The sequence below is a fragment of the Methylobacillus methanolivorans genome (assembly GCF_044751345.1).
In the GTDB taxonomy this organism is placed as follows: Bacteria; Pseudomonadota; Gammaproteobacteria; order Burkholderiales; family Methylophilaceae; genus Methylobacillus; species Methylobacillus methanolivorans.
In genome coordinates this window covers 55,222-112,892 of sequence record NZ_JBIWXY010000002.1, presented here as the reverse complement: position 1 = coordinate 112,892, position 57,671 = coordinate 55,222, and the positions used below count along the sequence as shown (strand labels likewise).

The 57,671-nt window shown below is 51.0% G+C and carries 45 protein-coding genes and 1 tRNA gene (1 of these 46 running past the window's edge); 9 read left to right on the top strand and 37 right to left on the bottom strand.

All coding sequences use genetic code 11. The features are described 5' to 3' along the window. From ACIKP9_RS10135 to ACIKP9_RS10080, 12 genes are all read right to left on the bottom strand, one after another. Positions 1–674, bottom strand: partial view of an efflux transporter outer membrane subunit gene (locus ACIKP9_RS10135; protein ID WP_400882205.1) — the start only. 712 nt of this gene lie to the left of the window's left edge; the window shows 674 of its 1,386 coding nt (coding positions 1–674); it begins with the start codon at positions 672–674; the stop codon falls past the left edge of the window. A 1-nt stretch (position 675) separates the two neighbouring features. Then, a complete protein-coding gene (locus ACIKP9_RS10130) occupies positions 676–2,637 on the bottom strand; it encodes a MacB family efflux pump subunit (protein ID WP_400882202.1) in 1,962 nt (653 codons plus the stop codon). Next, the gene (locus ACIKP9_RS10125; RefSeq protein WP_400882199.1) at positions 2,619–3,779 is read right to left on the bottom strand and encodes an efflux RND transporter periplasmic adaptor subunit; all 1,161 of its coding nucleotides are present in this window, start codon (positions 3,777–3,779) and stop codon (positions 2,619–2,621) included. Before ACIKP9_RS10125 ends, ACIKP9_RS10130 begins: the two co-directional genes overlap by 19 nt. Further along, positions 3,780–4,406: a hypothetical protein gene (locus tag ACIKP9_RS10120; protein ID WP_400882196.1), complete on the bottom strand. Its 627-nt coding sequence runs from the start codon at positions 4,404–4,406 to the stop codon at positions 3,780–3,782. 183 nt (positions 4,407–4,589) lie between these two features. Then, positions 4,590–6,338 (bottom strand): sulfite reductase subunit alpha, encoded by a 1,749-nt coding sequence (locus tag ACIKP9_RS10115; protein WP_400882193.1) that lies wholly within the window; start codon positions 6,336–6,338, stop codon positions 4,590–4,592. A 67-nt stretch (positions 6,339–6,405) separates the two neighbouring features. Next, positions 6,406–11,916, bottom strand: coding sequence for a glutamate synthase-related protein (locus tag ACIKP9_RS10110; protein ID WP_400882190.1), 5,511 nt, complete (start codon positions 11,914–11,916; stop codon positions 6,406–6,408). Between the two features lie 583 nt (positions 11,917–12,499). Continuing rightward, positions 12,500–14,950: a TonB-dependent siderophore receptor gene (locus ACIKP9_RS10105; protein WP_400882187.1), complete on the bottom strand. Its 2,451-nt coding sequence runs from the start codon at positions 14,948–14,950 to the stop codon at positions 12,500–12,502. Between the two features lie 89 nt (positions 14,951–15,039). Continuing rightward, entirely contained in the window at positions 15,040–16,014 is a 975-nt protein-coding gene (locus tag ACIKP9_RS10100; protein WP_400882184.1) for a FecR domain-containing protein, read from the bottom strand. A gap of 5 nt (positions 16,015–16,019) precedes the next feature. Further along, positions 16,020–16,505: a sigma-70 family RNA polymerase sigma factor gene (locus tag ACIKP9_RS10095; protein WP_400882182.1), complete on the bottom strand. Its 486-nt coding sequence runs from the start codon at positions 16,503–16,505 to the stop codon at positions 16,020–16,022. Positions 16,506–16,614: 109 nt separating this feature from the next. Continuing rightward, the gene (locus ACIKP9_RS10090) at positions 16,615–19,476 is read right to left on the bottom strand and encodes a bifunctional diguanylate cyclase/phosphodiesterase (protein ID WP_400882179.1); all 2,862 of its coding nucleotides are present in this window, start codon (positions 19,474–19,476) and stop codon (positions 16,615–16,617) included. A gap of 100 nt (positions 19,477–19,576) precedes the next feature. Next, positions 19,577–20,971, bottom strand: a complete 1,395-nt coding sequence (locus ACIKP9_RS10085) for an ATP-binding protein (RefSeq protein ID WP_400882176.1) — start codon at positions 20,969–20,971, stop codon at positions 19,577–19,579. Beyond that, positions 20,968–21,690: a response regulator gene (locus ACIKP9_RS10080; RefSeq protein WP_400882173.1), complete on the bottom strand. Its 723-nt coding sequence runs from the start codon at positions 21,688–21,690 to the stop codon at positions 20,968–20,970. Before ACIKP9_RS10080 ends, ACIKP9_RS10085 begins: the two co-directional genes overlap by 4 nt. 404 nt (positions 21,691–22,094) lie before the next feature. On the opposite strand from ACIKP9_RS10080, the gene ACIKP9_RS10075 reads away from it, so the two are divergent. Next, positions 22,095–23,714 (top strand): EAL domain-containing protein, encoded by a 1,620-nt coding sequence (locus ACIKP9_RS10075; protein ID WP_400882170.1) that lies wholly within the window; start codon positions 22,095–22,097, stop codon positions 23,712–23,714. Between the two features lie 260 nt (positions 23,715–23,974). Further along, complete coding sequence (locus tag ACIKP9_RS10070) at positions 23,975–24,223, top strand: hypothetical protein (protein ID WP_400882167.1); 249 nt, start codon at positions 23,975–23,977, stop codon at positions 24,221–24,223. 161 nt (positions 24,224–24,384) lie between these two features. On the opposite strand, the gene glmS is transcribed toward ACIKP9_RS10070, so the two are convergent. From glmS to mnmG, 15 genes are all read right to left on the bottom strand, one after another. Further along, the gene (gene glmS / locus ACIKP9_RS10065) at positions 24,385–26,217 is read right to left on the bottom strand and encodes a glutamine--fructose-6-phosphate transaminase (isomerizing) (RefSeq protein ID WP_400882164.1); all 1,833 of its coding nucleotides are present in this window, start codon (positions 26,215–26,217) and stop codon (positions 24,385–24,387) included. A gap of 1 nt (position 26,218) precedes the next feature. Next, positions 26,219–27,619 carry a bifunctional UDP-N-acetylglucosamine diphosphorylase/glucosamine-1-phosphate N-acetyltransferase GlmU gene (glmU, locus tag ACIKP9_RS10060; protein ID WP_400882161.1) on the bottom strand — a complete coding sequence of 467 codons (1,401 nt, stop codon included), beginning with the start codon at positions 27,617–27,619 and terminating at the stop codon, positions 26,219–26,221. Positions 27,620–27,689: 70 nt separating this feature from the next. Continuing rightward, positions 27,690–28,115 carry a F0F1 ATP synthase subunit epsilon gene (locus tag ACIKP9_RS10055; RefSeq protein WP_230348373.1) on the bottom strand — a complete coding sequence of 142 codons (426 nt, stop codon included), beginning with the start codon at positions 28,113–28,115 and terminating at the stop codon, positions 27,690–27,692. A gap of 28 nt (positions 28,116–28,143) precedes the next feature. Beyond that, the gene (gene atpD / locus ACIKP9_RS10050) at positions 28,144–29,541 is read right to left on the bottom strand and encodes a F0F1 ATP synthase subunit beta (RefSeq protein ID WP_400882158.1); all 1,398 of its coding nucleotides are present in this window, start codon (positions 29,539–29,541) and stop codon (positions 28,144–28,146) included. Between the two features lie 62 nt (positions 29,542–29,603). Further along, on the bottom strand, positions 29,604–30,479 hold the full coding sequence (gene atpG, locus ACIKP9_RS10045; protein WP_400882155.1) for a F0F1 ATP synthase subunit gamma: 876 nt from the start codon (positions 30,477–30,479) through the stop codon (positions 29,604–29,606). A 29-nt stretch (positions 30,480–30,508) separates the two neighbouring features. Beyond that, positions 30,509–32,050 carry a F0F1 ATP synthase subunit alpha gene (gene atpA / locus ACIKP9_RS10040; RefSeq protein ID WP_400882152.1) on the bottom strand — a complete coding sequence of 514 codons (1,542 nt, stop codon included), beginning with the start codon at positions 32,048–32,050 and terminating at the stop codon, positions 30,509–30,511. Between the two features lie 9 nt (positions 32,051–32,059). Continuing rightward, a complete protein-coding gene (locus tag ACIKP9_RS10035) occupies positions 32,060–32,596 on the bottom strand; it encodes a F0F1 ATP synthase subunit delta (RefSeq protein WP_400882149.1) in 537 nt (178 codons plus the stop codon). Between the two features lie 19 nt (positions 32,597–32,615). Beyond that, complete coding sequence (locus ACIKP9_RS10030; RefSeq protein ID WP_230348368.1) at positions 32,616–33,086, bottom strand: F0F1 ATP synthase subunit B; 471 nt, start codon at positions 33,084–33,086, stop codon at positions 32,616–32,618. Positions 33,087–33,156: 70 nt separating this feature from the next. Beyond that, positions 33,157–33,429 carry a F0F1 ATP synthase subunit C gene (gene atpE, locus ACIKP9_RS10025; protein WP_011480965.1) on the bottom strand — a complete coding sequence of 91 codons (273 nt, stop codon included), beginning with the start codon at positions 33,427–33,429 and terminating at the stop codon, positions 33,157–33,159. A gap of 63 nt (positions 33,430–33,492) precedes the next feature. After that, entirely contained in the window at positions 33,493–34,296 is an 804-nt protein-coding gene (gene atpB / locus ACIKP9_RS10020) for a F0F1 ATP synthase subunit A (RefSeq protein ID WP_400882145.1), read from the bottom strand. A gap of 12 nt (positions 34,297–34,308) precedes the next feature. Next, positions 34,309–34,695 carry an ATP synthase subunit I gene (locus ACIKP9_RS10015; protein WP_400882142.1) on the bottom strand — a complete coding sequence of 129 codons (387 nt, stop codon included), beginning with the start codon at positions 34,693–34,695 and terminating at the stop codon, positions 34,309–34,311. 109 nt (positions 34,696–34,804) lie between these two features. Beyond that, positions 34,805–35,665, bottom strand: coding sequence for a ParB/RepB/Spo0J family partition protein (locus ACIKP9_RS10010; RefSeq protein ID WP_400882139.1), 861 nt, complete (start codon positions 35,663–35,665; stop codon positions 34,805–34,807). 8 nt (positions 35,666–35,673) lie between these two features. After that, the gene (locus ACIKP9_RS10005) at positions 35,674–36,462 is read right to left on the bottom strand and encodes a ParA family protein (protein WP_400882136.1); all 789 of its coding nucleotides are present in this window, start codon (positions 36,460–36,462) and stop codon (positions 35,674–35,676) included. Between the two features lie 31 nt (positions 36,463–36,493). Further along, positions 36,494–37,117 (bottom strand): 16S rRNA (guanine(527)-N(7))-methyltransferase RsmG, encoded by a 624-nt coding sequence (rsmG, locus tag ACIKP9_RS10000; protein ID WP_400882133.1) that lies wholly within the window; start codon positions 37,115–37,117, stop codon positions 36,494–36,496. Continuing rightward, a complete protein-coding gene (gene mnmG / locus ACIKP9_RS09995) occupies positions 37,114–39,018 on the bottom strand; it encodes a tRNA uridine-5-carboxymethylaminomethyl(34) synthesis enzyme MnmG (RefSeq protein WP_400882130.1) in 1,905 nt (634 codons plus the stop codon). Before mnmG ends, rsmG begins: the two co-directional genes overlap by 4 nt. A gap of 313 nt (positions 39,019–39,331) precedes the next feature. Here mnmG and ACIKP9_RS09990 point away from each other — a divergent pair, with 313 nt between their 5' ends. Then, positions 39,332–40,348, top strand: coding sequence for a choice-of-anchor A family protein (locus ACIKP9_RS09990; protein WP_400882127.1), 1,017 nt, complete (start codon positions 39,332–39,334; stop codon positions 40,346–40,348). 64 nt (positions 40,349–40,412) lie between these two features. Here ACIKP9_RS09990 and mnmE read toward each other — a convergent pair whose 3' ends face one another. The 5 genes from mnmE to rpmH are packed head-to-tail and all read right to left on the bottom strand — an operon-like array spanning position 40,413 to position 44,193. Continuing rightward, positions 40,413–41,753: a tRNA uridine-5-carboxymethylaminomethyl(34) synthesis GTPase MnmE gene (mnmE, locus tag ACIKP9_RS09985; protein ID WP_400882124.1), complete on the bottom strand. Its 1,341-nt coding sequence runs from the start codon at positions 41,751–41,753 to the stop codon at positions 40,413–40,415. Then, positions 41,740–43,398: a membrane protein insertase YidC gene (gene yidC, locus ACIKP9_RS09980; protein ID WP_400882121.1), complete on the bottom strand. Its 1,659-nt coding sequence runs from the start codon at positions 43,396–43,398 to the stop codon at positions 41,740–41,742. Before yidC ends, mnmE begins: the two co-directional genes overlap by 14 nt. Positions 43,399–43,431: 33 nt before the next feature. Further along, positions 43,432–43,644, bottom strand: coding sequence for a membrane protein insertion efficiency factor YidD (gene yidD, locus ACIKP9_RS09975; protein WP_400882118.1), 213 nt, complete (start codon positions 43,642–43,644; stop codon positions 43,432–43,434). Beyond that, positions 43,645–44,022 (bottom strand): ribonuclease P protein component, encoded by a 378-nt coding sequence (gene rnpA, locus ACIKP9_RS09970; RefSeq protein ID WP_400882115.1) that lies wholly within the window; start codon positions 44,020–44,022, stop codon positions 43,645–43,647. A gap of 36 nt (positions 44,023–44,058) precedes the next feature. After that, a complete protein-coding gene (gene rpmH, locus ACIKP9_RS09965; protein WP_230348357.1) occupies positions 44,059–44,193 on the bottom strand; it encodes a 50S ribosomal protein L34 in 135 nt (44 codons plus the stop codon). Positions 44,194–44,470: 277 nt separating this feature from the next. Here rpmH and dnaA point away from each other — a divergent pair, with 277 nt between their 5' ends. The 3 genes from dnaA to gyrB all read left to right on the top strand — a co-directional run bounded on the left by dnaA (position 44,471) and on the right by gyrB (position 49,675). Next, the gene (gene dnaA / locus ACIKP9_RS09960; protein WP_400882112.1) at positions 44,471–45,892 is read left to right on the top strand and encodes a chromosomal replication initiator protein DnaA; all 1,422 of its coding nucleotides are present in this window, start codon (positions 44,471–44,473) and stop codon (positions 45,890–45,892) included. 230 nt (positions 45,893–46,122) lie between these two features. Continuing rightward, positions 46,123–47,226 (top strand): DNA polymerase III subunit beta, encoded by a 1,104-nt coding sequence (gene dnaN / locus ACIKP9_RS09955; RefSeq protein WP_400882109.1) that lies wholly within the window; start codon positions 46,123–46,125, stop codon positions 47,224–47,226. Positions 47,227–47,278: 52 nt separating this feature from the next. Beyond that, complete coding sequence (gene gyrB, locus ACIKP9_RS09950; protein ID WP_400882106.1) at positions 47,279–49,675, top strand: DNA topoisomerase (ATP-hydrolyzing) subunit B; 2,397 nt, start codon at positions 47,279–47,281, stop codon at positions 49,673–49,675. A gap of 63 nt (positions 49,676–49,738) precedes the next feature. Here gyrB and ACIKP9_RS09945 read toward each other — a convergent pair whose 3' ends face one another. Beyond that, complete coding sequence (locus ACIKP9_RS09945) at positions 49,739–50,089, bottom strand: hypothetical protein (RefSeq protein WP_400882103.1); 351 nt, start codon at positions 50,087–50,089, stop codon at positions 49,739–49,741. A gap of 212 nt (positions 50,090–50,301) precedes the next feature. On the opposite strand from ACIKP9_RS09945, the gene ACIKP9_RS09940 reads away from it, so the two are divergent. Beyond that, the gene (locus ACIKP9_RS09940) at positions 50,302–51,837 is read left to right on the top strand and encodes a SulP family inorganic anion transporter (RefSeq protein ID WP_400882100.1); all 1,536 of its coding nucleotides are present in this window, start codon (positions 50,302–50,304) and stop codon (positions 51,835–51,837) included. 33 nt (positions 51,838–51,870) lie between these two features. Here the strand turns inward: ACIKP9_RS09940 and ACIKP9_RS09935 are convergent, their stop codons facing one another. From ACIKP9_RS09935 to ACIKP9_RS09925, 3 genes are all read right to left on the bottom strand, one after another. After that, positions 51,871–54,078 carry a glycoside hydrolase family 2 protein gene (locus tag ACIKP9_RS09935; protein ID WP_400882098.1) on the bottom strand — a complete coding sequence of 736 codons (2,208 nt, stop codon included), beginning with the start codon at positions 54,076–54,078 and terminating at the stop codon, positions 51,871–51,873. A 154-nt stretch (positions 54,079–54,232) separates the two neighbouring features. Beyond that, complete coding sequence (locus ACIKP9_RS09930; RefSeq protein ID WP_400882095.1) at positions 54,233–54,730, bottom strand: SRPBCC family protein; 498 nt, start codon at positions 54,728–54,730, stop codon at positions 54,233–54,235. Positions 54,731–54,890: 160 nt separating this feature from the next. Further along, positions 54,891–55,142, bottom strand: a complete 252-nt coding sequence (locus ACIKP9_RS09925) for a DUF2798 domain-containing protein (protein ID WP_400882092.1) — start codon at positions 55,140–55,142, stop codon at positions 54,891–54,893. Positions 55,143–55,270: 128 nt separating this feature from the next. Here ACIKP9_RS09925 and ACIKP9_RS09920 point away from each other — a divergent pair, with 128 nt between their 5' ends. Next, complete coding sequence (locus ACIKP9_RS09920; RefSeq protein WP_400882089.1) at positions 55,271–56,194, top strand: LysR family transcriptional regulator; 924 nt, start codon at positions 55,271–55,273, stop codon at positions 56,192–56,194. A 24-nt stretch (positions 56,195–56,218) separates the two neighbouring features. On the opposite strand, the gene dinB is transcribed toward ACIKP9_RS09920, so the two are convergent. Continuing rightward, the gene (gene dinB, locus ACIKP9_RS09915) at positions 56,219–57,376 is read right to left on the bottom strand and encodes a DNA polymerase IV (protein WP_400882086.1); all 1,158 of its coding nucleotides are present in this window, start codon (positions 57,374–57,376) and stop codon (positions 56,219–56,221) included. A gap of 140 nt (positions 57,377–57,516) precedes the next feature. On the opposite strand from dinB, the gene ACIKP9_RS09910 reads away from it, so the two are divergent. Next, a tRNA-Glu gene (locus ACIKP9_RS09910) sits at positions 57,517–57,592 on the top strand. Positions 57,593–57,671: the final 79 nt, after the last annotated feature.

Sequence of the window (57,671 nt, the reverse complement as noted above, 5' to 3'; positions counted from 1 at the left end):
TGACTGGCCACCAAACCCTGTTGCTGGGCCTGCTCAATCGCAGTCGCAGCGCCCGCCCGGTAGCGTGAATCCACCAGGGCTAATACCCGCTCGGCGTTCTCCAGGTTACGCCGGGCAATCTCGACACGCTCAGCCAAGCCGATGGCCTCTATCGCGCTGATGGCAACATTGGCACCCAGGCTTACCCGCATGCTGTCCCGATCAAACTCACTGGCGCGGAGATTACTCAATGCGCCTTGATAGGCTGCACGGTTCTTACCCCAGAAATCAATTTCGTAGCTGGCAAGCAATCCAGCGGAATAGGTGCCCAGGCGATTGGCATCACTACTGCCCCCCAAACGCTGCTGGCGGCCGATATTGCCTGCGGCAGAAACCTCAGGTAACAACGGTGCCCCGGCCACCACCGCCAAATGCTGCGCCTGCTCAACACGGGCAATCGCAGCGGCAATATCGTAGCTTTCCAGTTGCGCTTGTTGCACCATGCCTGCCAACGCTTGGCTACCAAATGACTGCCACCAATCCTGATCAGGCACATGAGCGGCCTCGGTTACGCTAGCGTTATTACGCCATTGGTCAGGCAGATTGTGCAGCCCATCCTCCGCCTGCAACTGCGGCGGGTTAACGTGGGTACAGGCAGGCAATAACAATAACAGGAATAAACGCAGGACTTTCATGTCACTCACTGGCAAGTGCGACCACAGGGTCAAGCTTGGCTGCCTGGCGTGCAGGCATGAAACCAAAGACCAGCCCGGTAATCACGGAACAGAAGAAAGCGCCAATGATGGCACTTAAGGAAAAGATAACAGGCATGCCCCAGAACACCAGGATAACGCCAATCGCCAGGCCGGATAACACGCCTGTTACTCCACCCACAGTCGTCACCAGCACCGCCTCGGTAAGGAATTGCTGGAGAATGTCACGCTGGCGTGCACCCGTGGCCATGCGGATGCCAATCTCGCGCGTACGCTCACGTACGGTCATCAACATCACATTCATCACGCCTATGCCCCCCACAAGGAGGGAGATCACGGCAATCAAGGCCAGCATGATACTCATGCTGTCTTGCGTCTTGGCCTGGGCAGCAATCCAACCAGCGGCGTTCTCCATGCCATAATCGCGGATCTGGTGGCGGGAAAACAGCACATCATCCACGGCTTTTGCCACTGCATCAATTTGCTTCATGTCGCCCACTTCCAAGGTGACGTAGGAAGGGTCGCGCTCACCGAACACCCGCATGCTGGCAGTGGAGTAGGGAATAACCACCAGGTCGTCGTCGCTCTGGTCGCCCGTCACGGCGCCTTTTGAAACCAGCACCCCAATCACCTGGAAAGGCACGTTGCCTATCAGGACAGTCTCGCCCACCGGGTTTTCCACATCCGGCATCAGGTTCTGCGCCAAACGCGGGCCGATGACGGCCACCGTCGCCATGCGCTGGTTATCTTCCTCACTAAAGAAAGCGCCTTTTTCCACCGGCCAGTTCAACATACGCGCCATAGCCGCGCCTGAACCCTTGATGCGGGTTTGCACGTCCTGGTTGCCATAACGCACCACCTTGTTACCAGAAAGATTAGGCAATACATAGGTGATCTGTGGGATGTCGCCGATGGCCTCGAGGTCGCCCACACTGATGCCACGACCCGGTACCTTTGAGCTTTCATGCTTGGGCCTGACGTAAATATGGTTGGTGCCAAAAGCACCCAACTCAGCTACCACGCGCTCCTTGGTTCCCATACCGACGGCCATCATGACGATTACCGAGGCCACACCGATGATGATACCCAGCAGTGTCAGGGCCGTGCGGAAGCGGTTGACCCACATCACACGCCAGGCAGCGCGGCATGCCTCCAGCATATCGCCACGCCAGGCTACCTGGCTGGCATCCGCTTCCAGCTTGAATGCGGGGGCCGTGTTTGCCAAGGAGGGCTGCAATACGCCTGTATCACTAATGACATGGCCATCGCGAATCTCGATCACGCGCCGCGCATTGGCGGCCACATCGCGGTCATGCGTAATCAGGATGATGGTATGGCCTGCATCTGCTAGCTCATTGAGCAGGCGCATGACCTCTTCACCGCTGCGCGAATCCAGCGCACCAGTCGGCTCATCCGCCAAGATGATACGACCACCATTCATAAGTGCCCGCGCAATCGATACACGTTGCTGCTGGCCGCCGGATAATTGCTTGGGACGATAGTGCAGGCGCTCACCCAACCCCAACCTCGTGAGCAAGGCCTGGGCACGCTCTGCACGCTCGCGTTCTGGCATGCCGGCATAAAGCGCGGGGATTTCCACGTTTTCCTGCGCCGTCTCGGTGGCGATCAGGTGATAACCCTGAAACACGAAGCCAAACGCCTCACGACGCAACCAAGCCAGTTCGTCGGCCTCCATATCGGCCACATTGCGTCCGGCAAAATCGTAGCGTCCAGAACTGGGTTTATCCAGGCAGCCGAGGATATTCATCAAGGTGGATTTACCCGAGCCAGAAGCCCCGACAATCGCCACAAACTCACCAGCGTGGATGTCTAGTGAAATACCATGCAGGATTTCCACCCGTGGCTTATCTCCGCCGCCATAGTGCTTGCGGATATCCACCAAGGAGATCAAGGGCAGGCGGTCACTCAAAACTGGAACTTCCACGGGCTGGGCTTGGGCGCTTTGTCCGCAGTGATCAACTGATCGCCTTCCGCGAGACCAGATAAAATTTCGCTACGCAAACGGGTACGCACCCCTGTGGTGACCTCATGCCAGACCACCTTGCGATCCTTGTTCAGCACACGCGCCTTGTATTGGCCTGCCTTGGCATCCACCTCTGTCAGCGCCGAGATAGGTACGGTCAGCACCTCTGCCGCCGCTGCCACAACAAAGGAAGTTTGCGCAGTCATTTGCGGCATCAGCTCGCCATCACTGTTATCCACATCAAAGAGCACGGTATATAACACCACTTTATTGCTACTAGGCGTTTGCGTGCCGGAAGTGCTCGCGCCCTCGGGCTTGGGTGGCGCAGGCAACACCTGGCGCACCGTGCTGCTCCAGCGGCGATCATCAGCGCCCAGGGTCTTGAAATAAACCTGCATCTCGGGCTTTACATGGCGCACGTCAGCCTCGGAGACATCTGTCCACACTGTCATGGTAGACAAATCAGCAATGCGTAACAGGGTAGGGGTTTGATAGGTGGCGTTGAGGGTCTGCCCGGTCTTGGCTTCAATGGACACCACCGTACCGGACATCGGCGCATAAATCTTGGTGAAACCAAGCAGGGCCTCATTCCCCTGCAAAGTAGATTGCGTCTGATCGATTTGTGCCTTGAGGTTGTTGATTCTCGCTGCGGCAGTTTTCAGAGTGGCCTGTGCCTGCTGTACTTCCTCGGTGCGTGTAGAGCCCTCGGCTTGCATCTGCTGCTGTCGTTCATGCTGTTGGCTGGCGAGCACGTATTGCGCCTCCTGCTCTTGCAACTGGGCCTGTAAGCCAGCCAGCGCCGCACGCCCTGCATCCACCGTGGCCTGTGGCACACGCGGATCGATCTCGGCGAGTAGATGCCCTTTTTCTACCACATCGCCAGGCTGCACATGCAGGGCCAGAATCTGGCCGGACACCTGCGCACCCACATCAACATAGCTGCGCGGCTGCAAGGTGCCAATGGCCGTGACGTTATGCTCGATGTTGCCACGCTTGACCGTTTCGATCTCGAACAGATCGGCAGGGTCCTGAGTATGGGTCAGCCAAGCGGCACCCACCACTACCAGCACAATCGCTAGCAGCGCAATATGACGCCGGCGCATTTAAGGCTTCACCTCGAAGCTTAATGTCGCGGTATGCCGCACATCGGTGTATTTGGTACCTTGGTGTGTCACGCTGCCATTCACGCGCGCAGTGACTTCAAGGATATACAAACCAGGGAATGGTGTTGTCAGTGTCACCGTGCCATCTTCTGCTGGCTTCAAGGTGCGCACCCAGCCTTCGCTAGTGCTGACATTGACCTGGGAGGCTGCCACGGTATTGCCCTTCCACACCAGTTTGAACGTGGTGCCGTTGGCCTCCGTCGGCACCAATTCAAGATCATTCACGGCCTTGGTCTCACTACGCCCTAACTTGGCCTGATAAAAATGCAGAACTTTGTCCTGACCTATCGCTTGGGCAGTCAACCGAAGATCACCACTTTCAGGTGCCATGATCTGCACACGCTCACCATCCACCTTGGTCGCCACTTCTTTGCCATCTGCCAGCAGGCTGCGAATAGCGCTTAAACTAGCAGTATCCAGTCGCGCAGATTCATACAGCCCGAGGTACGCTGTTGCGCCGCCTTGCATTGGCTCCAGCCAAAGGTAATTTGCACTGGCGCTAAAGCTGGCAAGCAAGGCCATCGCTGCCATTGCCCAGCGGCTGATCAAGGATTGTCGTGTGGTCATGTGTTTTCCATTCTCGTTATTGCGCGAGTAAAAAATGCGCTCTTACTAGTAATGACACGCGAGAATGAAAAAAGGACACCCCGGTAAAGAAAATTTCACAACAATTGCCGCTGTTGCAGCATCGCCGTGTATAAAAAAACGGGGCCCTCAACCCCGTTTTTTCACATCCAACTGCGTTACAGCTTAGTAAACGTCACGCAGGTAGCGCTTCTCACGCTTGAGCTGATTCACATAGGCAGTTGCGCCTTCGGCATCCAGGCCACCGTGCTCGGCCACCACATCATGCAGGGCTTGATCCACATCCTTGGCCATACGGCTAGCATCGCCACAGACGTAGAAATAACCACCGTCCTGCAGCCAGGCGTAGAGCTCCTTGCCGTTTTCACGCATGCGGGTCTGCACATAAATCTTTTCAGCTTGGTCACGCGAGAAGGCGAGGTCGAAGCGATTGAGCACGCCGTCCTTCATCATCACCGTCAACTCATCTTCATAGATGAAATCGCTGGCACGAGTCTGGTCGCCAAAGAACAGCCAGTTCTTGCCTGGTGCCTGTGACGCCTGGCGCTCTTGCAGGAACGCACGGAAAGGCGCAATACCCGTGCCTGGGCCGACCATGATCACAGGTGCATGTTTGTCGGCAGGTACACGGAACGACTTGTTGGTGGTCAAGAAAATACCCGCTTGTTCACCTTCCTGAACGCGATCAGCGAGATAAGTCGAGCACACACCACCACGCTGCCTGCCACCGGAAACATAACGCACGCTGGCAACAGTCAGGTGAATGCGATCAGGGTTCGCCAGCGAACTGGAGGAGATAGAGTAAGCGCGATGCTGCAATGGCTTGAGCAAACCGACAAACTCATCGGCACTCAGGCTCAGCGATGGATTCAACTGCAGCAGATCAAGCGTATCCTTGCCCCAGAGCCAGTTTTCCAAGGCAGCTTTGTCACCGCTCTGCACCAGTCGGCTCAAGTCCGCATTGCCAGCACGTTGTTCCACCGCAGCAATCAGCTCGCGCGATGGTGTGGAAATTTCGAAACCACGTGTTAGCAACTCTGCCAGTGGCTGGTCATGCTTGGCCACAGCGGCATCTGCCTTGGTGCCGAGGCGCTCGATCAGCAGATTCACTAGCTCAGGATTGTTTTCCGGCACTACATTGAGTGCATCGCCTGCTTCGTAATGGATGCCGCTATCGCCCAGGTCGAATTCGTAATGGCGAATTTCCTTGCCGGAACCCTCACCGGAAAGGCGACGATTAACCGCCAATACCGACTTATAGGGATTTTTGCGGTTGTAGGCCGATGCGACCGGCACAGCAGTATCGGCTGTCGCAGGGCTAGCCGCGACTTCGTCCGGGCCACCCTCGACTTCGGCAAACAGAGGCAGCGCTGTTTCAATCCAGGTATTGGCAGCTTCCTCGAAATCAACATCACAATCCACGCGTGCGAGCAGGCGCTTGGCCCCCAATTGCTCCAGGCGCGTATCAAGATTTTTGCCTGCCTCGCAGAATCCATCGTAACCAGTATCACCAATTGCCAGCACGCCAAAGCTCATGTCTTCAAGACGCTCTGCATGTTCCGATGACAAGGCCTCCCAAAACAACTGGGCGTTGTCGGGCATCTCGCCTTCGCCATAAGTGGAGGTGACGATTAACACGCGACGCATAGTGCCGAGCTCTTCCAACTCGACTTCATCCAGCGCCTTGACGACAGGCTCCAGGCCATGCTGCTTGGCCGTGCTGGCAGCCGTAGCCGCCAAGCCTTCTGCATTACCGGTTTGCGAACCGTAGAGTATATAAATCGGCGGCTTGCCGCGCCCGCTACCACTGTCGGTATTGAGCAATCGCGTCTGCAACCCAGCCAGGAAACCAGCCAGCCAGGCTTTCTGGTCTTGATTAAACGGTGAATCTTCAGGAATGTAGGGAATCTTCATTATCTGGTCGTCAACAAATGCATGCCGTGCACCAGGCACGGCATGGGGTCAAACTATTAGTATAGTCTTAATTGGATTTAAGCGTGGCCACAAGCTCTTGCATGGAGGCCTTGGCAAACAAGGCTTCCAGGCTGGGCAGTGCACCAAGCAGGGTACTGTTCTTCAAGCTCTGGTGGATGATCCAGCCATAAGTGCCTGGACTATCCATGGAGAGAATGTTGCGCAGGCTCAAGGCAGACTTGTAGTCTCTCAGGCGCTTGTCGGAAATCAGCACAGCCAGCTCCTGGTCACTATATCCGTCAATCGCCTCACGCGCATAGCGCTGCAGCTTCTGCATCAAGAGGAAGTCTTCCGTCAGCAACAAGTTGCGCACCGCCTTTTGCACGGCAGGGTCAGCCACCGATTGTGCATTCGGCACCTTGGCCATGGCCACTTGCTGCGCCATATTGAGCACGGTGTAGTTGTTCAGCAGCTCATACATTTCCTCGCTGTCTGCCTCGCCATGGCCTGGCACCTTGCCACCCACCACGGGCTTGCCATCACGGTAAGCCAGCTTGAACTTGCGCACCTGGAAAGCAGCCAGCGCGGAAGATAACTCTTCCAGCAACTCTTTGCGTGGCTTGGCCTTGAGGATTTCATCGCTGTCCTGGTAGAGCAACAAGGCACGTGGCATGACGAACACGAAGTTCTGGCGCTCAGCCTCCCAGTTTTCCAGCAACCATGCGGCACGCTTGGAGCCGGTGGCTTCCAGATGCCATTGCAATAATTGCTGGATAGCCTGGCTGTGTACACGCGCCATCTCGCTATCATCAGTGATATTGCCCAGCAATACGGAATCCGCAGCTACCTTGCCAGTGAGCTCGCCATAAGGGTCGTACTGATAGGCAAAACCACCGCTCATGCCGTTACCGAAACCCTTACCGAACGCACCCAGGTTAAGCACAGCGCCGTTGGTCATATATTCGCAGGCAAAATCACCCACGCCCTCAACCACAGCCGTCGTGCCGGAATTACGCACAGCAAAGCGGTCACCAGCCTGGCCTTCAACAAACAATCGGCCACCGGTTGCGCCAAACAACGCAAAGTTACCCACCAGCACATTGCCACCGGCCTGCTCGGAACCACCGCCTGGCGAAGTCACGATGATGGTGCCACCAGCCTGGCCCTTGCCCACGCCGTCGTTGCAGGTGCCGCTATGGCGCAACACCATGCCATCGTTACAGAAAGCACCGTAAGATTGGCCTGCAGAACCACTGGTTGCGATCTTGACGGTATCGGGCTTGAGGAAACGGCGGCCACGCTTATCTGCAATCACCGCAGGTAGTTGCAATGCAGCATCTGCTTTCAACTCATGGTTGAGCAGGCGTTCAATATCAATCGCCAGCTGACCACCCACAGTCTTGTTGCGATTGTTGAGCACCTGGCCTGCGCCAAGGTTAACCTCAAGCTGCTTGTCCTCGACCAGCGCCTTGCGCAACACGTCGATAAACGCATCATCCAGCTCGAAATCTTTTTCCATGTAGACCGGATTTTCGATCTTCACTTCTGGCACCACGGTCAACATGGCACGCAGGTCAAGCTGACCAACAGAAGCAGGGTGATCAAGTAATTGCAGCAAATCGCTGCGACCACGAGCCTCGCGCAGTGAACGCAAGCCAATAGTGGCAAGAATCTCGCGGGTTTCATGCGCAACGTTGATGAGGTATTGCGCCAATGCACGCGGATCACCATCGAACACTTCGGCATTGGTCGTCAGGCCAGCAGGGCACTTGACGTTACAGTTCTTCGCCATCACGCACTTGAGCATCATCAGCGCTGTGGTACCAAACTCAAAGCTATCGCCACCGAGCATGGCAGATTTCACCACGTCGCTAGCGGTTTGGTGAGCACCAGAACAACGCAGGATCACCTTATCGCGCAAACCATTGGCGCACAGTGCCTGGTGAACTTCGGCAATGCCGATTTCAGCAGCACGGCCAGTGTACTTGAGGCTGGTCACGGCAGCCGCGCCGGTACCACCAGTATTGCCTGCCACGTTGATGACATCGGCACCGGCCTTGGCGACACCCACGGCAATCGTGCCTATGCCCTCGGAGGACACCAGCTTGACGATCACACGCACGCGCGCTGCCTTGCAGTCGTGAATGAGCTGCGCCAAGTCCTCAATGGAGTAAGTATCGTGGTGTGGAGGAGGGGAAACCAACTCCACGCCGGGCGTACCACCACGCGCAGCCGCGATCTCGACGGTGACCTTGGGCGCTGGCAACTGGCCGCCCTCACCTGGCTTGGCACCCTGGCCAATCTTGATTTCCAGCTCTTCCAGCATCGGGTCTGCCAAGTAACCAGCCCAGACGCCGAAACGACCGGAAGCCAATTGCTTGATGCGCGAGGCACGGATGGTGCCGTAGCGGGAGATATGCTCGCCACCTTCACCGGAGTTCGACATGCCACCCACCATATTGGTACCGTGGGCCACTGCCTCATGTGCAGGAGCAACCAGTGCCCCATGGCTCATCGCACCTGACGCGAAGCTGCGAGTGATTTCGCTCGCAGCTTGTACTTCTGCCAATGGCACGCTGTCTGGTGCCACACGCAGCAACTTGAAATATTCGGCAGCATTGCCAGTGGCTTCCACTGTCAATGCGCTGCCTTCCAGCCAGTGGCCACTGATCGCCTTGCCAAAATGGGCTACCAGCGCCTGGCCCAACGTGGACAAGCGTGAAATATCCCCTGCCAGCGGGCCGGTCAAATGCAGGCTGAAACGGTCATTACCCAGCGTTTGCACCTCAATGCCACGGATCACGATGCTGTTGTTACCAACAATGGCATAGCGACCAAGCACGGCACGGAACTCATCCGAACTGGTGATCTTGCTCACATCCGCAGGAAACTCCAGCACGTCACGCAACGCAGATGGACGCTTGGCGCGCTCTTCCGCCATCATGTGCGAGAAGCTGCGGTAGCTCGGCGTCACGCCAAAGCTGTTTATTTCTTCCGCACCCAGGCGATCAAAGCTGCCACTGAATGCCTCACCTTTCTTGAGAGAGAATGCATCTTCAAGCTTGGATAAGGTCATAAGGCGCAGGAATTCATCTTCCGCACGCGCACCTTGCTTGTCGAAGTGAATTTTTTCTTCCGTCATCTCGACAAAGCCACGCACGGCAATGGTGCCGAAAGAGTGGCCAGCACCTTCTGAGCGCTCCTTGAACAAGCCCAGCAAAGGCACGCTGTTCTCGTCGGTCACTTTCTGTGCTTCCTGGTGCCAATCCACTACCATTTTGGCTATGGCGGCAAAGTCAGCGCCACCAACTGGTGTTTTCAGATTGGGGAAATACTTACGCAACACGCGGTCATTGGTGTTGAGGAAGTTAGGCTCGAAGAATTCACCACCGATATAGCTTTCAACCGTGCACAGGCCAACCTTGCCCATGGTCTTCATCAAGGACTTTTCAGCCGCCTTGGCGTATTTCTTGAAGGCCTTGTCAGCATCTGCGCCGTACTTTTCCTCAGCACGCAATTGCACGCCCAGCGGATAAACCGCAGAAGCGCCAAAGCCCAAGGCTGCCGCCACGTGGTGCGAAGACACGATCTGGCCGCTTTCAGCCACGATGGAAACATCCAGGCGCAAACCTTCGTCAATCAGGCGCTGGTTGATAGCAGACACTACCAGCAGCAAAGGCATGGCCGCCTGGCTGGAGGACACATGGCGATCGGAAATGACAGCAATGCCACCTTCATCGCGCGCAAAGGCAACCACTGCCTCAGCCAGGGCATCAATGCCCTGCTCCAAAGCCTGTTCATTCGCTGCTGCATTGCCTGCCACAGGGGTATACAAGGACTCGAAGCAGCGATATGGCGTCTCTTTCTGCTCGCGTAGCTTGAGCATATCGAGATGACTGAGGATGGGCGAATCAATGACGATCTGCCTACCCTTGCCCTTGTTCATGTTGGGCTTGGCACCCAGCGCTACGCGCAGGGTCATGCCATCAGCCTCGCGGATAGAATCCAGCGGTGGGTTGGTCACCTGGGCGAAGCGTTGCGAGAAGTAGTGCGCCACGCCGCCTTCATGGTCGGTCAGCGCATTGATGGCGTTGCCGTAACCCATGGCGGAAATCTTTTCCCCACCGGTTGCCAGCATCGGGTCCATCATGAACTTGAAGCTTTCCTGATTGTAGTAATAGGAAACAAAGCGTTGATACAACGCCAGATCACCATGATAACGCTGGGGCGAACCTGCTATTTCGGCAGGCACCGCGGGCAATTGCTTCAATGTGGCACGCGCCTGTTCCAGCAAGGCGGAGTAATCACGCTTGGCAGCCAGCATTTCCAGGGTTTCCAGTGTGCCGCGCGAGCGCTTCTCGTTGTGGTCGTAATACAGCATGCCGCCGGCCTCGATACGGCCACGGCGCAATACACTTTCTGGAGCGAAATTGATCTGGCCAGCCTCGGACATAACACAAAGGTATTCCTCGGTTTCGACACTACGCAAAGGACGTAAGCCCAGGCGGTCAAGGCGTGCACCCACCACGCTGCCATTACCAAAAATCAGCGCCGCAGGGCCGTCATTCTTCTCTTCATAGAGAGAGAAATACTCCAACATGGCCTTGATATTGTCAGGCAGGGTAGGATCATTTTCCCAGGCGGGTGGCATCATGGAGACCACGGCCGTCACCAAGTCCAAGCCGTCATCCATCAAGCGGCTGTTCAGGGTCTGGTCCAGACGCGAGCTGTCAGACTGCCCCTTGGGACGGAAAATCTTGCCATTACGGGCACGCGCCAGCGCTGCCTCCGCAATGCGGTTCTTGCGGTCAGTGTTCAGCTCACCGTTGTGCGCCATCATGCGGAATGGCTGCGCCATGCTCGGATGCGGGTCAGTATTGGTAGAGAACCGTGTATGGAAATACATGGTATGCACGGCGTGATCTTCTTCCATGAGGTCATGGAAATACGGAATCACTTCGTTGGAATTCAAGCGCCCCTTGAGTACCTGGGTATGGGCAGACATCGACAATGGATAGAGGCCGCTTAAGGCAGCATCGGTATATGCCTGCTCTTCGATCACCAACAGGGCTTTGTAGATGCGGCGATCAAACTCAGGCGCATCAATGTCAGCAGGCGCAGCAAATACCCATTGCTGGATAGGCAACTGATAGCGGATGGCAGCAGGGCGGATCGCGTCATTGTCCACCGGCACATCACGCACCAGCAAGACTTCCAACCCCTTATCAGCCAAGGCGGCACGGATAATCTCTTCGGCACGGGCATAAGCGGCAGCATCGCTAGGCAGAAAGAAGTTACCCACCCCGAAACGACCAGCTTCAAGTGCCTGCCCAGTCAGCCTACAGAAGAAAGGCAAGGACAAATCAATGGAAACACCAGCACCGTCGCCCACGCCCTCGGCAGACATACCACCTCGGTGAGGGATCGTACACAAAGCCTCATGCCCCTTGACCAGTACATCGTGGGTTTGAATCCCATCCTTGCGGGTAATAAAACCAACGCCACAGTTATCCTTTTCCAAGGAACTGTCATACAAGCCAAAAGTATTGTCGCTTTGCGAACCATTGAGTGCGCTCATTTACCTCTCCAGCAAATTCATTAATCTGATGCGGCTCAGATATACCGTGCTCCATGGCATGGTATATTGTGGTGTCTAGCTGCCATTCCAAGCACCTCCAACTTCCGCCGGTCTTATTAATAAGCAATTACCATACCAAATCCAGCTAATGCGCGGATATCCACCTTCTGCAATTGAATTCAGGCACATCCACTTTAAAAACAAAGCATTGCATGCCAAACATCACGTTTTGCGAATGATATATAGTTGTTGAGAATGTTATCAAAAGCACCAAAAATGTGCGCATGCACATTTGAGGCACACTTTTCGTGCGGAATACTGATGGAATCAGATCAAACCTAGCAAACCTGCTGGCTTAGAAGATATGAAGTGAGAAACTACAGCTCACTTGCCTAAAATGAACTGAAACATGACGCTAAGGATTGTATTGCACTGATGAGTGAAACAAATTCCCGCTGTTGCAGGAAATTGGAAGGAAAATTCTGGGCGGGCAACAACTCCGACCCCAAGAGAATGAGGCACCAATAATGTGCACAAAATTTCACAGGAGCGACATATTACGTCGCTCCTGTGATGCATTCATTTAGAACTGATATTTCAAGGTCAACATGGCATTACGTGGAGTGCCGTAGAAACCCATATTGCCTGCAGTATTCGTGTAATACACCTTGTCAAATAGGTTATTCACATTCAATGCTACAGAGAAGTTTTCATCAACCTGATACCGCGCCATTAGATTAACCACAGCATAGCTACCCTGCGTGAATCGATATGCATTACCTGGGCCTGTATTATTGGTATAAATTTGACTCTGCCAGTTTGCTCCACCACCGACCGTTAGCTTGCTCCAAGCGCCTGGGAGAGTATAGGTCGTAAAAAGCTTGAACAGGTTTTGCGGTGTTACCGTTTGCACCTTGTCCCCATCCGCATTCTGAGAAATACGGAAGGTATAACCACCACTGACTTGCCAGCCTGGTGCCAACTCACCGTTGGCTTCCACCTCGACACCTTTGCTCACAGTACCTTGTTCGGCAACATAAGCTACACCTCCATTCGGGGCCAATAAACTACCATCTCGCACGGCAAGATTATCTTGCTCGACTCTGAATAAAGCCAAGCTGGTATTAAGGCGACCACCATAAAATGCATGCTTTATACCGACTTCATAGCTGTTGCCTTCCTCGGGATCGAGATAACGACCATTGCGATCCAATCGGCTTTGCGGATTGAAAATCTTGGTATAGCTCGCATACAAAGAGGCTGTATCAGTCACATCATACGTTGTGGCCACATAAGGAGTGAGCACACCGGTTTCAGAGCGGCTTGTCGCACTGGCAGCACCTGAATACGGCTCTGACCCCGTCGCTTGATGCCAATGGATGACTCTGGCTCCAGCAAGGATGGACCATTGATCTGTCGGCCGGAAACGTGCAGTCAGATAACCGCCAAACTGACGAGTGCGTTCAGAATAGCGTCCGATTGGCGACATGTTAGGCTGTGCCACGTTACCATCCCAATTACGATAGTCGGCCACTGAAATGTAATGCCAGAGAGTGTACGACGGATCATTCTCTTGCTCGATATGGGAATAGTTTAGGCCAACAACCAGTTCGTGCTGGCGCCCCCCCAGAGTGAATGGCCCGGTGGCATAAACATCCAGCGCATTTTGTTTGATTGGATCAGCTTTCCAACGGCCACCCCATAATGACACACCACTCCCAGTAGCCTTGTTCAGACTGCCTGAGCCACCAGAGCCAATGATACTGTCATAACTATGACGTATATGGTTAAACTGCACTTTTGCACGCCAGTCGTTATCGAAGGTATGTTCTAGCGAAGTAAAGAAAGCGAGCTTTTCATTTTCGCTGGAAGCCCAACTTGCACCAGGGTTCTTGGAGCGCTTCCAGTTAGTATGGCTACCATCACTATAAAACAACGGCAAACCGGCTTCGGGAGAATCATGGGTTTCATGATTCTGATATTCCACACCGGCAGTAAACAGGGTAGAAGGCGCTAAGTCTGCTTCGACAATACCGTAAAGCATTTCACGCTCAAGTCCATACCGGTCCAGATTTGATCCGCTTTCCTGCTTAACTGCCACAATGCGGCCACGCACACTACCATCAGCATTGAGCGGCGTGGAGATATCGACCATACCTCGATAATTGTCCCACGACCCCACCTGTCCGGTCACGGACGCCTGGAATTCCCTGGTTGGTTTCTTGCGGATGTAATTAATGCTTCCCCCCGGCGCACCGATACCTACCATCAACCCCGAAGAACCACGCAACACCTCCACTCTGTCATAGAAAGCCATGTCATTGGTCATTTGCTGGAAACCATTACCCAGTGGTAATCCATCCACCAAATAATTGTTGATATTGAATCCCCGCGATTGGAATGTGTTCCAGTTCGCGCCAACATAGCCGCTCTGTACAACACTAATACCGACTGTTTGCTCCAACACTTCCTGTAACTGGGTCAGGTTTTGATCATCCATGCGCTGGCGGGTAATCACACTCACCGATTGCGGTGTATGGCGGAGTGACAACGGCAATTTTGTAGAAGCGCCCGTAGCACTTGTGGTGTAAGAACCCGTATTTTCCGTTGTGGGATCCTTGCTGGCATGCACCCGCACCTCTTCCAGGGTGCTTTCCGTACGGCCAGTGGTGGGCTTGGCAGCCTTGCGCAGCACATAGCCTCCGTTTTCCTGTGCAATCGCCTCTAAGCCAGTGCCAGCTAACAATTGCTCCAGGCCTTCGCTCACCGATGCAGCCTTGTTCAAGCCATTGCTATGCAATCCAGCCACCAGCTCACCACTGTAAGAGAGCATGATTTGTGCGTGTTGGCCAAATTGCGCCAGCGCATCTTTAAGCGGTCCTGCAGAAATCTGGTAGTGCTTAACCGCCACCTCTGCCATGGCAGAGCCAATAAAGATGGGCGTGGTAAACACTAATAGTGTGGAAAATGCCTGGGCCAGGATCAACTGACCCAGCCTTAACCGTGGCGGTGATGTGTAGTGCTTGTGCTGCATTGATTTTCCCTTGATATGCGAATGAAAATAGGTTCCCCTATTTCCAATGCCACGCAAGAATCAAAAACAGCTCAATAATGTATTGGAATTTACACCGAAGCTGGCATCAGGCGCACCCAGTAACGGGTCAACATGCGGATTTCCAGCTTTAGGCTTTGTTGCAGCATATCAATGACCTTGTCGGTGTCCTCCAAGGGATACGTCCCGCTCACTTTCAGGTGCTTGATACTATCATCGCAACTCAGGCTACCCTTGCGGTAGCGGCTAAGCTCGGCCAGGAACTCAGCCAAGGGCATGTCATCTGCAACCAGCATGCGTTGCAGCCAGGCTGTATCGTATGGAAGGATAGGCTCAACTGGTGTCAGCATATGCCGCGTAAAAGATAACTGCTCTCCTGCCTGCAGCCTTACTTTGGTGGATATCTCGTTGGGCGCAACCTCGACAGCCCCCTCCAGCACGCCGATCTTGATCGGGCTATCCTTGTCATTGGTCAACTGTCGCACAACAAATTGGGTTCCCAAGGCCCGCATACTGCCTTGATCGCTCGCCACCAAAAATGGCCGCCTATTGGCAGGCTCGTGGGCAGTGACGATATGAATCTCGCCGCGTAGCAACATCACAATACGCTGTTGTGCGGTATACGCGACATTAATCGCGCTGGATGAGTTGAGTTGCACGACGGTGCCATCTTCCAGCACCACCCGCTGCTGTTCACCCACACCGGTGCTGTAATCAGCATTGAGTTGCCACCATGGCATCTTGTCTTGCACGACCCATGCAGTGCCACCAGCAAACAGCAGCATGGAGAGGGTCTTGATGGCACGCCTGCGCTGCAAGGAGCCTTTGGGTGCTAGCGTGGCATGAGCGAGGGATGATGACAAGCCTCCCAATCGCTCTCCCAGCTTTTCAATATGCTGCCAGGCCTGCTCATGTTCAGGATGTGCGTCGCGCCAGGCTTGCCATTGTACCTGGGTCTGCGGGCTGGGCTGGCCAGATTGCAGCTCCACCAACCACTCGGCAGCCTCACGACTCACTTTCGGGGAGATTTCCTTGCTCGTATTCATCCCCATTACCTCACACCTCCAAAACAACATTGTTGTATCGCTTGCACAATGTAGCGCTTGACTGTCGATATCGACACGCCCAACTCCAGGGCAATCTCCGCCTGACTCAAGCCATCCAACTGGGAAAGCAGGAAAGCCTTGCGTACGTTATATGACAACCCCTCTAGCAGACCATCAATTTCAACCAAGGTTTCCAACATCATGGCTTTGACCTCGGGCGAGGGCATGACGGCTTCCGGCAATTGCATCAGGGCATCAAGATAAGCCTGCTCCAGTTTCTTACGGCGATAAAAATTAGATACCAGGCCAGAAGCCACGGTAGTGAGAAACGCACGGGGTTCATGCAGCTTATCGACATCACCACTGAGTAAAACACGCATGAAGGTATCATGCGCCAGGTCCGCCGCATCGAACTGGTTGCCCATTTTCTTGCGCAACCATTGACTAAGCCAGCTATGGTGATTGGTGTAAAGAGCCTTGAAAGCGTTCAAGATGAGGAGGGTGGCAGCTGCACACGATGCAATAAATGAGAATAAATCTCATTATATAGCAGTGGCTTCTGCGTGCAAAGCCCATTCCGGTAACCTCGGCAGCAAAATGCTACTGCATCAGGTTTTGTCCATCTGCCAAGATAAGTTCCAGATGGCGCAGGCGCATAGGCTTGCCGAAGAAGTAACCTTGCGCAATCGTGCACCCCTGAATCTTGAGCAAATTAGCCTGCTGCTTACTCTCCACACCCTCTGCCACCAGCTCCAGCCTCAAGGCATGGGCAATGCGGATAATGGCGGTAATCAGCTCCAGCTTATCTTGCTTGGCAGCGATATCGCGCACGAAAGAGCGATCAATCTTCACCTGGCTGATAGGGAACTGGCCAAGATAACTCATGGCAGAATAGCCAGTGCAGAAGTCATCAATCGAAATAGTGATGCCCATTTCCTTGAATGCGCTGAGGGTATTGATGATCTCCTGGCTGTCTTCCAGTAACAAGCTCTCGGTGATTTCCAGTTTCAGCCACTCAGGCTTGCAACCGGTTTCTGCCAAAATCTGCTTCACCGAGGCCAGCAGATCGTTATAAAGGAACTGGCGTGAAGACAGATTGACCGCCATGCTTAACGGACTCTGTTCCCCGCGATTGTTATTCAGGCTAACCAATGCATTACAGGCCTCACGCAATACCCATTCGCCAATTTCCACAATCAGGCCACTTTCCTCCGCAACCTTGATAAATCGATCTGGCATTACCACGCCCAATTGCGGGTTACGCCAACGCAACAAGGCCTCGGCACCAACAATGCTTCCTGACATGAGGTCAACCTGGGGCTGGTAGAACAATTCAAACTCTGCGTTCTTGAGCGCCTGTCGAATAGAGGCACCCAACATAATGTATTCTGATGCCTTGGAGCCCAACTCACGAGAATAGAACTGGTAGTTATTGCGACCATAGTTCTTGGCATGATACATCGCCACATCGGCACTCTTGAACAGAGTGGCACGATCTTCACCATCGTCGGGATAAATAGCAATTCCTATACTGGTAGATATGAAAAGCTCTTTCTTGTGAATATGAAAGGGCTTAGCAATCTCATCATTGATTTTCCTCGCAATGGTCGCTAGGTCATCAGGATTGCGCAACTCAGGCAACAGGATCGCAAACTCATCACCACTCAAGCGCGCAATCGTATCGTAACTGCGCACCGAGGCATTGAGCCGCTGCGCCACGGCAACCAGCAGCTCATCACCGGCCTGGTGCCCCAAAGTATCATTGACTTCCTTGAAGCGATCCAGGTCAAGCATCATGAGCCCAAAGCGCTGCTCATGCCAGCTTGCATCCGCCAATACCTGGTTAACACGGTCGGAGAATAAAGTACGGTTCGGCAGGCCAGTCAATGCATCATAGTAGGCGAGATAATGAATCCGTTCCCGGTATTCCATCAGCTCAGTAATATCGCGCTCTACCGCCAGCACACCCACAACCTGACCATTGTCCCCAAACTCGGGCACAATTCGCACATGAATAAACCATGCGTTACCATTCTCGGCCTTGCCGTGTAATTCCAGGAAATCTGGCGTTGCACTGCTGATTACCCCCTTGATCTTCTCCTCATATTTTACATATGCCTCACCACCGGGGTATTCTGATGGCGATGTCCCAATCAGCTTCTCGGTGTCGATACCAATCCGTTTCAATTTAGGCGTATTAGCATATAGACGGCGTGCATTCAGGTCATAACGGATAATGGTATCGGGGGTATTATTGATCAGCGATTGCAGTTCGCGCTCGCGTTGCAACAGCTTATCCTCATTCTGCTTGATGTCAGTCACATCCCGGAAGAACCCTACTGTACCAACGACGTTGCCATCAACCTCCATGGGCGACTTGTAAGCCTCTATCCAGGCCTTTTCACCATTCAGCTTGGTAATAGGTACCACAGCCAGATAAGGCTGACCACTTTGCAGAACTTGCTTATCCCCCTCAACATAGGCCTTAGCATCCTCCACAGGGAAAAAGTCAAAATCCGTTTTCCCCTCCAATGCCTCTTTAGACGCCACACCGGCAAACTCCGCATATGCGCTATTTGCGGCAAGTAATTTGCTATCCAGATCCTTGAGCCAGACCACAAATGGGAAATTCTCAATCAATGCACTCTGATATTTCTCCCGCTTTCTCAACTCGCGCTCTACACGCCGCATGTGTGAAATATCGCGCGTAATCGTCAGTACACCTGTGATCTCACCTTTGACATTGCGTTCGGGTACAGCATGCAGGGATTGGCAAACATACTGCTCTCCCTGGGTCCAATCCAATTCAATTTCCTGCGCCGTTCCCGCTCGTATCACCTCGCGTAGCTTAGCCTCGTACTCCGCGGGCGGCATAGTTGGCCTGCCCCAAACCTCGGTAGGCTTTTTCCCCAATGCACTAGCAGCAGAAATACCAAATACCCGCTCATAGTCATCACTGAGAAAAATACGGCGACAATCTTGGTCATAACGAATAAAAATATCGGGAGAATTCTTGACCAGCTGGCGATATTGCAACTCTTGCTCACGCAACTTTTCCAGCATGTCCAGATGTGCGCTAAGATTGCGCATCAACAACACACAATATTGATGCCCTGACTCAACAAAATAATTTGCCTGAATCGCGACAGGGATGTTAGCAGCGACACTTGTGCGGATATGGGTTTCGCGGGTGATGATCTGTTGCTGCTGCAATAGTTGCCAGTAAGCTTCCCACTGAGCAACATCTAGACTGGTCAGTATCTCGCTGACAGACATCTGTAGCAAGTCATCTTCACTGTAGCCCAACTCTTCGCAACTGGCTAAATTTACTAGGCAAATCCTGCCATCAGCATCACAGATGAGCACAGCTTCCTGAATGCGATTAATGACGAAACTCAGCATTTTCAGCTGCATGGTGCCGTCCAAGTTCAAGCCCCGGTCAGAGATTTTCGTACTGCTCATGCTTTTCACCGCAACCTAATTATTGTCGTCCCAACGAGCAAAACATCATGCCACCATGAAGTCATCTGCCCATTCATTCCCTGTTTTGTTCTGCAACGGTTTAGAGTGATTGCCTTGGCAAGTCAATCAGGACTTCAAGCCCCCCTGAGGCCATATTGCACAGATGTATCTGTCCATCATGCGCCTCCACAATAGTTTTGGCAATGCTCAAACCCAGACCAGAGCCCCCAGTAGCGGCATTACGGGAGGTTTCCACCCGATAGAATGGTTCAAACACTTGACCGAGTAAGTCCTCAGGAATACCTGGGCCTCTGTCACGTATGGCGATACGTAAGTGGGTTGGCGCATCCATCACTTCAATATGCGCAGACTTCCCGTAGCGAATGGCGTTTTCCAATACGTTCTGCAAGCAGCGTTTCAGGCTCACGGCATAGCCATCTATCGGGGCCGCCTCACCCGACAATGAGACTTCAGCACCCGTTTCCTGTGCATCCACCTGCAAGCTCTGCAACATGGCATTGATATTAATGAGGTGGCGGTTCTCATGCACCTCAACACCACGCATGAAATCCACCGTGGAGGAAATCAGGGTCTCCATATCCTCAAGATCACGGCGAAATTTCTCACGCAACATTGGTTTATCGATCTGCTCGGTGCGCAAACGCATCCGAGTAATAGGGGAGCGCAGGTCATGAGAAATCGCCGCCAAAAAGCGGGTCTTTTCCGTCACAGTATCAATCAGCCTCTGTTGCATTAAATTGAATGCCTTAGCAGAGCGGCGTACCTCTGTTGGCCCATCGGCATCCAGGGGCGGGCTGTAAATATTACGTCCTAACCGCTCTGCGGCTTCTGCTAGCCGATTTAATGGCCGCATAATCTGCCTCACTGCAAATAAGGCAATCCCGACAATCACGATGATGCGGATGAAATAAATGCGGAACAGGTAATCGAATAAATCCATGAGTGGCGCCATGCTCATGCCCGCCTGTCCCTCATAGGCATCCAGCTTAAGCCATTGCCCACTATCCAATTGCACATAGAGGATAAAATGGGCGGAAGGATAGTGAGATTCAAATAAATCCAGCCACCCGGCTTCCCTGCCATGGTCATCATGCAAGTCAATATCTCCCATCCGGATGGGCAACAACCGGCCAAACTCTTGCTCGAACACATGCTTGAATAACAGCTCCACGGCACGGTCACGGGTATTCAAAGTTTTCAGGCGGGGAGGGGCATCTACCGGGGATAATCGGTACATATTGTTGCTGAGCTTGTTAATGAGCAAGCGCTCATCATCTACTTTGCTGATCTCTATCAGGCTGATGCTATCGGAAAGTTTGGCGGCTAGTACCCGTGTAGGGATTTCCAATGCCTTGCCGTAATTCATGTCATACCAGATAAAGCCTGTCAGCACTTGCGCTGTCATGGTGCCAGCAACCAACACAATGACCAAGCGGCCAAATAGCGAAGCAGGCCACAGCCATTTCCAGATCATTTTTCTTGCTTGACCTGGCTAGCCAGCATGTAACCCGCGTTCCGGACGGTACGAATAATCGCTGGGTTACGTGAATCAACCTCCAGGTGATGGCGCAAGCGACTGATACAGACATCTATGGATCGATCCATGGCATGGCTTTCCTTGCCATAGACATGTTCAATCAGGAAGTCGCGGCTAAGGGGGCGATTGGGGTGCTCAAGCAAGGCACGCAGAACCATATAATCCGAGCTTCCCAGAGAAACCACCACTCCCTCTGGTGAAAACATCTGGCGAGCGTGGGTATCAAGGCGCCACCCCTCGAAACTGATATAGGCAAACTCGTCTGCAGTTTTGGCCTGATTGGAGCGGGTACGCCGCAGAATCACCTTGATCCTGGCCAGCAACTCCCGCGGGTCGAACGGCTTGGGCAGATAATCATCTGCTCCCACCTCCAAGCCAATAATACGGTCAACCAATGTACCCTTGGCGGTCAGCATGATAATGGGTATATCTCCTTGAGCACGCACCTCACGGCATAGGCTCAGACCACTCTCTTCCGGCAACATCAGGTCCAGCACAATCAGGTTCACTTGCTCCTTGTTGACCATCCTCCACATTTCACGCCCATTGGCTGCTTCAGATACCCTGAAACCTGCATCTCGAAGATAGTCCGTCAACAGTTCCCGGATTTCGTGATCATCATCAACAACGAGAATATGTTCTTGTGTAGTGTTCATTGCGCTGGTGGTAGAGAAAATCAATTGGCAATTATTATAAGACAGGAGTTGCTACAACCACATCACTCATGCAAGCAAGTCAGTTTTAACAAACTTGGTCAAACTCATGCATAACCCCTATGTATGCAAGATTTACTGAGTGAAAAAGCAAATAAAAGTAAAAAAACAACCCAATAACCCCAACCCTAGTCACTACCCCATTTGCCGCACCAGGCAACACTACTGCCATTGAAACTGGTTTACCAAAAGTACGATTTCATGACATTTGTAAGAAAAACTCCGTCTTTACTAAAACATATCATCAAGCCTATGATGCGACACAATATCTGCAGTTCTCGAATACCCATGTAGATGGAAGCTAATACTAATTAGAACCCCTCACGTTTGTAGGAGAAATAGCAACCATGCTACATTCGATTCAGCCCTTGTCCCAAGGGCTCAAAATTCCATCGCCATTACTCGGTATGCTTTTCTGGATCATGGCTTCTATTGCCATGTTTGTTTGTCAACGGCTAGTTGAACATGCCGCCGTTTCCGTCGATAAATTCAGCCGGCAAATCACCACATCCCATGCTGCCATTGGCGTAGGCTCGATTATCTGGACACTGGATGTCGCAGGATTTTTCATTTATGAGCCAGGCATCGTTTCCAAAAACCTGGAATTAATTCCAGCGCTGATCGCCTTAATCATCATCACCCTGGGTTGCCGGGTCACCATCCCCACACTGGCAGCAAGCACACGTAATAGCACTGTCATACTCGCCAGCACCGTATTAGTGATCGCACTCCTGACAGCACATTGCGTGATTGTAAATTGGCAGACACCCAGCATGGTCTACCAAGACGGCTGGAACATCGCTGGTGCGATTTTCTTCATCCTGGCACTCACGCTTTATATGTCTTTCTCACACCAGCGCGTCAAGTTGCGCAATCTCAAAACTCCTGTCGCCTGGAACAACTGGCAAGACTGGGTGTTGGGAGGAGGCGTCATCCTGTGCATACACTGGTTATTGGTCAATGGCGTCACCTCGCCACCTGACTCACTGAGCAATACAGAGCCACCTGCAAACACGCTTTTATTGTTGCTGTTAATCATCGGCTCATCGCTGGCCATTGGGACAGAATTACTTTTTAACCTGCGTTCAGATCGGCAACGACAGCAGTTCTTTCATCAAGGCTTATCACTGCTCCGAGCTTCGCATGTCTCCATCTCTCCTGCACAAGACCATAACCTGGCAATGCTGGCAGATCATTTCAATGAGCTAGTAAACCCCGATAAACTCGTGCTGCATTTTCAACCCATCGTCAATTTACGCTCCCATAGCATTCACCTGGAAGCATTGCTTAGATTGGAGCATGAGCGATTGGGGCGTATCAACCCTGAGCAGTTTTTTCTGGCCTGCGAGTTGCATAAGAGAACGGTAGAGGTCGATAAACTCATCATCCTCAATGCACTGCAATGCCTAAAGCATTGGCGAGAGCAAGACATGCTGCCCTGTATCAGCGTCAATATCGCCCCTATCACCCTATTATCCAAAGAGTTCATTCCATGGTTAATCAGCGCCCTGGACAAACTTTCTCTGCCAACTCACCAGTTATGCCTGGAGATTACAGAACATGCCATCATTGCCTATGAAAAAGAGATTGTCGATGTCATGTCCCACTTGAATAACATAGGTGTACGTGTCGTCATGGATGACTTCGGCGTTGGCTACTCATCCCTCAGCGTACTCGCTGACTTGCCCATTGCAGGCATCAAGTGTGATCGACTATTTCTACGCAATATTCAGCATGAGCCAAGAAGGCAATTATTACTGCGGAAGGTTGCCGTCATGTGCGCAGAATTATCTATCCCGGTCACCATCGAAGGAGTAGAAACGGAAGAAGAGCTGTCTATTGTGCAGCAATGTGGCATAGACAGTATTCAGGGTTATTTTTTCGCACGCCCCATGCCTGCTGAAGAGATACCAGCATGGGTGTCCAACAGCTTGCCATTATTGCCCTCGCTGGCAACCTCTTCTTAAGCGCTCGCCATCAGCAAGACTGGGCAGGGCATTGCCTACCATGTTAAGAAAAGGACTTCAGAACCTACCTGGCTTATATGTGCCAGTGCTTTTGCTAATTTAGTAAACCACCATAACTACAGATATTGCAAAGAGAGTTGTGGACAGCTAGCGCGAGCAGTAGACTTGCGCTAGCTAGAGCGCCTGACTTTGGGTGCGCTAAACATGAACCTTTGATGATGCTGCCGCAAAATCGATAGTGAACTTGATGGAGATAGATAATGGACGGCAGTTGGGCTGAGTTTTTTCCATACTTTGCTGGAGCTTTTAAGCTGATTGTATTAGGTATTGGAGCCTATTTTGCTATTAAGTGGCATTTTGATGAAGAGAGGAGGGTGAGGGAAGCAAAAGGCGTGGTATTTGATAAACCAAGCTTCATGAAAAAGTTGGCAATGATGCTAACCCTCTCAGTGCTTTTTGTTCTTCTAGCCCTTCTAGTGATTTATGCTACTAACCGGTTTCTCTACTGACGGGCTTTATTGATACGATGATACAAAACGCCATTGAGTTTACGCTCAATGACGTTTTCGTTTATGGGTACGCGTTATATGTGCTAAGTACCCAATCCTCTAGATACTCAACCTGACGAACTTTATTTGCTCTCTACTCAGGTCAGGCTCCTGCCTGCGCATTATTCCACGGTGACGGACTTGGCGAGGTTACGTGGTTTATCCACATCCGTCCCCTTGAGCAGGGCAGCATGATACGCCAGCAGCTGTACCGGGATAGTATGCAAGATGGGCGAGAGCACACCGACATGGCGTGGCGTACGGATCACGTGCACGCCTTCACTCTCCGTAAAGTTGCTGTCGGCATCAGCGAATACAAATAGCTCACCACCACGCGCCCTGACTTCCTGCATATTGGACTTCACCTTTTCCAGCAAGGCATCGTTAGGGGCAATCACGACCACTGGCATATTCTTGTCCACCAATGCCAGCGGGCCATGCTTGAGCTCTCCCGCAGGGTAAGCCTCAGCGTGAATATAGGAAATTTCCTTGAGTTTGAGCGCTCCCTCTAGGGCAATGGGATAGTGCATGCCGCGCCCGAGGAAGAGGGCATGGAATTTGTTGCTGAACGCCTTAGCCCATTCGCGGATTTGCGGTTCCAAATTGAGTGCGTATTGCACGCTGCCAGGCAAGTGGCGCAAATTATCGATATACGCCTGCTCTTGCTCAGCATCCAGCAATCCACGTTGCTTGGCGAATGTCGCCGCCAGTGTGAACAAAGCCACCAATTGGGTGGTGAAAGCTTTAGTGGAAGCTACGCCGATCTCAGCACCTGCACGTGTATACAGCACCAGCCTGGATGCACGCGGAATAGCACTCTCCTGCACATTGCAAATCGCCAGCGTCAGGTGCTGACCCAGCGATTTGGCATGTTTGAGGGCTTCCATGGTGTCCAGGGTTTCACCGGACTGCGAAATGGTGATAATCAACTGCTTGGGGTTAGCTACGGATTTGCGATAACGGTATTCACTGGCGATCTCTACCGAAGTCGGCAACCCGGCAATGCTCTCCAGCCAGTATTTAGCCGTTAAACCTGCGTAATAGCTGGTACCAGCCGCCAGAATGAGGATGCTATCCACTTCCTTGAACACCGATTCGGCATCGGCACCAAACAAGGCTGGACTAAACGAATTGTCATCAATGATGGCTTCCAGTGTGTCGGTCAAGGCTCGCGGCTGCTCGTGAATTTCCTTTTGCATGAAGTGGGAGTAGGGCCCTAGCTCCAGCGAAGCCAGCGAAAGATCGCTGCGGTGTACGGTACGTTCCGCAAGCTGGTCGGCAGCGTCAAATATATCCACCTTGTCCTTGGTGATGTCAGCAACGTCACCGTCTTCAAGATAGATCACGTTGCGGGTCACGGACAACACAGCGGAAACGTCCGAGGCAATGAAGTTCTCACTCTCGCCAAGGCCAATCAACAGTGGGCAACCCTGGCGTGCACAGATCATCTGTCCAGGGTAATGAATCGACACCACGCTAATCGCAAATGCGCCCGTCAGCTCCTTCACCACATGCTTCACCGCATCCAGCAGGGCCAAGCCCTGAGCGAGGTAATGATGAATCAAGTGTGCGATGACTTCGGTATCAGTTTGTGACTCAAACTCATACCCCATGGCTTGCAAACGCTGACGCTGCTCATCATGGTTTTCGATGATGCCATTGTGTACCACGGCAATTTCGCCGCGAGAGATGTGTGGATGCGCGTTGGATTCGGTCACACCGCCATGCGTCGCCCAGCGCGTATGCCCTATGCCGACCATGCCGGTGAGATTTTCTGCTTGAGCTTTGCCCTGCATTTCCGCTACGCGGCCCACAGCTCGCACACGGCAAATACTGTCTGTGCTCAACACTGCTACACCGGCAGAATCATAGCCTCGATATTCCAAACGACTTAAGCCCTCTATCAGGACCGGAACGATATTACGTGCACCAACTGCACCTACAATGCCACACATCTTATTTCTTCACTTTCTCGGGGCGTTTCCAGTTTTCAATCGTAAATTGGCGCACACGCGACATGGTCAAGGTGTCTGCCGGGGCATCCTGCGTAATGGTCGAACCAGCTGCAATCGTTGCGCCCGCTTTGACGGTAACCGGAGCGATTAATTGGGTATCAGAACCAATAAATGCGCGATCCTCGATGATGGTACGCGATTTGTTCACGCCATCATAATTGCAGGTGATCGTACCAGCACCAATATTGACTTGCTTACCAACCGTAGCATCACCAACATAGCTAAGGTGATTGATCTTGCTACCGCTATCCACCTGGGCATTTTTTAACTCAACGAAATTACCCACGTGGGCATGATCGGCCAAGGTAGTGCCTGGACGTAAACGTGCATAGGGCCCGATACGACAGTCTTCAGCGAGGCTTGCGTCGTCAATGTGCGTATAAGCGGATAACGTAGTACCCGCACCAATCGTGGCATTGCGAATGACGCAATAAGGCCCGATGCGCACATTATCTGCCAAGGTCACCTCACCCTCAAACACGCATCCCACATCAATTTCAACATCGCGGCCAACTACCAGTGATCCACGAATATCAATACGGGCAGGATCTGCCAGTGTCACCCCTTGCTCGAGCAAGCTGGCAGCATAACGCTGCTGATAAACACGTTCCAGGGTCGCCAAGTCTTGCTTGGAATTAACCCCTGCGACTTGCCATTCATCATCACCTTGCGTAGCAGCCACTGGCTGTCCATCCGCTACCGCCATCGCAACGATATCCGTCAGATAATATTCTTGCTGGGCATTACGGTTATCCAGACGCGACAACCATTTCTCCAACCATGCATTTTCCGCAGCCATGATGCCAGTATTCACTTCCTGGATAGCGCGCTGTGCTTCTGTTGCATCCTTATGTTCAACAATCGCTTTCACAGCGGCCTGATCGCGCACAATGCGCCCATACCCGGCGGGATTGGGCTTATTGACCGTCAATAACGCCAATGCTGCCTGCTCACACAGCAATCGCTCACAGCTTTCCAACGCCAGTAACGGAACATCCCCTAACAGAATCAGCGTTCTTGCATCCGACTCAAGATAGGGCAGGGCTTGCTGCATGGCATGCCCGGTGCCTAATTGTTCAGTCTGCTTTACCCAAGTGATGTCATCAGCTGGCAAAGCTTGTGGTACAGCTTCACCGCCAAAGCCATAGATCACAATGATCTTGCTTGGCTGTAGCTTGCGAGCAGTATCCAGTACGTGCTGCAAGATAGGCTTGCCTGCTAAAGCATGCAGTACCTTGGGCTTGCTGGAGTGCATGCGGGTACCTTTACCCGCAGCGAGAATCACGATATTGAGCTTGGAAGAGGGTGTGGAAAGAGACAAGTGGCTATCCGGTTCAAGCATTGAAAATTAACTGGAAGTATAAATAAAAAAGGCAGCCATTTGGCTGCCTTTCCTAGCAAAACTTGCAGGTTTAGTGCGTTGTCTTGCGTAATTGCTCAATTGTTTGCAATTGTGCCAGCGCTTCGGACAATTCAGCCTGCGCACGCGCATAATCCACACCCGATGCATTGTTCTTCAATGCTTCTTCTGCAGCACGCTTGGCTTCAATCGCCTTGGCTTCATCTAGATCATGACCGCGAATCGCAGTATCTGCCAGCACGGTGATCAGGCCTGGCTGCACTTCCAGCAAACCGCCGGAAATGTAAATAGCCTGTTCTTCACCACTATTGGCAACCTTGACGCGCAGCACGCCTGGCTTGATGGTGGTAATCAGCGGTGCATGGTTAGGATAAATACCTACCTCACCCAGTTTCGCAGGCGCTGCGACAAACTCTGCCTCGCCCGAGAAAATGGATTCTTCTGCGCTAACCACGTCCAGGTGTATTGTTGATGCCATATCGTCCTATCCTTACCTGTGACAAGGTTTAGTTAAGGGTCTTTGCCTTCTCAACCGCTTCTTCAATCGCGCCTACCATGTAGAACGCTTGTTCTGGCAGGTGATCGTATTCGCCGGCAACGATAGCCTTGAAGCCCTTGATCGTGTCCTTCAGGGTCACGTACTTACCAGGTGCGCCAGTGAAGACTTCAGCAACGTGGAAAGGCTGGGACAGGAAGCGCTGGATCTTACGAGCGCGGGCGACTGCCAGCTTGTCTTCTGGAGACAATTCGTCCATACCCAGAATCGCGATGATGTCACGCAGTTCCTTGTAGCGTTGCAGAGTGGACTGTACGGAACGTGCCACGCTGTAGTGCTCTTCGCCCACGATTTGTGGATCCAGCTGACGCGATGTGGAGTCCAGTGGATCAACCGCAGGGTAGATACCCAGTGCAGCGATGTCACGAGACAGAACCACTGTGGAGTCCAAGTGCAAGAAGGTGGTTGCTGGGGATGGATCGGTCAAGTCATCCGCAGGAACGTAAACGGCTTGGATGGAAGTAATCGAACCAACCTTGGTCGAAGTAATACGCTCTTGCAAGCGGCCCATTTCTTCAGCCAGCGTAGGCTGGTAACCCACGGCGGAAGGCATACGACCCAGCAGCGCGGATACTTCAGTACCAGCCAGTGTGTAACGGTAGATGTTATCAACGAAGAACAGGATGTCACGGCCTTCGTCACGGAAACGCTCAGCCATGGTCAGGCCAGTCAGCGCTACGCGCAGACGGTTGCCTGGTGGCTCGTTCATCTGACCGAACACCATGCCCACCTTATCAAGAACGTTGGAGTCCTTCATTTCGTGGTAGAAGTCGTTACCTTCACGGGTACGCTCACCTACACCAGCAAATACGGACAAACCGCTGTGCTGCTTGGCGATGTTGTTGATCAGTTCCATCATGTTAACGGTCTTGCCCACACCAGCACCACCGAACAGACCAACCTTACCACCCTTTGCGAACGGGCAAACAAGGTCAATCACCTTGATACCAGTTTCCAACAGGTCAACGGAAGGGGAAAGCTCTTCGAAAGTTGGCGCTTTCTGGTGAATGGAGCGATGTTCGTCAGCTTCAATCGGGCCAGCTTCGTCAATAGGACGACCCAGCACATCCATAATACGGCCCAGTGTACCGTGGCCTACTGGTACCTGAATTTGGTTACCGGTGTTTTTCACCTTCATGCCGCGGGACAGGCCATCGCTGGAACCCATGGCAATCGCGCGAACCACGCCATCACCCAGTTGTTGTTGCACTTCCAGGGTCAGGCCAGCTTCTGCCGTGGATGTCTCTTCATCCAGGATCAGTGCGTCATATACCTTGGGCATCTGGTCACGTGGAAACTCGACGTCAACCACGGCACCAATACATTGAACAACCTTACCTTGACTCATCTTGGTATCCTCAATCTATACTTAAATTCTTTGAGCTTTAGCTAAGCTACAGTTCAGCACGACTAGACAGCCGCCGCGCCACCGACAATCTCTGAAATTTCCTTGGTAATCGCAGCCTGGCGCGCCTTGTTGTACACCAGCTTCAATTCACCAATCACCGTCTTCGCGTTATCCGACGCGGCCTTCATGGCCACCATACGGGCGCTTTGTTCAGACGCCATGTTTTCGGCAACGGCGTGATAAATAATGGACTCAATATATCGAGTCATCAGTTCATCGATGACGACATTTGCCTCAGGCTCGTAGATATAATCCCAGTGCCCCTTGGCTGTCGTTGCTGAAACATCCAGCTTTTCGCTAGACAATGGCAACACCTGCTCAATCACCGCTTCTTGCTTCATGGTATTGATAAAGCGGGTATAAGAGATATACAGCTGATCAATCTCACCTACGATGTAGGCATCCAGCATCACCTTGATCGTACCGATGAGCTTTTCCAGATGTGGCGTATCACCCAAGCCAGTCACATGAGATTTCACATCAGCATTGATGCGGTTCATATAACCGAACCCCTTATTGCCGATGGCGCTCACAACCGTCTTCTTGCCTTCGTCTTCCCAGGCTTTCATCTGATTGATGGATAAACGCAGTACATTCGTATTGAGGCCACCACACAAGCCTTTGTCCGAACTCACAACGATCAAACCGACGTTGCCAACCCTTTCACGCTTAACAACGAAAGGATGTTTGTATTCGGAATTGGCATGGGACAGGTGAGCTGTCACATTACGAATTTTTTCTGCGTAAGGGCGGGCCATGCGCATGCGCTCTTGCGCCTTGCGCATCTTGGAAGCCGCGACCATTTCCATCGCCTTGGTGATCTTGCGTGTGTTTTCCACACTCTTGATCTTGCTACGTATCTCTTTGCTACCAGCCATTGTCTAGTCTGCCTGTCTGTACTTTAAGCTTAGTAAGCGTTGGTTGCCTTGAAGTCTTGAATTGCTGCTTCCAGGGCCTTCTCGTCGTCACCACCAAGGTCATTGGTGCTGTCGATCTTGTCCAGAATGCTCTTGTACTTGGACTTAAGGAAGGAGTGCAGGGCAGATTCAAACGCCAACACACGGGCAACTGGCACATCGTCAAAGAAGCCCTTGTTAGCAGCCAACAAGCTCACTGCCATCTCGGAGGTAGACAGCGGCTCATATTGTGCTTGCTTCATCAACTCAGTCACCAGACGACCGCGATCCAACTGCTTGCGGGTTACTTCGTCCAGATCAGAAGCGAACTGCGCAAACGCAGCCAATTCACGATACTGAGCCAATGCCAGACGAATACCGCCACCCAGCTTCTTGATCACTTTGGTTTGTGCTGCACCACCAACGCGGGATACGGAGATACCAGCGTTGATCGCAGGACGGATACCTGAGTTGAACAAGTCAGTTTCCAGGAAGATCTGACCATCAGTAATCGAAATCACGTTGGTCGGAACGAATGCAGAAACGTCACCAGCAGCAGTTTCAATGATAGGCAGTGCGGTCAAGGAACCAGTCTGGCCTTTCACTTCACCGTTGGTGAATTTCTCAACATACTCTTCGCTTACGCGAGCAGCACGCTCAAGCAGACGGGAGTGGATGTAGAACACGTCACCTGGGTAAGCTTCGCGGCCTGGTGGGCGGCGTAGCAGCAGGGAAATTTGACGATAAGCCCAAGCTTGCTTGGTCAAGTCATCATAAACGATCAATGCATCCTGACCACGGTCACGGAAGTATTCACCCATGGTGCAACCAGCATACGGTGCCAGGAACTGCAGAGCAGCAGGGTCGGAAGCAGAAGCAGCCACAACAATGGTGTATTCCATTGCACCGTGCTCTTCCAGCTTGCGTACTACGTTAGCAATCGTAGAAGCCTTTTGGCCGATCGCAACGTAGATACAGGTCATGTTCTGACCCTTTTGGTTAATGATGGCATCAACAGCTACCGCAGTCTTACCTGTCTGACGGTCACCAATGATCAATTCGCGCTGACCACGGCCAACCGGCACCATGGAGTCAATCGCCTTGATACCGGTTTGCACAGGCTGTGACACGGACTTACGTGCGATCACGCCAGGAGCAACCTTTTCAATCTTGTCTGTCAGCTTGGCGTTGATTGGACCCTTGCCGTCAATCGGCTGGCCCAGTGCGTTCACTACGCGACCAACCAACTCTGGACCAACTGGCACTTCCAGGATCTTGCCAGTGCACTTCACGGTATCGCCTTCGGTGATACTTTCGTAGTCGCCCAGGATCACGGCACCCACGGAGTCACGCTCCAAGTTAAGCGCCAGACCGTAAATATTGCCTGGGAACTCGATCATTTCACCGGCCATGACATTGGACAGGCCGTGAATACGCACGATACCATCAGTCACGGAAATCACAGTACCTTGAGTACGTGCTTCAGCGCTGGTGGAGAAATTCTCTAATCTGCTCTTAATCAGTTCACTGATTTCTGATGTGGATAATTGCATTACTTTTTCCTAACCTTTCAGCGTGTAGGCCATCTCTTGCAATTGGCCACGGACTGAAGCGTCAATGACCGTATCGCCGACTACAATTTTGATCCCGCCAATAATTTCCGGATCCACTTTTACGCTTGCTTCAACCTTTTTGCCGAACTTGGTTTCCAGGCGCTTCACGATGGCAGCGAATTCAGCATCGCTTGGTTGGCTAGCCGCGGTAATCTCGGCCTCCAACACACCTTCGTCCTGCGCCTTCAACTCTTCAAATGCAGTTGCAATTTCTGGCAGGATGGATAGGCGACCGTATTCCACCAGCAACTTGACCAGGTTAGCGCCTGCCTCGTTGAGCTTGTCTCCGCTTACGGAAAGGAATACGCGCTCCAAATCAGCCGCGTCAACCTTGGGGTTGTCAATAAATGCCCGCATCTGCTCATCGGCCACGATAGTCGCGGCCAGTGCGAGCATTTGCGACCAATCTGCCAGCGCATTTTTTTCCTTCGCCAAGCGGTAAACCGCTACCGCATAAGGTCTTGCAATGGTGATCGCTTCAGCCATGTCGTGCTCCCATTCCTTCCTAGAGCTCGTTTGCGATGGTGTTCAGCAGGTCAGCATGCGCCTTGGCATCGATCTCCTTGCGCAGAATCTTTTCTGCACCAGCAACCGCCAACGCAGACACTTGCTGACGCAAGCCTTCCTTGGCACGGTTAACTTCTTGATCAATTTCAGCCTTGGCACCAGTGATAATACGATCACCTTCTGCCTTGGCATTTGCCTTGGCTTCTTCCACGATTTCACTGGCACGCTTCTCAGCTTGTGCAATGATGGAAGTCGCTTTTTGCTTGGCATCGTTAACAACTTCAGCTGAACGCTGGGTTGCTACGTCAAGCTCCTGCTTACCGCGCTCAGCCGCTGCCAAACCATCTGCAATGGTTTTCTGGCGTGTCTCGATTGCATTCAGGAGATATGGCCACACAAACTTTGTGGTAAACCAGATCAGAATGGCAAATGAGATGGCCTGCGCAATGAGTGTCAGGTTGATATTCATATTTGCTCCCGAGCCTTTGAATCTAGTAGGTATTAATTAAGTTAACCACTTAATCCAGTACCAGATTTCGTTAAGCAACTACGCTCAGCAATGGGTTTGCAAAGGCGAACATCATAGCCAGACCAACACCGATAATGAAGGAAGCATCGATCAGACCCAACAGCAGGAATACCTTACCTTGCAGAGCAGGGATCAGTTCTGGTTGACGAGCTGCGCCATCCAGGAAGCTTGCACACATGATACCAATACCGATACAAGCACCAGCTGCGCCCAAACCGATGATCAAACCGATACCAACACCGGTGTAAGCTTGAATCATGGCCAACAATTGCAAATTCTCCATTTAATTTCCTTTCGGCTTTTAGAGAGTGTTAACGATAAAAATTAAGAACAAAACTAACTAAATCTAGTGGCTTTCATGCGCCATGGATATGTAGACAACTGTCAGCATCATGAAAATGAATGCCTGCAGACAAACGATCAAGATATGGAAGATCGCCCAGCCAGCGCCCAACAATGCACCGAAGAAAGTGCCTGCCAGACCAGTTGCCGCCCACATACCGAGCAGCAGGAAAATGATTTCGCCTGCGTACATATTGCCGAACAAACGCAGGGAATGTGAAAGAGGCTTGGAAATGTATTCAATCAGGTTGAATGCAAAATTAGCTGGCCAAACCAGTGGGTTTGAGCCAAAAGGGGAACAGAACAATTCGTGAATCCAGCCGCCCAAGCCCTTGACCTTGATACTGAAGAAGATCATCAAGAACCAGACAGCCAATGCCAATGCAAACGTAGCATTGATGTCAGAGGTCGGTACGCTACGCCACTCATGCAGGCCAAGCCAGCCGTAAACGATCGCCATGATGTCGATAGGCAGGAAGTCCATCGCATTCATGACCAGCACCCAGACAAATACGGTCAAAGCGAGCGGCGCAACAAATGCATGACGGTTGCCATGAAAAATGCTCTTGACTTGATTATCAATAAACTCAATCAGCAGCTCGACAAATGCTTGACGCTTGGTTGGTACACCAGCGGTAGCACCACGCACCACCCACCAGAGTAGACCAAATACGACAATACCGAGCAAGGCCGACATGACCAAGGTATCCATATGCAATACCCAAAAGCCGCCATCACCCACGCTCTTTGCATTGAAAGAGAGGTGGTGCCCGATATATTCCGAAGGAGTTAATTGACCTGTCGCCATAACCATCAAACCTTAAGCGTTGTTTTTCTCATTAATTGCAAAAATTGCTGCACCAGACATGATTGCCGCCGCTGCCAAACCTGCAATCAGCGCAATAGGAACCAGCTTTTCATAAAACTTAAACACCAAGAGCAGGGTGATTGCGATCACTGCGATTTTGATTGCCTCAGCAATCAAAATATTGACCAATACGGAACCTGCGCCCATCCCCACTGTCTTATTTTGCAGCTTCATTTTGGCAGCCAAGCCGCCCAAGATGGCAGAACCGCCTCCAGCCAGTGCAGACATTGCACCATGGAGGCCAACACCAAACTTGTTGAGGAAGACAAACGCAAGCACCGCAACTACCAGCGTGGCAAAGACCTGTCTTTTGATCATTCTTGCCAGTAGTTCGTCCATGCTTTGAGAATTCCCTGTTTCACAAATAACGGGCAAAAGAAAAGCCGAGCATTTTTGCCCTACCCGTGAAATCCCGAGATTTTGTTGTTAAATCAGCATTAAGTCAAGCTTAATTGCTATTTCCACCCTTAAATCGCTGAATCAAAGCATCCAACTCATCAAGACTGCTGTAATGAATTTTGACTTCCCCCTTACCCTTGCTGCCAGCCTTGATCACAACAGCAGCACCCAAGGCTTCGGACAAATCCTCTTGTAATCTCAAAACATCGCGATCAACTACTTTGGCAGGCTTTTGTTGTGGCTCGGCACTCAGTTGCTTAACCAGCTTTTCTGCCTCTCTGACAGAAAGTTGTTTCTGAGCAATTTGTTCTGCCGCGAGAATTTGATTCGCTTCAGGCAATGACAACAGTGCACGCGCATGCCCCATGTCCAGCTGACCTTGCATCAGCATTTCCTGCACATTTTTATTTAGATTCTGCAACCGAAGCAGATTCGTAACCACACTGCGTGATCGACCAACCGCATCTGCCGCTGCCTGGTGCGTCATATTGAATTCATTGATCAAGCGCTGAATACCTTGCGCCTCCTCCAGCGGGTTGAGGTTTTCACGCTGTATATTCTCGATCAAGGCCATCGCCAGTGCAGACTCGTCGGGAATCTCGCGCACCAACACCGGAACCTCTAACAGGCCTGCTAATTGCGATGCACGCCAGCGACGCTCACCGGCAATAATTTCATATTTATCATCAGCAACCTTGCGCACCAGAATAGGCTGCATAATGCCCTGGGCACGAATGGAATCAGCCAGACTAGCCAGTGATGCTTGATCCATATGGGTCCGCGGCTGATATTTACCTGGCTGCAACTGACCAACCAACAAGGTATTGGGCGTATCGTTGGCCGATACCGTCCCCACATCACCTGCCAAGAGCGCATCCAGCCCACGCCCCAAACCCTTCAACTTAACCATTGAAACTCCTAATTTGCTGCAACTTGCCGATTGCTGACGATATGTCGATTGATGATTTCACCCGCGAGGGCAAGATAAGCCTTGGCGCCTTTGGATGCCTTATCATGTAATAACACTGGCACACCATAACTAGGCGCTTCCGCCAAGCGAATATTGCGCGGAATCACTGTGCGGTAGACTTTGTCACCAAAATGCTGCGCCAACTCATGGGAAACCTGCTGTGCCAAGGTATTGCGATTATCGAACAAGGTCCTGAGCAAACCTTCAATTTCAAGATGCGGGTTAAGGTGCGCACGCACTTTCTTGATGGTATTCACCAAGTCAGACAAACCCTCAAGTGCATAATACTCACACTGCATGGGGATCATGACTGCATGAGCCGCAGTCAAGGCATTAACCGTGGTGAGGTTAAGGGCAGGGGGGCAATCGATCAGCACATAATCGTAATCATCGCCTAACTCTGCCAGGGCGGATTTTAGACGAGTCTCGCGCGCAAACTCATTCACCAACTCTACTTCAGCCCCAGCCAATTCCCGGTTCGCTGGCACAACATCAAATCGCCCGCGCTCTGAACGCTGCATCACATCCCGCAAGCTTTTTTCACCAATCAGCACATGATAAATGGTGTGCTGCATCTTGGATTTATCAATACCGCAGCCGGTAGTGGCATTGCCCTGCGGGTCAAGATCAATCACCAGCACCTTGCGCTTGGTGGCCGCCAAGCTGGCAGCGAGATTGACACAGGTTGTCGTCTTGCCAACGCCACCTTTTTGATTGGTAATTGCCAGAATCCTCATGATTTAAGCCATCCCACTAGTATTAAATCCATCAACACTGCCTCGCTGGCAGGAAAACCAGGTGACGCTGTGCATCCAGCCCCGGCACCACCAACAGCTCTACCTTCGAGGGTTTAAGCGAAATTGCCTCCAGCTCCCCCTGCGGCATTTGCCCCTTCATCGCCAACCATAGTCCTTCTTCAGCGATTAAATGCTTCGTCAATTGGATGAATAAGGCAATCTCAGAAAATGCTCTCGAGATCACGGTATCGAAAGGCAGCTCTGGCTTGAGTTGCTCCACACGTCCAGCCACCACCTGCAAATTGTCGATCTGCAACTCCGCCTTGGCCTGGCGCATAAAGCTCGCCTTCTTCTGCACTGCATCTATGGTGGTCACCTGTAAATCCGGACGGCAAATTGCCAGAATAATGCCCGGTAAACCAGCGCCACTGCCCACATCCAGCAATCGACCGGTCGGCACGTGTGGCAATACCGATAGACTATCCAACAAATGTAGCGTGACCATTTCTTCCGGGTCACGCACCGCCGTCAGATTGTGTACCTTGTTCCACTTCACCAATAGCTCAAGATAAACCAGCAGCTTATCAATCACTGCCACCGGCAAATCCAGGCCAAGTTGTTGAGCACCTACTTCCAACTTACTCCGCAAGCTCATGCCACCTGATCCGCTGCTTGATTCGACTTACGCCCTTTACGCTTGAGGTGTACCAATAACAATGAGATTGCTGCTGGCGTCACCCCAGAAATACGTCCAGCCTGGCCGATAGTTTCTGGCTTCTGCTTGTTTAGCTTTTGCTGTACCTCGATAGAAAGGCCATGCACTTCGCCGTAATCCATATCCATAGGCAATTTATAATGCTCGCTGTCTTTTAGGCGCTCAATTTCCTCAGCCTGCCTATCTATATACCCTTGATACTTGGCAGCGATTTCCAATTGTTGACGCACTTGTGGATCTGCCTCACCTTCACCCGCCTGGGGCAGGGTGAGCAATGCCTCATAGCTCACTTCTGGACGTCGCAACAATTCAAACATCGAGTACTCACGCTCAAGCACCTTACCAAACACCTGTTGCAATTGCTCCTGCGGCACATGTTGTGGATGGATAAAAGTACGACGCAGGCGTTGCTGCTCACGCTCTATAGCTTCCTGCTTACGCTGGAAAGCTTCCCAACGCACATCATCAACCAAGCCCAGCTTACGCCCAGCCTCGGTTAACCGCATATCAGCATTATCCTCGCGCAGCATGAGCCTATACTCCGCCCGACTGGTAAACATCCGATAGGGCTCACTTACACCCTGCGTAATCAGGTCATCAACCAACACACCAAGGTAAGCTTGGTCACGTGTAGGCCACCACGCTTCTTTTTCCTGCGCATACAGCGCCGCATTGGCTCCCGCCAGCAAGCCCTGCGCGGCTGCTTCTTCGTAGCCCGTAGTACCATTGATCTGACCAGCAAAAAACAAACCCTTCACAGCCTTGGTTTCCAGCGAGCTTTTCAAGCCTCGCGGATCATAGTAGTCATATTCAATAGCATAGCCAGGGCGCAAGATATGTGCATTTTCCAACCCCTTGATAGAACGCACCAATTGGTATTGGATATCGAATGGCAGACTCGTTGAAATACCATTAGGGTAGATCTCATTGGTAGCCAAACCTTCTGGCTCGAGAAAAACCTGGTGCGAATCCTTATCCGCAAAACGGTGTATCTTGTCCTCAACCGAAGGACAATAACGCGGTCCAACGCCTTCAATCACTCCGGTATACATCGGTGAGCGATCCAACCCACTGCGAATGATGTCGTGGGTTCTTTCATTCGTAAAAGTAATCCAGCAAGGAAGTTGTGCCGGGTGCTGCGCAACGCTGCCCAAAAAGGAAAACACTGGCACCGGCGTATCACCTGGTTGCTCCGACATGACACTGCAGTCAATCGTACGACCATCAATGCGGGGGGGAGTACCCGTCTTCAAGCGTCCAGCCGGCAAGCCTATTTCACGCAAGCGTGCCGCAAGCGAAACAGCAGGGGGGTCACCCGCGCGGCCGGCCTGATAATTTGCCAGCCCAACATGCACCAAACCCGCCAGGAAAGTACCCGCTGTCAATACCACAGCCTTGGCTTCAAACTTGAGACCCAACTGAGTCACTACACCTGCAACACGCTCACCCTCAAGAACAATGTCATCCACTGCTTGCTGAAACAGCCACAGATTAGGCTGATTCTCCAAGCGGCGGCGGATAGCCGCTTTATAGAGCACGCGGTCCGCCTGCGCACGTGTTGCACGCACAGCTGGCCCCTTGCTTGAATTGAGGATGCGAAACTGTATGCCACCCTCATCGGTAGCGGCAGCCATAGCACCACCCAACGCATCCACCTCTTTAACCAGGTGCCCTTTACCGATACCGCCAATGGATGGGTTACATGACATCTGGCCCAGCGTTTCAATGTTGTGAGTCAATAGCAAGGTCTTCTGACCCATGCGAGCACTCGCTAGCGCCGCTTCCGTTCCAGCATGGCCGCCGCCAACAACAATCACGTCAAATTTCTCGGGATATTGCATGAAAAATACTCAGATAGAATTACTCGAATGATACTGCATTACCCCCCCTCTGTCAGTGACTATCAGGCAATGTTCCACGTGAAACATCGATAAATTCGCCGCGCCTCAGCTCCTCATATGTTTCACGTGGAACAATTAACAATTGTTGAGTTTCTGTGAGTGGTGCTTATCCATTCAGACTATATAATTCTGATTCACTATCTGATATTTTCTTGACATACAAAACTACATGATCAATGTAGTTAAAAAAGTCGACGCCATTCATTGGCGCGATTATTAAAGAAGTTTATTCAATTCACTATCGGGGATTTTTATGTCAATTCGTGCTTTTGCATTGCCAGCCATCATGGCAGCCGCATTTTTTAGCACAAGCGCACAAGCAGCGCTTGATGCTAACCAAACCTTTCAACAGTTCAATACCGTGGTATTTGGTAATATCGACTCCACCTCCCACCTGCATGGGCGTGCCTGGGTGGGAGGCAATGTAGTGGGCGGGGAATACGTGCATCGCTCACTCCCAACATCAGACTATGCCGGCCTTACCGTTCAAGGCAACATCAGCAATGCTCGAGTGCTTGCAAACGGTGCTGTCATTAAGGGAAATTCAACCAACACCAGTGTAAACTCTGGCAGTACAGCTGTTTTCGGAAATGCCAGTGATGGTTACATGAATGGACCAGCCTATATCTATGGCACAGCAAGCAATATCAATTTCAATGGTGGTCGGTTAACTACACCCAATACCCAGCTGGATACCAATATTGCAGCGGCAAGCTCCACTGATTTTTACAGTGTCCTGAACCAAACCTCGGATAACCTGGCACTGCTAACCAATACCAGTAATGTCACTTGGAGCTCACAAAAGGCAACATTCACCGCTAGCGCAGACAATACTGGCTTAGCCGTTTTTAACCTTAGCGATGCTGATGCACTAACTATTTTTGGCTTGGGTGAATTTGACTTTATTCTTAACAACGCCACTACCATCGTCATCAATTCCGGCCTGAAGGATATCGATATTTCCGCTAATTTCCTCGGCGGTTCAGCACAGAAAATTGCAGGTAATGTCGTCTGGAATTTTTACAATGCCCAGACAGTAGACTTAGGGCGTCAGTTTGGCGGCACCATCCTTGCCACTGATGCCACATTAACTAACCAAGCAGATATCGAAGGCAATGTATATGTGAATAATTTGATTCAGCGCGGCCAAATTCACCAATATGCATTCACAGGTAATCTACCAATTGCAGCCGTACCAGAACCTTCCAGCTATGCCATGTTGTTGCTAGGCTTAGGTTTCCTTGGTTTTGCAGCTCGTCGTCGCGCATAAGTTACGACTAGCCAAGAAATAAAAAAGCCCGGTATCCGGGCTTTTTTATTTATCTACAACAACTTTATTTCCCTATACAAAAACGGCTGAAAATTTCCCCAAGTAAATCATCAGGGGTAAATTCACCCGTAATACTGTTCAGCGCATCCTGTGCCAACCGCAACTCTTCAGCAAATAACTCCGGTTGAATTAACAAGCCTTCAGCTACATCCAAGTGTTCATGGACAGTATTTAATGCCAGCAAGTGCCGATCACGCGCCATAAATACACCTTCACCGCTAGGTTGCCAGCCGGCAATTTCCAGCAAGCACTGTCGTAATAGCCCTACACCATCTCCCGTCTTGGCAGAAAGATAAATATGCGTATTGCCGTCTTGCTGGATAATGTTAGGGCTTGTGGATTCAAGATCAATTTTATTGTGAACCCAAATTTTGGGTAAATCCTGCGGCAATCGCTCCAGAATCGATTTTTCCATCTCTCCAATACCATGAGCTGCATCAATCAATAATAATGCAACACCGGCGTTTTCTAGAGCTCGCCATGTTCGGGTAATACCATGTAGTTCTACTTCGTCTGTAGTTTCACGTAATCCTGCAGTATCAATAATATGAAGCGGCACCCCATTGATTTGTATGGAGTTTTTTATGGTGTCGCGCGTTGTGCCCGCAATCGAGGTCACAATAGCGACCTCTTCCCCGGCCAATTGGTTCATCAGGCTGGATTTACCCACATTAGGTTGGCCAACCAAAACCACCTGCAAACCCTCACGCAATAAATTGCCTTGTTTTGCCTCACGAAACACTGCGTCCAACCCGGCTGCAACATGGGCCAATTTTTCAGCAACTCGTCCCTGGCTGATGAAATCAATATCCTCCTCAGGAAAATCCAGGCAAGCCTCGACATATAGCCGTAAATCAATCAGCTGTTGTAGCAACTCATGGATTCTTGTGGAAAACTCACCGGACAAGGATTTTACTGCGCTACGAGCAGCAGCTTCAGTGGCCGCGTTAATCACATCTGCCACGGCTTCAGCCTGGGCTAGGTCCAACTTGTCGTTTAAGTAAGCGCGGCGGGTGAATTCGCCAGGTTCTGCTTGCCGGGCTCCAAGAGCCAAGCAGCGCTTGAGCAAAATCTGCATCAAGGCAGGGCCACCATGCGCCTGTAATTCCAATACATCCTCACCAGTGTAGGAGTGTGGACCAGGGTAATAAATGGCAATACCCCGATCAATCAGGGAATTTTTTTCATCACGAAAAGTAAGATACGCTGCGTAGCGTGGGGAAGGGCAGTGGCCTAGCACTGCCTCGGCAATAGATGAGCTAGCGGGGCCGGAGACACGTACCACGCCAATACCCCCGGAGCCGGGAGCAGTGGCGATAGCAGCGATGGTATCAACGACGCGCATTTCCCTTCTTTTTTTCTGCTGCCTGATGGATAGTGCGGTTGATATGCCATTGCTGGGCAATCGAAAGAATATTATTCACCAACCAGTACAGCACCAGACCTGCAGGGAAGAAGAAGAAGAACACGCTGAACACCACAGGCATGATGGTCATGACCTTGGCCTGGACAGGATCAGCAGGCTTGGGGTTCAACCTGGTCTGGATAATCATGGTTGCGCCCATGAGAATAGGCAGCACGTAGTAAGGATCTATCGCAGACAAGTCTTGTATCCAGAGCATGAACGGCGCGTGACGCATTTCAACGCTGCCAAGCAACACCCAGTAGAGTGCAATAAATACAGGGATTTGCACCAAGATAGGTAAGCAACCACCCATAGGGTTGATCTTTTCTGTCTTGTACATTTCCATCATTGCTTGATGCATTTTTTGCCTGTCATCACCATATTGTTCCTTTAGGCGTTGCAAACGCGGAGCCAACTCGCGCATATTCGCCATGGAACGATAGCTAGCTGCAGACAATGGATAGAAAGCGAGCTTGATCAGAACCGTTAACAAGATAATAGCTACACCCCAGTTATGCACCAGTTTCTGAATAGATGACAGAACCCAGAACAGAGGCGATGCAATCACCGTCAACCATCCATAATCCACGGTATATTCCAGCCCAGGAGCTACGCTCTTCAATTCACTTTGCGTTTGGGGACCAGCGTACAAGCGTGATTTCAATTCGATAGACTGCCCTGGCTCGATATTGCCCAGATGACTGACGCTACCAATAGAAAACATATTGTCCGACAGCTTTTTGGAATAGAACTCCCGCGCTAAACCATCCTTGGGAATCCAGGCACTAACGAAGTAATGCTGCACCAAGCCGACCCAGCCATCACTCGCGTTCTTCGAGAGATTGGTCTTGGACATATCAGAGAAACTAAGCTTTTTGTACTTATCAGCCTCAGTGAAATAAGCGCCACCAGTAAAGGTTGGCATCATGTATGAGCCTTGGTGGGACTGATTATCATGGACAATTTGGTAATACACTGAGGGGTCAATTGCCACCGTACCGTTGTTACGGATTTCGTAGCTGACTTCTATTGCATAACTATCGCGGTGGAAGGTATAAATCTTATCAACCTCAACACCATTATCGCCTTTCCAAGTCAAACGCACATCCAACTTATCGGCACCTGGAGTAAGCTGATAACTCGAAGAATCACTGGTAAAGACCGCCTTGTGAGTTGGCAAGTCATTACCAATCAAGCCAGTCTGGGCGACATACAACATCGGCGCTGAGGCATCATCCATCAGCACGAAATTCTTATCTAGATCGACATCATCCTTGTGCTCGCGCAGTTCCAAACGACGTAGGTCACCGCCTATCGTATCGATACTAGCCTTGTAAAGATCAGTTTCGACCTGAACACGCTCACCAGATTGCAAGCGGAAACCAGTTTCTACGGGAAGACTTGCCTGACTAGCAGAAGCTGTAGATGATTTTGCGGCAGCTTGAGGAACACTACTATCTTCAGCATGCTGCGTTGCTGTCGCTACAGGCGTAGGGGCAGGCTTGTGATCACGCTGCCAAGAGTCCCACAACATCAGGATGGAAAAGGAAAAAACAACGAAAAGAATCAGGCGCTTGGTATCCATAAATCTCTTAATCTAATGTATTAAGCCACACTCTCATGGCACAGGATCATGACCACCGTCATGCCATGGGTGACACTTGGATAAACGGCGTATTGTATAAAAGGCTCCGCGCAATGCGCCATGTTTTTGTATGGCTTCAATGGCATATTGCGAGCAGGTCGGGTAAAAACGGCATCGCTGGCCCAGCAATGGACTCAACATCCATTGGTATAACTTGATCAAGCCTACCATCAGTTTGCCCAACATTCATTGAGGCTCCTGCTGTATCGTCAGCTTGCGCTGTAGTTTGCTTACCAATTCGATGAACTCCTGTTCAATCTCGGTAAACTCAGAACGACCAAATATCATGTGGGGTCTTATCACCAGATCAACGCCTGGCAATTGATGCTGGTTTAACCTGAATAGTTCCCGCATGACACGCTTGATGTAATTACGATCCACAGCGCGGCGAGCAATTTTCTTACCTACTACCAAGCCCAATCTTGCGTAAGCCAATTCGTTAGATTGGTAGTGGAACACAAGATAACGACCTGAAACTCGTTTGCGGAAATTAAAAACGGATGAAAATTCATCCGTTTTTAACAATCTTGCCCGACGCTCAAACGCATATGATGGCAAAACCATGTATAGCTAAAATCGCCTTAAACGGCGAAAGGCTGATTAAACAGCCAGGCGAGCACGGCCCTTGGCACGGCGCGCAGCGATAACAGCGCGACCACCACGGGTCTTCATACGCACCAGGAAACCATGCGTACGAGCACGGCGAATTTTAGAAGGCTGGTAAGTGCGTTTCATGGGAATCTCCGGTTGACTTCTAGATGTTGCGAATCAAAAACGCGTAATTTAACCTGAAAACACAGCCCTATGTCAATGTTTATTTGGGAAAACATAGCCGTTGTGAAAATGATTGTGCGTTGCCTGTGGATAAGTTGTGGCAAACAAGCTAGAATCCTTCATCTGGCATGGGGTGGTAAATATCCCGTGAATACAGCATCTGGTCGATAAAAATAAACATAATCAGACGTTTCGTCCATACCTCACATTCATTTCACTGCGGAGTTTCGGGCAACCGATGGAAAATTTTTGGTCTCTTTGTCTCGGTCGCTTTGAAGAAGAGTTGTCAACGCAGCAATTCAACACCTGGATCAAGCCCTTACGTTTTGAAGCTAACGGGGATGTATTGCGCCTATTGGCGCCTAATCGCTTTGTACAACAATGGGTAAAAGATCGCTTTCTACAAAAAATCACGGCACTGGCTGAGGAGGTATTCTCCAACCCCATGCATATCGAACTGGCACTGTATGATGCCAGCGACAAAGCAGCGCCAGTCAGCCCAGCACGCCCTAAACCACAACAAGCGGCAGAGCCTACCCCAAAAGCAAAAATTGAAGCAGAAGTCAGCAAGGTCACAAAAGCAGTAACGCCGACAAAATCTGCTTCAGCAGCAGTGAAAAAAACCAAACCCGTAGCCGAGACCAATGGCCTCAATCCGTCATTCCGCTTTGATAACTTTGTCACTGGAAAAGCCAATCAATTAGCTCGTGCGGCAGCCATACAAGTCGCGGAAAATCCAGGTACCGCCTACAACCCTCTGTTTATTTATGGTGGAGTTGGCTTAGGCAAGACTCATGTATTGCAAGCAATTGGCAATCACCTGAAATCCCAGCGGCCAGATGCAAAAATTCGTTACCTGCATGCAGAACGCTATGTTTCGGATGTCGTGAAAGCCTACGAACACAAAGCGTTTGATGAATTCAAACGTCAATATCATTCTCTGGATCTATTGCTGATTGACGATATCCAGTTTTTCGCCAAGAAGAGTCGCACCCAAGAAGAGTTTTTCTATGCGTTTAACTCTCTAATCGAAGCCAAGAAGCAAATCATCATCACCTGTGATACCTATCCCAAGGAAATCGCAGATGTCGATGAACGCCTGCGCACGCGGTTCAGCTGGGGGCTAACAGTCGCAGTAGAACCGCCAGAATTGGAAATGCGCGTTGCCATCCTGTTGAAGAAAGCTGAAGCAGCACGCGTGCGCCTGGATGAAGACGTTGCATTTTTCATTGCGAAACAAGTACGTTCTAGTGTTCGTGAATTAGAAGGCGCGCTTAACCGTATTATTGCCATGGCCAATTTCACTGGTCATGCCATTGATGTGAGCTTGGCAAAAGAAGCATTGAAAGACTTGATCGCAGTTCGTGGCCGTCAGATTACTATCGAGAATATTCAGAAAACAGTTGCTGACTACTACAAAATCAAAGTTGCTGAAATGTATAGCAAAAAACGTTCGCGCAATTTTGCACGTCCACGACAAATCGCGATGACACTAGCGCGCGAGCTGACTAATCACAGCTTCCCCGAAATCGGTGAGGCCTTTGGTGGCCGCCACCACACCACGGTAATGCATGCCTGTGATGAAGTTGAGCAATTGCGCCAAAACGATCAAACCTTGGCAAGAGATATTTCTGTCTTGATTCAAGTGATCCGGGATTAAAAAATAAGTACGTGCTTATGGAAAGGCTGTGGGTAACAATGCGGGTTAAACGCGATTTTAAGAAGTCAGTAAAATAACCAACATTCTATCCACAACAGTTTATAAAAATTTCAAGATAGTTTAATTTCAAATATGTGATTGAATTTAAATTGAAAATTTGAGTTATCAACAGAAGTTGCTTACTTTATTGTTATTATCAATTTATTTTTTATATATTAGGTTTTAAAGATATGAACATCCAAATCAATCGCGATACGCTGTTAAAACCACTTTCATCAGTAAGCAGTATTGTTGAAAGACGTCATACTTTGCCTATTCTTTCCAATCTGTTACTAGAAGCTAAACAGGACAAAATTGTGCTGACAGCCACAGATCTGGAAATGCAAATCTCGCTTTCAGTGGAAACAGCAGTCGGCGGAGAACTATCGACAACGATCTCCGCAAAGAAACTTCTGGATATTTGCCGTTCATTGCCTGAAAACGCTGATATCACCATGGCAACACAGGAAAATCGCATCCAAGTTAAAACCGGCAAGAGCCGTTTTAACCTGCAAACGCTTCCTGCCAACGATTACCCTTTGATGACTAAAAATGCAGATGCAAGTAATACCATCATCAAGATTGGGCAAAAATCGCTTAAGCGCTTATTCAAACAAGTTGAATTCGCAATGGCGCAGCAAGACATCCGTTATTACCTCAACGGCTTGTTGTTTGAAGTGAATGGAAATAGGCTGAATGTTGTAGGTACTGATGGCCACAGACTCAGTTTTACTTCAACCGAACTGGCAAATAGCTACGAAAAACAGGAAATCATCCTGCCACGCAAAACCGTGATCGAATTGATAAAACTGTTGGACGAAAGCGAAGATGAAGTCACAATAGAGGTTGCCAATGGTCAGGCTAATTTCGCTTTTGGTGATATCCGATTGATTTCAAAAGTAATTGACGGAAAATTCCCAGATTACACACGTGTAATCCCTACAGGACACCAGAACAGTTTCACTGTAGATCGCATGATGATTTTGTTATCCATGCAACGAGCTTCTATCCTGTCCAACGAAAAATATCGTGGTATTCGCATGGTGCTTTCTGCGAATAGCTTGAAACTAATCAGCACCAATAGCGAGCAGGAAGAAGCAGAAGAAGAACTTGAAATTAGCTATGGTGGCAGCAGTCTGGATATTGGCTTCAATGTCACTTACATGATCGATGTATTGAACAATTCAGACAGCGAAAGCGTGATTTTCTCGTTTGCAGATGCGAATAGTAGTTGCCTGGTAACAGTGGAAAACGACAATAATTACAAATATGTCGTTATGCCAATGAGAATTTAACCGATTGAATATTAAAGAATAACTGATTGTTTCACGTGAAACCCACAGGACTATGACTGATTACAATTCCGACAGTATTAAAATCCTTGAAGGCCTAGATGCAGTTCGTAAACGCCCAGGTATGTACATTGGCGATACATCCGATGGCAGCGGTTTGCACCACATGGTGTTCGAGGTACTGGACAATGCGATTGATGAAGCTTTGGCAGGACACTGTGATGACATCAAGGTAATCATTCATCCTGATAATTCGATCAGTATTTCTGACAATGGTCGTGGTATTCCTACCGACATCAAGGAAGACGATAAACACGAGCCCAAGCGGTCAGCCGCTGAAATCGTAATGACAGAATTACATGCCGGCGGCAAGTTTGACCAAAATTCCTACAAAGTTTCTGGTGGCTTGCACGGTGTAGGTGTTTCTGTGGTGAATGCGCTCTCAGACTGGCTTCGATTGCGTATCTGCCGTAATGGCCAAGTGCATCAAATGGAATTCCGTCGTGGCGTGGCCGTATCACCTTTGGCTGTGACGGGCACGACTGAACGACGTGGTACAGAAGTCCATTTCCTGGCTTCCGTTGAAACTTTCACTACTGTGGAATTTCATTTCGAAATTCTCGCAAAACGCATTCGCGAGCTTTCCTTCCTCAATAATGGCGTCAAGATTGAGCTGATCGACCAGCGCAATGGCAAGTCTGAAAACTTTGCCCATTCCGGTGGGGTCAAGGGTTTCGTTGAATACATGAACCGCAGCAAAACTGTACTGCATCCCAAGCCTTTCTACGCTTCCGGCGAAAAGGATGGCATGACGATCGAAGTATCCATGCAATGGAACGATTCCTACAGTGAAAGCGTGCAGTGCTTTACCAACAATATTCCGCAAAGGGATGGTGGTACTCACTTGACTGGCTTGCGTACGGCAATGACACGTACGCTGAACAGCTATATTGAGCAAAATGACTTGGCGAAAAAAGCCAAGATCGACACCAGCGGTGATGACATGCGTGAAGGCCTGACTTGCGTACTTTCCGTGAAGGTACCTGAGCCAAAGTTTTCCTCACAAACCAAGGACAAGCTGGTTTCCAGCGAAGTGCAGCCTGTTGTGCAAGAAGTCGTTTCTGCGAAGCTGGCTGAATTCCTGCTGGAAAATCCTAACGAAGCCAAAATTATCTGCAACAAGATTATTGAGGCAGCCCGCGCACGTGATGCAGCCCGTAAGGCGCGTGAAATGACACGCCGTAAAGGCGCCATGGATACCATGGGTTTGCCTGGCAAACTTGCCGATTGCCAAGAAAAAGACCCAGCATTAAGCGAGCTTTACCTTGTCGAGGGTGACTCTGCGGGCGGATCTGCCAAGCAAGGCCGTGATCGCAAGTTCCAGGCTATCCTGCCATTGAAGGGTAAGATCCTGAACGTGGAAAAAGCCCGTTTCGATAAGCTCTTGTCTTCACAGGAAATTGCAACCCTGATCACTGCCTTGGGGACAGGCATAGGCAAGGATGATTTCAGTGCAGAAAAATTGCGCTATCACCGCATTATCATCATGACCGATGCTGACGTTGATGGTGCGCACATCAGAACCTTGTTGCTAACTTTCTTCTATCGTCAGATGGGAGAATTGGTGGAGCGAGGCCATGTTTATATTGCTCAGCCACCGTTGTACAAGGTCAAGCAGGGACGTGATGAGCGTTACCTCAAGGATGAGCAGGAACTGGATCAATACCTGCTGCAATCCGCGCTCAAAGGTGCGGAATTACTCAAGCAAACAGATGGTGAAACCATCAGTGGCGAAGCATTGGCAGCGATTGCCAAGCAAATGGTACTAACCGAAGCCATCATTCGCCGTTTGAGCCCACTGTATGACGAAAGTATCCTGCGCGCATTACTTGAGCTGGGCAAGTTGGAACTCGATAGTGAGGCCCAAGCCGAAGCGACAGCAGCAAAACTTCGTCCATTGTTGGGCCATACAGGTAGCGAAGTATTAGTGACGCAAAACCAAGAAAGTGGCAACTATCGCCTGGCAATCAACAAGTATGTTCACGGCAACCTGCAAGCCAGCGTGATCGATAGCGATTTCATCAGTAGTGGTGATTACCAGCAAATCCTCACTACATCACAAACCTTGCAAGGCTTGGTAGGTGAGGGTGCCACTATCAAGCGTGGTGAAAAACAACAACCAATCACCAGCTTCAAGGCTGCTCTAGATTGGCTCATGGGCGAAGCCAAGCACGGCCTCAATATCCAGCGCTATAAAGGCCTGGGTGAAATGAACCCTGAGCAACTGTGGGAAACCACTATGGATCCTACTGTACGCCGCCTACTCAAGGTGCAGATTGACGATGCCATTGCGGCTGATGAAATCTTCACTACATTGATGGGTGATCAGGTAGAACCACGCCGCGCCTTCATTGAAGGCAATGCTCTGGGGGTAAGTAACCTAGACGTTTGATCTATTTAGTATTTTCATATGATCATCAACAATCAGGCTAATCAATGATTAGCCTGATTGCTTTCAACTCAATTGATTTAGCCAAGATAGCGGTTTGGGTGAAACCACATAAGTGATCCCACCATTATCTGACTTGAATACAAATCCATAGTTGAAAATAGTACTGTCTGGTAACCAGAATACAACGGGTTGATTGCGGTTGATATTGTCATAGCCGTGAGTAATCGCGGCCTCGCGAGCAAAACGGTAGGCTGCTAGAAATACCTCAACCCTGGGGTGATCTGCGACTAGACCATTCGCTTCTGCTTCTGCCCAATTCCCACCCAATAGGCGTGCGGTTTCGTTTACCGTCTTGAGATAGTGCCAACCGTGGTCGATAGGAGATACGCGATAGACACTCCATTGGTTTTCCATGATGGCAGCTCCTTATCCGGGATATTGAATGCAGGTTATCCAATGCCTGCTATTTCTGCAAACTTGAGGGATTTTTCACATCGAGCCTAGAAAAGCTGAACAGTCTTTTTTCTATTATTTGGTGTTTTTACCGATTTAACTTATTGATTAAATTGGCATGACATAGTGGCCGCTAAAATAGCTGAGTTGTGCTGCAGCACAGGAGTTTATTGATGTCGAATGCAGTATCCAAGGGGCTAAATCTGTCCCAAATTAAAACCAACGCATTAAGCGGGCTGACAACAGCCCTGGCGATGGTGCCGGAAACGATCGCATTTGCCTTTGTTGCCCATGTATCGCCTTTGACTGGATTGTATGCCTCGGTGATCGTGTCGTTTATCACCTCTGCCTTTGGCGGGCGCCCTGGGATGATTTCCGGGGCAGCAGGTTCATTAGCGGTGGTGATGACAGCCTTGGTGGTGCAGCATGGCGTGGAATACCTGTTTGCAGCCGTGGTGCTGATGGGGATATTGCAGGTGCTGTTCGGTGTTGCAAGGATGGGCAAGTACATTCGCATGGTGCCTTATCCAGTAATGCTAGGCTTTGTGAATGGTTTGGCGATGGTGATTTTCTTCGCCCAGTTCAACCATTTCAAGGTGGTGGCAGGCGATGGCAGCTTGCAATGGTTGAGTGGACCTTTGCTGTACACCATGCTCGGGCTGGTCGCGTTGACGATGGTTATCATCTATCTATTACCACGCATGACCAAGGTAGTGCCATCGGCATTGGCGGCAATTGTGCTGGTATCAGTGGCGGTGGCTGGCTTCGGCTTGGAAACGAAGACGGTGGGTGACCTGGGCTCGATTGCCGGTGGTTTGCCTAGCTTTCATATTCCCTCGGTGCCATTTGATCTTGAAACCTTGAAGATAGTGTTTCCTTATTCACTCATCCTGGCAGCCATTGGCTTGATCGAGACTTTACTCACGCTGAACCTGGTGGATGAGATGACCAATACGCGCGGTCAACCCAATCGTGAGTCAATGGCGCAGGGAGCAGCGAATGTGGCGACCGGGATGTTTAGTGGCATGGGTGGATGTGCCATGATAGGGCAAACCATGATCAATATGAATGCAGGTGGCTTACACCGGTTATCCGGCATTGCCATGTCGGCTTTCCTGCTTTCTTTCATTTTGTTTGCTTCGCATTGGATCGAGATGATCCCATTGGCAGCGCTGATAGGCGTGATTTTCGTTATGGCGCTGAAGACCTTTGAATGGGGCAGTTTCAGGCTGTTCGGCAAGGTGCCAAGGCCGGATATTTTTGTCGGCATATTGGTGGCATTGATCACTTTGTTCAGTGATCTCGCAGTGGCGGTATTGATTGGGGTCATCGTGTCAGCGCTGGTGTTTGCCTGGGAGCATGCCAAGCAAGTATCGGCCAGTACCGTGGTTGATGAATCTGGCCGTAAAGTCTACGTACTCAAGGGCAGTGTGTTCTTTGCCTCGATTGCCAATTTTCAGGCCTTATTTACGCCACACGATGACCCTGCACAGGTCGTGGTCGACTTTGCACAGGCGAAAGTAGTAGATCACTCTGCCTTGGCTGCGATTGATGCTTTGGCCGAGCGTTATGCACAGCAAGGCAAGCAGTTATCGCTCAAGCATTTGAGTCCTGATTGCCGGGCTTTGCTGAGCCAGGCGAAAGACTTGGTGGAAGTGAATCTGCTGGAGGACCCAACTTATCCAGTTGCGGATGACAAGCTGGGTTAGGCCTGGTGATGCGGTGCTTACATCATTCAGCGCCTATTGCACGCTGAAACTGTATTGGTTTTTTCCCATGGATTTGCCATCTTGGCCTGTGATATCGGCTTTGAGCAGGTATTGCCCGGCTTGCAAAGTGGGTAGCGAATAGTCACGCAACTTGTAGCCGGAGTCGGGCAGCATTTCCAGTGGCAGCGTGAGTTGATCCAGCTGTTTCCCATCACGGTAAAGGGTGATGCTATAGCGGGCATGCTCAAAGCCCTGCCAGGTATCATTGATCGCCCATAGCCCGATCTGTGGTGTAGCGCCCACTGGATATTCGTCCTGCTTCCATTCCAGGCTGGGCAAGATAGGCTGGTAGGCTTTGCGCAAGGCTTCATAGCCAGCCTTGGGTTCGCGCCAATAATCGACGATACCCCAATTGATGGAGGGCCAGTTTTCCACGAACATGAACTGGAATACGGCAGAAACCGGGGTATAACGCTGGCGACGGTAATTTTCTACGGCAAACTGGATCAGCCTGGCTTGGTAATGCTGGCTGTTGGCGATAAATTCCTCGATGTTCTTACCCTGCTTGATGCCAGCGAACTCAAAAGTCTCCTTGCGCTGGAAATTATGATATTCCCACTCGCGCCATTTTTCTTCATTGTCCGGCCAGAGTAAATCCTGGCTGAAGATACGTTTCAGGCTCTTGAGATTAGGCAATGCCTGGGCACCAAATTCCGTGCTCCAGGGCGTAGGGGTAGGGCGCGAGAAAGCCAGCCAGTGGTCGAAATACCATCCCATCCATTCATGTTCCTTGGTGGCAGATTCCTTGCGCACAACCCGTAATGGGTCTAGCTGGCTGATGTCTGCATAGAGTAGCTCATCGAGCTTACGATTGATGTCTGGCTGGTAATCAGGGTATTTCTGCGCCATCCACGGTGAATCCCAGGGCGGCTCATTGTGCATGGTCCAGGAGATGATGGAGGGATGTTGCTGCAGTGCTTGCACCATATCCTTGGCCTGGGAGCGTGCATCGGCAATAAAGGCGGGATCATCGCTATAACCCCACAGCAGGGGGAAATCCTGTGTCACCAAGATACCTAGGCGATCACATAACGCATAGAACGCTTGATCGGTGACATGGGCGTGCACGCGTACGGCGTTGATGTGAGCGGCCTGCATCATTTCAAGATCATGCTGGTAGCGTGCCGGTGTCATTTCCGCCAGCCATTGAGTGCCGATGTAATTGGTACCACGCAGGAACAGGCGGCGGCCATTGATGTGCCATTGCAAGCCATCGTCTACCTTGACTTCACGCACACCAAATATCTGTGCCTGACGATCCAGCAGCTTGCCCGAAGCATCTTTGATACTCAGCTCCAGCTTGTAGAGGTTGGGTTTGCCATATTCGTATGGCCACCACAGCGCAGGTTTATCCAGTGGAAAGCTAAGGGCCAGGCGATTGTCGCCTGGCTTCAAGGCTTGCTGCTGGCTGAAACGCATGGTGTTACCCGAAAAATTCTCCGGACGGATAGTTGCCTCTACCGTGACAGATGTTTCATGTGAAACATGCTGGCGTATCTGGGCGCTAGTTTCTATTTGCCAGCGATCTGGCTGCGCTTGTGTCGCTTGTTTGCGAGGCGTGACCTGTAACTGGCGTAATGCTGCCTGTTCGGCAAACTGCAACTGGACAGGCGCCCAGATGCCACCTGTGTTTTTTTCCTGCCCGCGCTCAGACCAGGCCCCACCAGGGCGGGTATCGTGATGACTGAAAATGCCTTTTACCAGCCGTTTGTGTAGAGACCAATCCTCAGGTTTTTCTAGCGGGCTGTTCACTAGCACACGCAACTGATTGTTGCCGGATCTGAGTAAACCGCTGACATCGAACTCAAAGGCCTGGAAATAACCAGTGTGATGGCCAAGATAATGATCGTTAAGCCATACGTCTGCTGCGTAATCCACGCCATGGAATAGCAGGTGAGCCACTTTGCTGGACTTGGCATTATCAAGCTTGAATTGCGTCTGGTACCAGGCAAACCCACTGATGTCATGACCCTGACGATACCAGTTGTCCGGTACCTTGATCATTTTCCAGCCATTCTCAGGCGGTGTGAGTTGTGGCGTTACATTGACAGGGCTGGCAATAGGCTGGAACTGCCAGCTACCATTTAAAGACAGGTGATCAGTTTCTTGCGCTTGAGAGGGAAATGCTCCCAGGGTGAGGCATAGTGTTGACCAGGTAATAAGGCGGGAAAGCAATGTCATGGCGAAGTTCACAAATAATAAGCCGGGCAAGGGCCCGGCTCAAGGTTAAGCTTCTACTGTTTTAGGTTTTCTGTGGTTGAGATAATAGCGCGTCAGTTTCTTCGCCACATAACCTGCAACTAGGGTTTTCAGTAGTAGTTTCATGATAGACCTCCTAACGTGGTTGATTCAAATGACCGGGCGGCGTTGCCTGGTAAGCACCCTGATTGACCTGGCCGCGCCAGGCTCCCGTGGCGTTACCGCGCGACTCGATAAATCCCTTGAAGCGCTCCAGATCACCCGCCACCCGATGGGTTAATACGCCAATGGCATCGGCGGCATTTTCCAGCAGACCTTCCGGGTCGTAATCCATCTGTAACATGATGCGTGAGCTCGCATCATCAATATGGTGGAAGGTGACAACCCCGGCATTACGCGCACCGGAAATACTGTGCCAGGCAATGCGCTTACCGGGAATCTGCTCGGTGATTTCAGCATCCCATTCCTTGCGCTGGCCAACGATTTCCGCTGTCCAGTGCACATGGGTGTCATCAAGCTGGTTAACCGCAATGATGCCTTCCATGAACAATGGAAAATCCTCGAACTGCGTCCATTGATCATAAGCCACTTGGGCGGGTACGTTCACTTCTATGGATTTCTCAATCACTGGCATGACGTCCTCCTATCAATATGGATGGTTTCTGGGCTAAACAGTTCCACTGAATTGCTTTGCATCAGTAGAAACCCTGGCTACCAGTGTAGTGATGGCAAGCCTTCCATGGCATAGGTTGGCTTCCGAAATGGCTGTCGGAGAAAGTGAATGCCCACAGAGTTCAAGGGCGGATGGTTCTGGCAACCAAAGCCATGACGATGGGGCGCACCATGAGTACACAGATAAATGCCACTGGCATCGCCAGCATGTAGGCGTGAAACACTCGACTGAAATAGCCCAAACCTAAGCCGCTGTTGGCAGCAACGATCACCAGGCACATCAGCATGGCCATGATGCCAGACATGAAAAAGGCAAATACCACAGGTGTGTAGTGTTTGGGCAGGCCGAGGTTGAAACGGGGAATTGCATTCATGATATTGCTCCTGTGTTTGTTGATGGAAGCACTGTACGCTAGCCATTCATTAGCCAGTAGACCGTAAAACTTAATGACATTTTCAAGTTAAACTTATAAGTGAAGATCAAAATGCAAAAGGTAAGCTTGTGGATAACTTGAAAGGCATTAGCAGTTTCGTCAAGGCAGTGGAGGAGGGGAGCATTGCTGCCGGGGCAAGACGGCTGGGCATTTCAGCTGCTGCTGCCAGCCAGAATATTGCTCGCCTGGAACAACAACTGGGGGTGAGGTTGCTGATCAGGACGACGCGCAGCCTGGCCTTGACGGAAAGCGGTCAGCTTTATTACCAGCGGGTGCAATCGGTGATGGAGGAACTGGATGATGCGCAGGCAGAGCTGCATGAGATGGCTGGTGAACCACGGGGGAAATTGCGTATCGCCAGTTCTGCGGCTTTTGGGCGCAATGTGCTGGCTCCACTGGTAGCAGCGTTTGCTATTCGCTATCCCAAGCTCAAGATCGAGCTGGTGTTGGCAGATCACTATGTGGATCATATCCGCGAAGAAATTGACCTCAGTATCCGCTTTTCGCAGCAGTTGGAGGCTGGCTTGGTTGCCAGGCGGATTGCACGGGTGCCATTGCGCTTTTGCGCCTCACCGGCATATCTGGCACAACATGGAACTCCACATGATCCTGACGAGCTGATCCATCACCAATGTTTGGTATTAAGAGTGCCGTTTGACGGACGATTACTCGGATGGCGCTTCGTGAGAAATGGCTTGCGGTTTGAAGCACTGCTGAACGATACCTTGATTTGCAACGATATTGATACCTTGGCCAACATGGCGGCAGCAGGCGCTGGCATTGCACGTATCGGTGCGTTTGTTGCGGATCGCCTGATTGCGGATGGATTACTGGTGTCTTTGTTTGAGCCGCTTGAGGGTAAAGTGCCGAATGCCGAGATCGAGCCCTTGGAGTTTTATGCTTGCTATCGGGATAGGCAGGCGACCACTGGCAAGCTTAGGTTGCTGATCGATTTCCTGGTGGCACATATCCCAGCGCCATGGCAGGCTTGACCGGCTAGCTTGTAGAGCTCAGCTTCAGCTAAATAAGCTTGCCTGTTCCGGTGGATCTGCCTCAATCTCATCGCTATGTACCAGATTACTGACTTTCACTCCTAGCAAGCGAAAGCGCTGATCCAGCGAAAGGCGTTTCAAGCATTGGCCTGCGGCTCGGCGGATGGTGGCTGCATCATTGGTAGGGTGAGGTAAGGTGAGATCGCGCGTGGCTGTACGAAAATCCTGATACTTGATCTTGATGCCGACAGTGTGGCCCAGATAGCGTTTCTGTTGCAGGTCATGCGCTACACGTTCGCATAATGCGGTGAATGCGCGGCTGAGATAGTGCTTGTCCTGTAGCGCATGCATGTCGCGCTCAAACGTGGTTTCTCGGCTCATGGATTTGGGCGTAGAACTAGTGACAACTGCCCTGTCGTCCTGCCCCTGGGCAACACGCATCAGCCAATGGGCGTAACTTTGGCCAAAATGCTGCAACAGGATATCAGGCTTGGCAGAGGCAAGGTCTGCAATCGTGTGGATATCCAGCTTCTCCAGCTTCAATGCGGCCTTGGGGCCTATACCGTTGATCTTCTTGGCCGCCAGCGGCAGGATGCGCTCCTGGAAAGCCTGGTGATCAATGATGGTGAGTCCATCAGGTTTGTCGAGATCTGAAGCTATCTTGGCGAGCAATTTGTTAGCGGCGATGCCAATCGAGCAGGATAGGCCAGTGGAATCGAGCACGGCAGTTTTCAGGCGCTGGGCCAGGATATCCGTGTCCTCCTCAATGGTACTGAGATCAATATATATCTCATCAATCCCCCTATTCTCGATATCGGGTGCGATCGACATCACAGCAGCCTTGAACAGGCGCGAATAATGACGGTATGACTCAAAGTCTGCGGGGAGCAGAATGGCATCTGGTGCCAATTGTGCAGATTTCATCAAACCCATGGCAGAAAAGACGCCCAGCGCCCGGGCTTCATAGGTGGAGGTAGTGACGACTCCGCGGCCATTGTATTCCCCCAGTCGGGTAAATTGATGGCGGCCATTGGCAAGCCTGCGTGGCTGCGGGGTAGAGCGGCCACCAACCACTACGGCCTGCCCGCGCAACTCAGGGTAGCGTAGCAACTCTACCCCGGCAAAGAACATATCCATGTCGAGATGGGCAATACGGCGGTCTGGGAAACGAACATCTTTCATCTGGCCGCTATGCTAACAATGATCAGGCAAGACCGCATCACCTCTGGAATGATGCGGTATGGAATATTTTTTCAAAATAAGCTGGCGTTTGTCAGGGTTTTTGGTTAGAATTCGCACCCTCTAGAAACATTATGTTTCATGTCCCCATCGTCTAGAGGCCTAGGACATCGCCCTTTCACGGCGGTAACCGGGGTTCGAATCCCCGTGGGGACGCCAATTTCAATAAAAGCAGACCATAAAAAGTCTGCTTTTATTTTGTCTGTAGATTAATCAACTAATTGATTTTAATATGTTT

Excerpts from the sequence above, each read along its gene's own strand:
- ACIKP9_RS09930 (WP_400882095.1), bottom strand. The coding sequence starts at position 54,730 with ATGCCAGTGATTGAGAAATCCATAGAAGTGAACGTACCCGCCCAAGTG.
- ACIKP9_RS10055 (WP_230348373.1), bottom strand. The coding sequence starts at position 28,115 with ATGGCATCAACAATACACCTGGACGTGGTTAGCGCAGAAGAATCCATT.
- dnaA (WP_400882112.1), top strand. The coding sequence starts at position 44,471 with ATGGAAAATTTTTGGTCTCTTTGTCTCGGTCGCTTTGAAGAAGAGTTG.
- ACIKP9_RS10015 (WP_400882142.1), bottom strand. The coding sequence starts at position 34,695 with ATGGACGAACTACTGGCAAGAATGATCAAAAGACAGGTCTTTGCCACG.
- glmS (WP_400882164.1), bottom strand. The coding sequence starts at position 26,217 with ATGTGTGGCATTGTAGGTGCAGTTGGTGCACGTAATATCGTTCCGGTC.
- yidD (WP_400882118.1), bottom strand. The coding sequence starts at position 43,644 with ATGTTGGGCAAACTGATGGTAGGCTTGATCAAGTTATACCAATGGATG.
- ACIKP9_RS09990 (WP_400882127.1), top strand. The coding sequence starts at position 39,332 with ATGTCAATTCGTGCTTTTGCATTGCCAGCCATCATGGCAGCCGCATTT.
- ACIKP9_RS10125 (WP_400882199.1), bottom strand. The coding sequence starts at position 3,779 with ATGCGCCGGCGTCATATTGCGCTGCTAGCGATTGTGCTGGTAGTGGTG.
- rsmG (WP_400882133.1), bottom strand. The coding sequence starts at position 37,117 with ATGAGCTTGCGGAGTAAGTTGGAAGTAGGTGCTCAACAACTTGGCCTG.
- atpG (WP_400882155.1), bottom strand. The coding sequence starts at position 30,479 with ATGGCTGGTAGCAAAGAGATACGTAGCAAGATCAAGAGTGTGGAAAAC.
- ACIKP9_RS09945 (WP_400882103.1), bottom strand. The coding sequence starts at position 50,089 with ATGGAAAACCAATGGAGTGTCTATCGCGTATCTCCTATCGACCACGGT.
- ACIKP9_RS10090 (WP_400882179.1), bottom strand. The coding sequence starts at position 19,476 with ATGAGCAGTACGAAAATCTCTGACCGGGGCTTGAACTTGGACGGCACC.
- atpA (WP_400882152.1), bottom strand. The coding sequence starts at position 32,050 with ATGCAATTATCCACATCAGAAATCAGTGAACTGATTAAGAGCAGATTA.
- atpD (WP_400882158.1), bottom strand. The coding sequence starts at position 29,541 with ATGAGTCAAGGTAAGGTTGTTCAATGTATTGGTGCCGTGGTTGACGTC.
- atpE (WP_011480965.1), bottom strand. The coding sequence starts at position 33,429 with ATGGAGAATTTGCAATTGTTGGCCATGATTCAAGCTTACACCGGTGTT.
- ACIKP9_RS10105 (WP_400882187.1), bottom strand. The coding sequence starts at position 14,950 with ATGCAGCACAAGCACTACACATCACCGCCACGGTTAAGGCTGGGTCAG.
- ACIKP9_RS10070 (WP_400882167.1), top strand. The coding sequence starts at position 23,975 with ATGGACGGCAGTTGGGCTGAGTTTTTTCCATACTTTGCTGGAGCTTTT.
- glmU (WP_400882161.1), bottom strand. The coding sequence starts at position 27,619 with ATGCTTGAACCGGATAGCCACTTGTCTCTTTCCACACCCTCTTCCAAG.
- ACIKP9_RS10030 (WP_230348368.1), bottom strand. The coding sequence starts at position 33,086 with ATGAATATCAACCTGACACTCATTGCGCAGGCCATCTCATTTGCCATT.
- ACIKP9_RS10080 (WP_400882173.1), bottom strand. The coding sequence starts at position 21,690 with ATGAACACTACACAAGAACATATTCTCGTTGTTGATGATGATCACGAA.
- mnmE (WP_400882124.1), bottom strand. The coding sequence starts at position 41,753 with ATGCGCGTCGTTGATACCATCGCTGCTATCGCCACTGCTCCCGGCTCC.
- ACIKP9_RS10075 (WP_400882170.1), top strand. The coding sequence starts at position 22,095 with ATGCTACATTCGATTCAGCCCTTGTCCCAAGGGCTCAAAATTCCATCG.
- ACIKP9_RS10005 (WP_400882136.1), bottom strand. The coding sequence starts at position 36,462 with ATGAGGATTCTGGCAATTACCAATCAAAAAGGTGGCGTTGGCAAGACG.
- ACIKP9_RS10120 (WP_400882196.1), bottom strand. The coding sequence starts at position 4,406 with ATGACCACACGACAATCCTTGATCAGCCGCTGGGCAATGGCAGCGATG.
- dnaN (WP_400882109.1), top strand. The coding sequence starts at position 46,123 with ATGAACATCCAAATCAATCGCGATACGCTGTTAAAACCACTTTCATCA.
- ACIKP9_RS10100 (WP_400882184.1), bottom strand. The coding sequence starts at position 16,014 with ATGAATACGAGCAAGGAAATCTCCCCGAAAGTGAGTCGTGAGGCTGCC.
- atpB (WP_400882145.1), bottom strand. The coding sequence starts at position 34,296 with ATGGCGACAGGTCAATTAACTCCTTCGGAATATATCGGGCACCACCTC.
- ACIKP9_RS09925 (WP_400882092.1), bottom strand. The coding sequence starts at position 55,142 with ATGAATGCAATTCCCCGTTTCAACCTCGGCCTGCCCAAACACTACACA.
- mnmG (WP_400882130.1), bottom strand. The coding sequence starts at position 39,018 with ATGCAATATCCCGAGAAATTTGACGTGATTGTTGTTGGCGGCGGCCAT.
- gyrB (WP_400882106.1), top strand. The coding sequence starts at position 47,279 with ATGACTGATTACAATTCCGACAGTATTAAAATCCTTGAAGGCCTAGAT.
- ACIKP9_RS10085 (WP_400882176.1), bottom strand. The coding sequence starts at position 20,971 with ATGATCTGGAAATGGCTGTGGCCTGCTTCGCTATTTGGCCGCTTGGTC.
- ACIKP9_RS10010 (WP_400882139.1), bottom strand. The coding sequence starts at position 35,665 with ATGGTTAAGTTGAAGGGTTTGGGGCGTGGGCTGGATGCGCTCTTGGCA.
- yidC (WP_400882121.1), bottom strand. The coding sequence starts at position 43,398 with ATGGATACCAAGCGCCTGATTCTTTTCGTTGTTTTTTCCTTTTCCATC.
- dinB (WP_400882086.1), bottom strand. The coding sequence starts at position 57,376 with ATGAAAGATGTTCGTTTCCCAGACCGCCGTATTGCCCATCTCGACATG.
- ACIKP9_RS10110 (WP_400882190.1), bottom strand. The coding sequence starts at position 11,916 with ATGAGCGCACTCAATGGTTCGCAAAGCGACAATACTTTTGGCTTGTAT.
- ACIKP9_RS09940 (WP_400882100.1), top strand. The coding sequence starts at position 50,302 with ATGTCGAATGCAGTATCCAAGGGGCTAAATCTGTCCCAAATTAAAACC.
- rnpA (WP_400882115.1), bottom strand. The coding sequence starts at position 44,022 with ATGGTTTTGCCATCATATGCGTTTGAGCGTCGGGCAAGATTGTTAAAA.
- rpmH (WP_230348357.1), bottom strand. The coding sequence starts at position 44,193 with ATGAAACGCACTTACCAGCCTTCTAAAATTCGCCGTGCTCGTACGCAT.
- ACIKP9_RS09935 (WP_400882098.1), bottom strand. The coding sequence starts at position 54,078 with ATGACATTGCTTTCCCGCCTTATTACCTGGTCAACACTATGCCTCACC.
- ACIKP9_RS10115 (WP_400882193.1), bottom strand. The coding sequence starts at position 6,338 with ATGAAGATTCCCTACATTCCTGAAGATTCACCGTTTAATCAAGACCAG.
- ACIKP9_RS10035 (WP_400882149.1), bottom strand. The coding sequence starts at position 32,596 with ATGGCTGAAGCGATCACCATTGCAAGACCTTATGCGGTAGCGGTTTAC.